Source organism: Lampropedia cohaerens (assembly GCF_001005215.1).
GTDB lineage: Bacteria > Pseudomonadota > Gammaproteobacteria > Burkholderiales > Burkholderiaceae_C > Lampropedia > Lampropedia cohaerens.
Map to the genome: position 1 here is coordinate 113022 of NZ_LBNQ01000041.1, position 56511 is coordinate 169532.

General features: G+C 64.2%; 53 protein-coding genes and 1 tRNA gene (2 of these 54 running past the window's edge). 37 read left to right on the plus strand and 17 right to left on the minus strand.

From position 1 onward, the window contains the following. The 4 genes from AAV94_RS13925 to AAV94_RS13940 all read right to left on the minus strand — a co-directional run. Positions 1-1630, minus strand: the 5' portion of a protein-coding gene (locus AAV94_RS13925) for a DEAD/DEAH box helicase (RefSeq protein WP_046742805.1). It extends 416 nt beyond the left edge of the window; the window shows 1630 of its 2046 coding nt (coding positions 1-1630); its start codon is at positions 1628-1630; its stop codon lies off the left edge, out of view. 66 nt (positions 1631-1696) lie between these two features. Continuing rightward, positions 1697-3442 carry a DEAD/DEAH box helicase gene (locus tag AAV94_RS13930; protein WP_046742806.1) on the minus strand — a complete coding sequence of 582 codons (1746 nt, stop codon included), beginning with the start codon at positions 3440-3442 and terminating at the stop codon, positions 1697-1699. A gap of 23 nt (positions 3443-3465) precedes the next feature. After that, entirely contained in the window at positions 3466-4632 is a 1167-nt protein-coding gene (locus tag AAV94_RS13935; RefSeq protein WP_046742807.1) for a benzoate/H(+) symporter BenE family transporter, read from the minus strand. 240 nt (positions 4633-4872) lie between these two features. Continuing rightward, a complete protein-coding gene (locus AAV94_RS13940; protein WP_156454456.1) occupies positions 4873-6105 on the minus strand; it encodes an ABC transporter substrate-binding protein in 1233 nt (410 codons plus the stop codon). A 230-nt stretch (positions 6106-6335) separates the two neighbouring features. Here AAV94_RS13940 and AAV94_RS13945 point away from each other — a divergent pair, with 230 nt between their 5' ends. Continuing rightward, complete coding sequence (locus tag AAV94_RS13945) at positions 6336-7964, plus strand: peptide chain release factor 3 (protein WP_046742808.1); 1629 nt, start codon at positions 6336-6338, stop codon at positions 7962-7964. A 62-nt stretch (positions 7965-8026) separates the two neighbouring features. Beyond that, positions 8027-8779 carry an SIMPL domain-containing protein gene (locus AAV94_RS13950; protein WP_156454457.1) on the plus strand — a complete coding sequence of 251 codons (753 nt, stop codon included), beginning with the start codon at positions 8027-8029 and terminating at the stop codon, positions 8777-8779. Between the two features lie 3 nt (positions 8780-8782). Here AAV94_RS13950 and AAV94_RS13955 read toward each other — a convergent pair whose 3' ends face one another. Both AAV94_RS13955 and AAV94_RS13960 read right to left on the minus strand, forming a co-directional pair. Continuing rightward, positions 8783-9508 (minus strand): LrgB family protein, encoded by a 726-nt coding sequence (locus AAV94_RS13955; protein ID WP_046742810.1) that lies wholly within the window; start codon positions 9506-9508, stop codon positions 8783-8785. Continuing rightward, the gene (locus AAV94_RS13960; protein ID WP_084824949.1) at positions 9505-9969 is read right to left on the minus strand and encodes a CidA/LrgA family protein; all 465 of its coding nucleotides are present in this window, start codon (positions 9967-9969) and stop codon (positions 9505-9507) included. Before AAV94_RS13960 ends, AAV94_RS13955 begins: the two co-directional genes overlap by 4 nt. Positions 9970-10045: 76 nt before the next feature. On the opposite strand from AAV94_RS13960, the gene AAV94_RS13965 reads away from it, so the two are divergent. After that, entirely contained in the window at positions 10046-10948 is a 903-nt protein-coding gene (locus AAV94_RS13965) for a LysR family transcriptional regulator (RefSeq protein ID WP_046742811.1), read from the plus strand. Here the strand turns inward: AAV94_RS13965 and recC are convergent. Continuing rightward, on the minus strand, positions 10945-14517 hold the full coding sequence (recC, locus tag AAV94_RS13970) for an exodeoxyribonuclease V subunit gamma (RefSeq protein ID WP_052755072.1): 3573 nt from the start codon (positions 14515-14517) through the stop codon (positions 10945-10947). The two genes, AAV94_RS13965 and recC, sit on opposite strands and share 4 nt — an antisense overlap. Positions 14518-14920: 403 nt before the next feature. Here recC and copM point away from each other — a divergent pair, with 403 nt between their 5' ends. Together copM and AAV94_RS13980 are read left to right on the plus strand one after the other, a co-directional pair. Next, a complete protein-coding gene (copM, locus tag AAV94_RS13975; protein ID WP_046742812.1) occupies positions 14921-15319 on the plus strand; it encodes a CopM family metallochaperone in 399 nt (132 codons plus the stop codon). A gap of 170 nt (positions 15320-15489) precedes the next feature. Next, entirely contained in the window at positions 15490-17541 is a 2052-nt protein-coding gene (locus tag AAV94_RS13980) for an ATP-dependent helicase (protein WP_046742813.1), read from the plus strand. Positions 17542-17595: 54 nt separating this feature from the next. Here the strand turns inward: AAV94_RS13980 and AAV94_RS13985 are convergent, their stop codons facing one another. Then, positions 17596-18318, minus strand: a complete 723-nt coding sequence (locus AAV94_RS13985; protein WP_046742814.1) for a FadR/GntR family transcriptional regulator — start codon at positions 18316-18318, stop codon at positions 17596-17598. Positions 18319-18568: 250 nt separating this feature from the next. Here AAV94_RS13985 and AAV94_RS13990 point away from each other — a divergent pair, with 250 nt between their 5' ends. The 7 genes from AAV94_RS13990 to AAV94_RS14490 all read left to right on the plus strand — a co-directional run bounded on the left by AAV94_RS13990 (position 18569) and on the right by AAV94_RS14490 (position 26541). Further along, the gene (locus AAV94_RS13990; protein ID WP_046742815.1) at positions 18569-19726 is read left to right on the plus strand and encodes a mandelate racemase family protein; all 1158 of its coding nucleotides are present in this window, start codon (positions 18569-18571) and stop codon (positions 19724-19726) included. 84 nt (positions 19727-19810) lie between these two features. Next, complete coding sequence (locus AAV94_RS13995) at positions 19811-21475, plus strand: ABC transporter substrate-binding protein (protein WP_084824951.1); 1665 nt, start codon at positions 19811-19813, stop codon at positions 21473-21475. 118 nt (positions 21476-21593) lie between these two features. Next, positions 21594-22640, plus strand: coding sequence for an ABC transporter permease (locus AAV94_RS14000; RefSeq protein ID WP_046742816.1), 1047 nt, complete (start codon positions 21594-21596; stop codon positions 22638-22640). 25 nt (positions 22641-22665) lie between these two features. Then, positions 22666-23577 (plus strand): ABC transporter permease, encoded by a 912-nt coding sequence (locus AAV94_RS14005; protein ID WP_046742817.1) that lies wholly within the window; start codon positions 22666-22668, stop codon positions 23575-23577. Positions 23578-23618: 41 nt separating this feature from the next. Beyond that, on the plus strand, positions 23619-24509 hold the full coding sequence (locus AAV94_RS14010; RefSeq protein ID WP_046742818.1) for an ABC transporter ATP-binding protein: 891 nt from the start codon (positions 23619-23621) through the stop codon (positions 24507-24509). Between the two features lie 50 nt (positions 24510-24559). Beyond that, positions 24560-25327, plus strand: a complete 768-nt coding sequence (locus AAV94_RS14015) for an ABC transporter ATP-binding protein (protein ID WP_046742884.1) — start codon at positions 24560-24562, stop codon at positions 25325-25327. A 197-nt stretch (positions 25328-25524) separates the two neighbouring features. Then, positions 25525-26541: a porin gene (locus AAV94_RS14490; RefSeq protein WP_197408075.1), complete on the plus strand. Its 1017-nt coding sequence runs from the start codon at positions 25525-25527 to the stop codon at positions 26539-26541. Between the two features lie 91 nt (positions 26542-26632). On the opposite strand, the gene AAV94_RS14030 is transcribed toward AAV94_RS14490, so the two are convergent. The 5 genes from AAV94_RS14030 to gpmA all read right to left on the minus strand — a co-directional run bounded on the left by AAV94_RS14030 (position 26633) and on the right by gpmA (position 31605). Next, positions 26633-27538: an SMP-30/gluconolactonase/LRE family protein gene (locus AAV94_RS14030; RefSeq protein ID WP_197408076.1), complete on the minus strand. Its 906-nt coding sequence runs from the start codon at positions 27536-27538 to the stop codon at positions 26633-26635. Positions 27539-27558: 20 nt separating this feature from the next. After that, positions 27559-28380, minus strand: coding sequence for an NAD-dependent epimerase/dehydratase family protein (locus AAV94_RS14035; RefSeq protein WP_046742821.1), 822 nt, complete (start codon positions 28378-28380; stop codon positions 27559-27561). Positions 28381-28546: 166 nt separating this feature from the next. Then, positions 28547-28927, minus strand: a complete 381-nt coding sequence (locus AAV94_RS14040) for a response regulator (RefSeq protein ID WP_046742822.1) — start codon at positions 28925-28927, stop codon at positions 28547-28549. A gap of 432 nt (positions 28928-29359) precedes the next feature. Beyond that, positions 29360-30826, minus strand: a complete 1467-nt coding sequence (locus tag AAV94_RS14045; protein WP_046742886.1) for a S41 family peptidase — start codon at positions 30824-30826, stop codon at positions 29360-29362. 86 nt (positions 30827-30912) lie between these two features. After that, positions 30913-31605, minus strand: coding sequence for a 2,3-diphosphoglycerate-dependent phosphoglycerate mutase (gene gpmA / locus AAV94_RS14050; protein WP_046742823.1), 693 nt, complete (start codon positions 31603-31605; stop codon positions 30913-30915). Positions 31606-31834: 229 nt separating this feature from the next. On the opposite strand from gpmA, the gene AAV94_RS14055 reads away from it, so the two are divergent. The 9 genes from AAV94_RS14055 (at position 31835) to AAV94_RS14090 (ending at position 37074) form a co-directional block, all read left to right on the plus strand. Further along, the gene (locus AAV94_RS14055; RefSeq protein WP_046742824.1) at positions 31835-32254 is read left to right on the plus strand and encodes a rhodanese-like domain-containing protein; all 420 of its coding nucleotides are present in this window, start codon (positions 31835-31837) and stop codon (positions 32252-32254) included. Between the two features lie 44 nt (positions 32255-32298). Continuing rightward, on the plus strand, positions 32299-32568 hold the full coding sequence (gene grxC, locus AAV94_RS14060) for a glutaredoxin 3 (RefSeq protein ID WP_046742825.1): 270 nt from the start codon (positions 32299-32301) through the stop codon (positions 32566-32568). A gap of 177 nt (positions 32569-32745) precedes the next feature. Beyond that, the gene (secB, locus tag AAV94_RS14065; RefSeq protein WP_046742826.1) at positions 32746-33255 is read left to right on the plus strand and encodes a protein-export chaperone SecB; all 510 of its coding nucleotides are present in this window, start codon (positions 32746-32748) and stop codon (positions 33253-33255) included. Between the two features lie 139 nt (positions 33256-33394). Next, entirely contained in the window at positions 33395-34408 is a 1014-nt protein-coding gene (locus AAV94_RS14070; RefSeq protein WP_046742887.1) for an NAD(P)H-dependent glycerol-3-phosphate dehydrogenase, read from the plus strand. Between the two features lie 5 nt (positions 34409-34413). Then, positions 34414-35070 (plus strand): LysE family translocator, encoded by a 657-nt coding sequence (locus AAV94_RS14075; RefSeq protein WP_046742827.1) that lies wholly within the window; start codon positions 34414-34416, stop codon positions 35068-35070. A gap of 134 nt (positions 35071-35204) precedes the next feature. Then, the gene (locus tag AAV94_RS14080; RefSeq protein ID WP_046742828.1) at positions 35205-35528 is read left to right on the plus strand and encodes a DUF3579 domain-containing protein; all 324 of its coding nucleotides are present in this window, start codon (positions 35205-35207) and stop codon (positions 35526-35528) included. A 112-nt stretch (positions 35529-35640) separates the two neighbouring features. Next, positions 35641-35814, plus strand: a complete 174-nt coding sequence (locus AAV94_RS15115) for a hypothetical protein (protein WP_197408077.1) — start codon at positions 35641-35643, stop codon at positions 35812-35814. A gap of 244 nt (positions 35815-36058) precedes the next feature. Continuing rightward, positions 36059-36871: a pyrroline-5-carboxylate reductase gene (gene proC, locus AAV94_RS14085; RefSeq protein ID WP_046742829.1), complete on the plus strand. Its 813-nt coding sequence runs from the start codon at positions 36059-36061 to the stop codon at positions 36869-36871. Between the two features lie 128 nt (positions 36872-36999). After that, a tRNA-Val gene (locus tag AAV94_RS14090) sits at positions 37000-37074 on the plus strand. 49 nt (positions 37075-37123) lie between these two features. On the opposite strand, the gene AAV94_RS14095 is transcribed toward AAV94_RS14090, so the two are convergent. After that, positions 37124-38482 (minus strand): amidase, encoded by a 1359-nt coding sequence (locus AAV94_RS14095; RefSeq protein WP_046742888.1) that lies wholly within the window; start codon positions 38480-38482, stop codon positions 37124-37126. Positions 38483-38696: 214 nt separating this feature from the next. Here AAV94_RS14095 and rpsB point away from each other — a divergent pair, with 214 nt between their 5' ends. From rpsB to rnhB, 15 genes are all read left to right on the plus strand, one after another. Next, positions 38697-39455, plus strand: a complete 759-nt coding sequence (rpsB, locus tag AAV94_RS14100; RefSeq protein ID WP_046742830.1) for a 30S ribosomal protein S2 — start codon at positions 38697-38699, stop codon at positions 39453-39455. Positions 39456-39641: 186 nt separating this feature from the next. Beyond that, complete coding sequence (gene tsf / locus AAV94_RS14105) at positions 39642-40529, plus strand: translation elongation factor Ts (RefSeq protein WP_046742889.1); 888 nt, start codon at positions 39642-39644, stop codon at positions 40527-40529. A gap of 170 nt (positions 40530-40699) precedes the next feature. Further along, positions 40700-41431, plus strand: coding sequence for a UMP kinase (gene pyrH / locus AAV94_RS14110; protein ID WP_046742831.1), 732 nt, complete (start codon positions 40700-40702; stop codon positions 41429-41431). Between the two features lie 57 nt (positions 41432-41488). Continuing rightward, the gene (gene frr, locus AAV94_RS14115; RefSeq protein ID WP_046742832.1) at positions 41489-42049 is read left to right on the plus strand and encodes a ribosome recycling factor; all 561 of its coding nucleotides are present in this window, start codon (positions 41489-41491) and stop codon (positions 42047-42049) included. A gap of 66 nt (positions 42050-42115) precedes the next feature. After that, the gene (uppS, locus tag AAV94_RS14120; protein ID WP_084824953.1) at positions 42116-42880 is read left to right on the plus strand and encodes a polyprenyl diphosphate synthase; all 765 of its coding nucleotides are present in this window, start codon (positions 42116-42118) and stop codon (positions 42878-42880) included. Further along, on the plus strand, positions 42880-43746 hold the full coding sequence (locus AAV94_RS14125) for a phosphatidate cytidylyltransferase (RefSeq protein ID WP_046742833.1): 867 nt from the start codon (positions 42880-42882) through the stop codon (positions 43744-43746). The genes uppS and AAV94_RS14125 overlap by 1 nt, the downstream gene beginning before the upstream one ends. A 20-nt stretch (positions 43747-43766) precedes the next feature. Continuing rightward, entirely contained in the window at positions 43767-44969 is a 1203-nt protein-coding gene (ispC, locus tag AAV94_RS14130; RefSeq protein WP_046742891.1) for a 1-deoxy-D-xylulose-5-phosphate reductoisomerase, read from the plus strand. A gap of 9 nt (positions 44970-44978) precedes the next feature. Next, entirely contained in the window at positions 44979-46343 is a 1365-nt protein-coding gene (gene rseP / locus AAV94_RS14135; RefSeq protein WP_046742834.1) for an RIP metalloprotease RseP, read from the plus strand. A gap of 61 nt (positions 46344-46404) precedes the next feature. Continuing rightward, positions 46405-48690, plus strand: coding sequence for an outer membrane protein assembly factor BamA (gene bamA / locus AAV94_RS14140; RefSeq protein ID WP_046742835.1), 2286 nt, complete (start codon positions 46405-46407; stop codon positions 48688-48690). An 11-nt stretch (positions 48691-48701) separates the two neighbouring features. Continuing rightward, positions 48702-49223 carry an OmpH family outer membrane protein gene (locus AAV94_RS14145; protein ID WP_046742836.1) on the plus strand — a complete coding sequence of 174 codons (522 nt, stop codon included), beginning with the start codon at positions 48702-48704 and terminating at the stop codon, positions 49221-49223. Between the two features lie 174 nt (positions 49224-49397). Next, complete coding sequence (lpxD, locus tag AAV94_RS14150; protein ID WP_046742892.1) at positions 49398-50405, plus strand: UDP-3-O-(3-hydroxymyristoyl)glucosamine N-acyltransferase; 1008 nt, start codon at positions 49398-49400, stop codon at positions 50403-50405. Continuing rightward, positions 50405-50854, plus strand: a complete 450-nt coding sequence (gene fabZ / locus AAV94_RS14155) for a 3-hydroxyacyl-ACP dehydratase FabZ (protein ID WP_046742893.1) — start codon at positions 50405-50407, stop codon at positions 50852-50854. The genes lpxD and fabZ overlap by 1 nt, the downstream gene beginning before the upstream one ends. 72 nt (positions 50855-50926) lie before the next feature. Then, positions 50927-51730 (plus strand): acyl-ACP--UDP-N-acetylglucosamine O-acyltransferase, encoded by an 804-nt coding sequence (gene lpxA / locus AAV94_RS14160; protein WP_046742894.1) that lies wholly within the window; start codon positions 50927-50929, stop codon positions 51728-51730. A gap of 6 nt (positions 51731-51736) precedes the next feature. Then, entirely contained in the window at positions 51737-52930 is a 1194-nt protein-coding gene (lpxB, locus tag AAV94_RS14165; RefSeq protein ID WP_046742837.1) for a lipid-A-disaccharide synthase, read from the plus strand. Positions 52931-52974: 44 nt separating this feature from the next. After that, a complete protein-coding gene (gene rnhB / locus AAV94_RS14170; RefSeq protein ID WP_084824963.1) occupies positions 52975-53619 on the plus strand; it encodes a ribonuclease HII in 645 nt (214 codons plus the stop codon). Here rnhB and AAV94_RS14175 read toward each other — a convergent pair. Genes AAV94_RS14175 through AAV94_RS14185 form a run of 3 tightly spaced genes read right to left on the minus strand, consistent with a single transcriptional unit; the run spans position 53603 to position 55640 of the window. After that, positions 53603-53944, minus strand: coding sequence for a DMT family protein (locus tag AAV94_RS14175; RefSeq protein WP_046742838.1), 342 nt, complete (start codon positions 53942-53944; stop codon positions 53603-53605). The two genes, rnhB and AAV94_RS14175, sit on opposite strands and share 17 nt — an antisense overlap. 21 nt (positions 53945-53965) lie before the next feature. Next, the gene (locus tag AAV94_RS14180) at positions 53966-54643 is read right to left on the minus strand and encodes an HAD family hydrolase (RefSeq protein WP_046742839.1); all 678 of its coding nucleotides are present in this window, start codon (positions 54641-54643) and stop codon (positions 53966-53968) included. Positions 54644-54701: 58 nt separating this feature from the next. Then, positions 54702-55640, minus strand: a complete 939-nt coding sequence (locus AAV94_RS14185) for a LysR family transcriptional regulator (RefSeq protein WP_046742840.1) — start codon at positions 55638-55640, stop codon at positions 54702-54704. A gap of 200 nt (positions 55641-55840) precedes the next feature. On the opposite strand from AAV94_RS14185, the gene AAV94_RS14190 reads away from it, so the two are divergent. Continuing rightward, a protein-coding gene (locus AAV94_RS14190; RefSeq protein ID WP_046742841.1) for an MFS transporter crosses the window boundary here: on the plus strand, positions 55841-56511 show its 5' portion. It continues 646 nt past the right edge of the window; only the first 671 of its 1317 coding nucleotides appear in the window; its start codon is at positions 55841-55843; its stop codon lies off the right edge, out of view.

The window sequence follows — 56511 nt, forward strand, 5'->3', positions numbered from 1 at the left end:
TGTCGGCCAGGCTCAGCGCGTGGTCCCGGTGGGCAGCCTGCATCTCGTTGATGAGTTTCTCGATGCAGTCCTGCACGCTGTCGCATTGCACCAGCACAGGGGGCTGGCCAGGTTCCATCCCTGTCAGGTCTGGCTGCAGGAAGTCGTCGCTGTCGCTGGTTGAGTGCTGCTGCAGGATCTGGTTGGCGGCAGTGAGGATGGCCTGCGTCGTGCGGTAGGAGCGGCGCAGTTTCTTGGTGCGGCCTGCGACTTCCAGGCCGACGCTCTTCCAGCTCAACCGGCTTTTCATGAAGCCCTGATTCGGGTCTGCACACAGGAACAGGCTGCCCTGCTGGCGCATGCCGTGGCGTACGGCCTGGAACCACGCAGGCGCAAAGAACTGCGCTTCGTCGATCAGGACATGGTCTGCGCGCTGCATCGCCGCGTGATCCGCAGCCATGCAGATGTCGCGGGGCATGGCGCTCCAGAGCATGGCTCGCCTGGGCGGCCGCGCCAGCGTGCGCGTGACGGCTTCGTAGAGTGCCCACACGGCAGTGCGCTCTTTCTCGCGCAGCGCAAAGCCACGACCCGTGCGGCTGGCTTGCAGATACGCCGGCAGCTCGGCGATCAGGTTTTCATTGATGAAGTCCAGCTCCTCCAGCAGGATGGCGTCGGGCTGCGTCAACGCAGGCCATTGCTGGCGCAGGCGTGCGATGAGGCGCTCGGCCTCCTGCGCGCTGGCGCAATCGGGCTGGCGCTGGTAAAGCCGCGTCCATTGCTGGCGCGCCCAGGCAAAGAATGTGGTGATCGTCACGTTGGCTGGCAGCGCCGAGCGGGTCTGCAGCAGTCTGGCCTGGACATCGGCGACGATGGGGGCGTTGTGGATGAGTACCAGCACTTGCTGATCCGGATGGAGTTCGGCCAGCAGCAGCGCCCGCGACAGTGCGATCAGCGTCTTGCCGCTGCCGGCAACGCCATTGACCAGCCGCAGTGAGAAATCCTTGCCGGCATCGGTCACGTCTTCGGGCTGCTGCAGGTCGAGCTTGGCGGCCCACTCCTGGTCATAGTCGAGAAAGTATCGGCCCAGGGAGGCGGAGTTATCGCGGCGAAACAGTCTGTGCGTGGTGCTGGCGGGCGCGATTTCCGCCTCCGGAAAGCAGCTGCCAAGCAGCATGGCGGTTTGTCGGGTGCTGACGGGGGCAAGGATGCGCGAGATGAGTTGTGCGCCTCCCTGGTGGAACGCATCCCGTGAGATGAAGGTTACGCCGTATTTGTGTGCATAGCGGGTGCTGATGTGCTGCACCTGCTGCGTGTTGCACTTCCACATGAGGATCAGCTTCTTGAGCGGCGTCTCGCCAGGCTGGGCGGTGGCGCAGGAGAAGGCATGAAAGCGCTGTAGCAGTTCCTCGAACGGAGTCGGCTGGTCATGGCTGAACAGCTGTGCCTGGGGAATCGCCGAGAACGGCGTATCGGACACGGCAATTGCCAACCAGCCATTTTTGGCATGCTGGATGAAAAAGTCCGGCAGCCACTGCTGGCGCGCAAACGGCGTGCGCACGACGTGTGCATCGTCGAGCGCGCTCAGCGTGCGTTTGATATGGATGGCTTTGGCGCCCTTGGCACCGATTTTCTCGGGAATGAATATGGCCATGCCGGATGCTCGTTCATGATGGTCCTGCACGCGCAGTGGCGCCAGGCGATCATAAACAGGAAAGTGTCACGGCAGCGGCGCGCGCCGGCAATACGTAATCAAATCGCGGTACTGCGCAAGCCACTGCTGCACCGCAGGATCTGACCCGGCAGGTGCCGTCACAGGTTCCGGTCCGATGACGATGAGCTTGGTCTTGGCGCGGGTAATGGAGACGTTGAGCCGCTCGGGCTGGAACAGGAATGGCGCCACCATGGCGATGAATGCGGGATCCGTGCTGGTCAATGACAGGATGACAACTTCACGTTCCTGCCCTTGCATGCGTTCGACGGTGTCGGCGACGATACCGTGCGCCACGGTCGAACCAAGCTGCGCGCGCAGGCCGCGGCGGATGCACCGGCCTTGCGCGCGGTAGGGGCTGACGATGCCGATCTCTGAAGCGGGCAGGCCTGCGCCGATCAGGGCCTTGCAAAGTTCGACCACCAGATCCGCATCCTGCGCATTGACGGTGCGGCAGTGCGTGCCAAGGCTGGGAACGAAGATGGCGCAGTCTTCCCCGCACAGCGCGGGGTGCAGATGGCGTGGTATGGCGCGGGCCGACGCCAGGGCAAGCCTGCGCCGCGCATTCGGGCCAGCGGCGCGCAGCTGCCCGTCATAGTATGTCTGGCTGGGCCACTGCGTCAGCCATTGGTTCATGCGGTAGGTCTCGTCGAGCATGACCAGATGGTCGGCGTCCGGCGCTGTCAGGCGTGAAAAGATGGCATGCGCTTGTTTGTCCAGCACCGAGCGCGACAGCAATACGGGCGGCAGTTGCTTCTGGTCGCCGATGAAAATGTAGCGCCTGGCCTTGCGCATGGCCATCAACGCCAGCGGAATGGTGATCTGGCTGGCCTCGTCAAAGAGTACGGTGTCGAACGTGTAGTGGCCAAGGCGTCGGAGTGAACAGGTCGCAAACGGTGTGGCGCCAACCACATAGCCGGCGCCGCTCGGGCGCTCCTCCCACGCATCCAGGCCTTCCACACAGGGAATTTGCCTGTCCAGCTCCTTGCATTGTGTGGTGCGGCCTACCTTGACGACCGGGACACCCTGGGCGTGAATCTTGTTGAGTGCGTTGTTGATGGCCATGTGCGTATGCGAGGTCACCAGCACGCGCTCGCCGCGCGCGACGGCCAGACGGGCGATCAAGCCGAGCACCCGGGTCTTGCCCGTGCCGGGTGGCCCCTGGATGCAGGCCACATGGTGCGCACCATGCGCCCAGCTGACAGCGTCAGCCTGCCTGGCGTTGTAGTCCTCGCTGCGTGCCACGCACATCGCCTCGTCCATGTCGTCATCGTCAAAGGTGATGTCCAGCGTGCCGTCCAGCAGGGGCAATATGACCTCCTGGCCGATGGCCGTGGTGGCGATGTCCTGCAGGGCTTGTTCGTAATAGTCCGTCAGATCCATGACGTCTGGGTCGGCGTAGCAGGCGCTGCCTGCATAGTCGGCCCAGGCAGTCGCCGCCTGTCTGCTGCGCAGCAGCCAGCGGTCGTCCTCCTCGCTTTCGAAGAATGCCTGGCGGCACAGCGGCTCCAGCGCATTGCCCTCGTGCAGGCACAGCAGATCGCCTTCGCGAAAGCGCGATTCCGACTCGTCAGGATAGGCCCACAGGGTGCCTGGTTCCGGGCCTTGCTCCAGCTTACTGAAGCCCTGCGTCAGCCCCTTGCGCAGCTTCTCCTGCAGCGGCTGCTCCCATGTGTGAAACAGCTCGGCAAAGGCGGTGTCGCGCTCGTCGTGCACGAGCTGGCGCAGACTGGTCAACAGCGAGAGGCTACGCATACGAAGGTGTGCAGGAACGCTGCTCAGTCACGCTGGCGCAGTACCACCAGCGCGATGCAGCCGGCCACCAGCCCCCAGAATGCGGCGCCGATGCCGCCCAGTGTCAGGCCGGAAGCGGTGACGAGAAAGGCGATCAACGCCGACTCGCGGCTGGACGTGTCACGCAGCGCGGTGTGCAGGCTGCTGGCAATCGTGCCCAACAGGGCGATGCCGGCAATGGCCATGATGAGCTCGCGCGGAAAGGCGGCAAACAGTGCCACCACCATGCCGCCAGCCAGCCCCGCCAGCAGGTAGAACGCGCCGGCGGCCACTGCGGCAACGTAGCGCCGCTGCGGATCTTCATGCGCCTCGCGCCCCATGCTGATGGCCGCCGTGATGGCCGCCAGATTGATCGCATAGGCGCCAAACGGTGCCAGCAGCAAGTTGACCACGCCGGTAAAGCCGATCACGGGCGAGACCGGCAGTGCATAGCCCGATGCGCGCGCAACCGCCACGCCGGGAATGTTCTGCGAAGTCATTGTCACGATGAACAAAGGCAGCGCCACGCTCAGCAGCGCAGGCAGCGACAGCTGCGGCCAGGTCAAGACCGGCTGTGGCCATTGCCAGCCGATCTGCTCGAAGTGCAGTTGGCCGCCGGTGGCGGCAATCGCCACGCCAACGGCCAGCGTGGCAATGACGGCATAGCGGGCAAACCAGACTCGCCCGGCCAGGTAGACGGCCAGCATGGCCAGCACCAGCAATGGCTGCGTTTGTACCGCGGCGAAGGCGTCGATGCCAAAGCGCAGCAGCACGCCAGCGAGCATGCCGGCTGCCAGCGCCATCGGAAGGCGGTTCATGGCCTTTTCGAACCAGCCGGTAAAGCCGCTGATCACGATCAGCACGGCACAGACCATGAACGCACCGATCAGTTCGGCCATCGGCAATCCCAGTGTCGTGCCCATCAGCATCGCCGCACCGGGGGTGGACCAGGCTGTGACAACCGGCATGCGCAGCCACAGCGACGGCAGTATGCAGGTCACGCCCATGGCCATGCCCAGTGCCCACATCCATGAGGCAATCTCGGCCTGGCTGGCCCCCAGCGCCTGCGCCGCCTGAAAGACGATGGCCGCAGAGCTGGTATAGCCCACCAGCACGGTGATGAAGCCTGCGGCGATGGCCGAGGCAGACATGTCCTTCAGGAATCTGGTCATGATGCAAGGGGTGATGCCCGGGCTGGCCCGGTGAACGATGCCGCGCGTGCAGCATCCTCATCCACATTGCATGCGCGGCGCTGCATTCCGCATGGGGGCAGTCGTGTCAGCGAAGCGGTAATTATCGGCCGCATTCGCTCCCGGCATAGCGAACTGATCCTGGCGTTCGCAAACTTGCGCCGCGCACGCAGCCCAGCTTGCTGTGCGCCAGTTTCACGCGACGTGGGCGGGATACTGGCCTTACCGCTGTGTCAGCAGCGGGCACCGCGACTGCTCCAGCGGCTGGAACGCTTTCTCGGCGGGGATGGTGTCGATCAGCTTGTAATAGTCCCAGGGCCCGTTGGATTCGGCTGGTGTTTTTACCTCGAAGACATACATGTCGTGGATGACGCGTCCATCGTCGCGGATGGAAGCGTTGCGCATGACGGCATCCTCGATGGGCAGTGCGCGCATGGTCTCGGCCACTGCCCGCCAGTCGTCCGTGCCGGCTGCCGCCACGGACTTGAGGTAGTGCAGCGTGCTGGAGTACACCCCGGCCTGCACCATTGTGGGCATGTTGCCCTGGTGGCGCTCTGCGAAACGGGTGGCGAATGCACGCGTGCGCGCATCCAGATCCCAGTAGAAGCCTTCGGAAAACTTCAGGCCCTGTGCAGTTTCCAGGCCCATGGCATGGACATCGGTGAGAAACACCAGCAGCGCAGCGATCTGCTGACCGCCATGGGCAATGCCAAACTCGTGGACACCCTTCATGGCATTGACGGTGTCCTGTGCGCCATTGGCCAGCGCAATGGCGTCTGCGCCGGAGGACTGTGCCTGCAGCAGGAACGACGAAAAGTCGCTGGCGTTGAGCGGGTGGCGTACCGCACCGACGACCTGCCCGCCGTTGGCGGCGATGATGGCGCTGGCGTCCTTTTCGAGCGAATGGCCGAAGGCATAGTCCACCGTGATGAAGAACCATTTCCTGGCGCCAGCCTGCGTCATGGCCGCCACCGGCGCCGCTGATAGGGAGTAGGTGTCGAACATCCAGTGAAAGCCGTTGCGCGCGCAGTCCTCGTTGGTCAGGCGGGTGGTGGCCGGGCCGGAATACATCGCGATGCCGCCGCGCTCGCGGATGATCTGCTGAATGGCCAGCGCGCCGGCGGAATTGGTCAGATCCACCAGGGCATCGACCTGCTGCACATCCAGCCACTCTCGCGCCCGGGAGGCGGCAATATCCGCCTTGTTTTGGTTGTCGGCACTGATCAGCTCGATCGGCATGCCCTTGCACTCGGCCATGAGACAGTCCTCGATAGCCATGCGCGCGGCCACCACCGAGCCGGGACCCCCCATGCCGGAGTAGGGGCCGGACATGTCGGTCAGCACGCCGATCTTGACCAGTCCGTCGGAGAGATCCGGTGTCTGCGCGAGAGTGCCCTGCAGCGCCAGCGTGCAGGCGGCCGCCAATGCGCACCGGCGAATAAAGGTGTATGCCATGGTGAAATGTCTCCTGTGTCGTAGTTGTGTGGGTCTACCGGCTGACGCAGGGGCCAGGCGGCCAGCCAAGCTTAGCGGGCCGGTATGGCCGCAGCAATGGGCACAAATGCAGATGCTGGTTGTCCCGCATGTCGGGTGGCACTGGGGATGTGGCCGCGCTTGGGGTTGGAAGGCAGGAGTGCGTGGCACGTAGAATTGCAGGTTTGCCCGAATCTGCTGGATCTCTTGCCGTGAGCTACGAAAAAGAAACGCGCCGCAGGCGCACGTTTGCCATCATCTCCCACCCGGACGCGGGCAAGACCACGCTGACCGAGAAGCTGCTGCTGTTTTCCGGTGCCATCCAGATCGCCGGGGCGGTCAAGGGCCGCAAGGCCAGCCGTCATGCCACCTCGGACTGGATGGAAATCGAGAAGCAGCGCGGCATCTCGGTGGCCTCGTCGGTGATGCAGATGAGCTACCGCGACCATGTCATCAACCTGCTGGACACGCCCGGCCACAAGGACTTCTCGGAGGACACCTACCGGGTGCTGACGGCGGTGGATTCGGCCCTGATGGTGATTGATGCGGCCAACGGCGTGGAGTCGCAGACGCGCCGGCTGATCGAGGTCTGCCGCCAGCGTGACACGCCCATCATCACCTTCGTCAACAAGATGGACCGCGAAGTGCGCGATCCGCTGGACATCCTCGACGAGGTCGAGCGTGAGCTGGGCATGCCCTGCTGCCCGGTTACCTGGCCAGTTGGGCAGGGCAAACGCTTTGGCGGCATCATCAACCTGCGCACGCAGAGCATGACGGTGTTTGCGCCCGGCTCGGAAAAGCGCCCGCAGGACTTTGAAGTCATCCCGCTGGCCGAGGCGGACAAACTGCGCGCCCGCTTCGGTCAGACGTTTGACGATGCGCTGGAAGCCATGGAACTGGCCCAGGGCGCGTCCGCCGAATGGGACCACGCGGCGTTTCTCGCAGGCAAGCTCACGCCGGTGTTCTTCGGCTCGGGCGTCAACAACTTCGGCGTGATGGAGGTGCTGGACGCGGTGGTCGACATGTCGCCACCGCCCGGGCCGCGCGTCAGCCGTCTGGTCGGAAAGAGTGGACAGGTGACGGAAACCGTTGTGCGCCCGGAGGATCCACATTTCTCCGGCGTAGTGTTCAAGGTGCAGGCCAATATGGATGCCAACCACCGCGATCGCATTGCCTTCGTGCGTGTGGCCTCGGGCCGGTATACGCCAGGGATGAAACTCAAGGTGCAGCGTACGGGCAAGGAGTTGCGGCCCACCAGCGTGGTGACCTTCATGAGCCAGCGCCGTGAAGCGGTGGAAGAGGCCTACGCGGGCGATGTCATCGGCTTTACCACGCACGGTGGCGTACAACTGGGCGACACCGTCACCGATGGCGTAAACCTGCAGTTCACCGGGCTGCCGTTTTTCGCTCCGGAAATGTTCTGCACTGTCGTGCTCAAGAACCCGCTGCGCACCAAGCAGCTGCAGCAGGGCCTGCAGCAGCTGGGCGAGGAGGGTGCCATTCAGGTGTTCAAGCCCGAGGCCGGCGGCAACATGCTGCTGGGTGCGGTGGGCCAGCTGCAATTCGAGGTGGTGCAACACCGCCTCAGGACCGAGTACGACGCCGAAGTGCGGCTCGAGCCCAGCCAGTTCACCAGTGCGCGCTGGATCAGCGCCGAATCGCCCGAGGAACTCAAGAAGTTCGAGGCCGCCTACCCGATGCGCATGGCGCGCGATGCGGCCAATGCGCTGGCGTACATGTGCACGTCGCCGTACGATGTGCGGCTGGCGCAGGAGCGTTTTCCCAAGATCACGTTCCATCCGTTGCGCGAACATGCCGGGCTGGAACTGCAGACCGGTTGACGGGCTGCGTGACAGATGGAGCGATTGTGAACAGGTTTGCCGATTCCAAGGAGCCCGAAACCATGCCGCGTGCACGCGTTCTGTTGCGAGCCACTGTGCTGGCCATGCTGTGCGGCAGCGCGATGGCAGCACTTGCCCAGGAGGCAACGCAAGCGCTGCACGCGCCGGGCATCCTGGCAGTGCCAGCGCAGATTGCCGTAGACGGGCAGGCAACGGTCCAGACCCTGCCCGATCGGATTCGCGTAGCCCTGGGGGTGGAGACTGTTGACGGTGACCTTGCCCAGTCCAAGCGCCAGAATGCGGCCATCGTGGTCGCCGCCATGACCGCGCTCAAGCAAATGGGTATCGCCGAGGATGCCATCGCCATCGATGGCGCCAGCGTCATGCCGCGCTACCGCGATCCGGCACGGCGCCAGGGGTTGGTCACCTACGTCACCCGCAATGCATTCACGGTCACCGTGGCGCAGGCCTCCCAGGTCGAGCCGGTCGTCGCTGCCGCCCTGCAGGCCGGCGTGAACTACGTGCACGCGGTGGAATACGGCAGCAGTGCGCTGGCGGAGCACCAGGATGCGGCGCGTGAGCAGGCCCTGCTTGCCGCGCGCGAGAAAGCCGCGCGCATGGCTGCCACCTTGGGGCAGAAGCTCGGCGCGCCGCTGCGCATCGAGGAGGGCGCGGTCCACTGGCAGTTCCACGGTGGCGAGCGCTACGCCTGGGGCGCGGCGCCGGAGGCGGCCGCCGCGGACGACAGCCCCGATCTGCTAGGCAAGATCACCGTGCACGCCAAGGTGCGCGTGGTCTTTGCCCTGCAGGACTGAGCTTCAGCCCGCTGAGGTCAGGCGCAGCAGCAGTTGTACCAGCGGCAGCAGGGCGAGATTCATCAGCCCCGCCAGAATCATGACCAGCCCCGCCACCGTGCCTTCCTGCGCGCCCAGCTCCTGTGCCTTGGCCACGCCCGCGCCATGGGCGCCCATGCCGAACAGCGCGCCGCGCGCAATGCCCGAGCGCAGCTTCAGGTAGCGCAGCAGGCCGCTGCCCAGCGCCGCGCCGCACAGGCCGGTGGCGATGACGAAGGCCGAGGTCAGTTCCGGCAGTCCGCCCAGCTTGTCGGATACCGTCACGGCAAAGGGTGTCGTGACCGAGCGCGGCATCAGGCTCAGCTGCAAGTCCTGCGACAGGTGCAGCTGGCGCGCCAGCAGCCAGGCACTGGCCAAGGAGACGCTGCTGCCCACCAGCGCGCCCAGCAGCAGTACGGCCCAGTAACGGCGCAGCAGCGCGCGCTGCTCGTAGATCGGCACGGCAAATGCTACCGTCACCGGCCCCAGCATCATCACCAACCAGTGCGTGCCCTGGATGTACTCGCGGTAGCTCACGTGCAGTGCCAGCATCAGCGCCATCAGTCCCAGAGGCGCCACCAACAGTGGCGAAGTCCACCACCGTGGCAGACGCACATAGCCCTGGCGGGCCACGCCGTAGATGCCCAGCGTCAGCGCCGTCCACAGTGCCGCCTGGGCCAGATCCTGTACGGATAGGGTTGGCAACGTCATAAGGCTTTGTGCATGTGGCGCTGCAGCCGTTTGCGTGCGGCGCGATGGCGTGCAAGGCGCAGACACCATTCGATCGTCAGGGCAGTGCAGGCCATCACGCAGACGGTACCCAGCACGATCACCGTAAAGAGTTTGACGCCTACCCAGCCCAGCAGCTCGCGGTGATCAAGCACGACCAGCACCGCAGGAACGAAAAACAGCAACATGTGGCGGATCAGCCAATGCGCGCCGTGTTGCACCCACGCCAGTGGCAGCCAGCCATTGATCAGCAGCAGCCACAACGCAAACAGGCCGAGCACGCCGCCCAGTTGCGCAAAACCCAGCCATCCGGCCAGGCGCGCAGCCAGCCACCACAGCGCGATGAGTGCCCCGACCTGAACGGCAGGGCGCAGGCGCAGCCGCGCCCAGAGGGTACGCTGATCGCGGTGGCGGCCGGATGGGGCGGGAGCGTCATGGTGCATTGCACAAAGATACGCTGCCTCCGGCTATTCGTAAAACGAATAGTATTCATAATGTCGTTTCTCTTCTGGAATAGTCATGCGTCTCCGCCTCTTACAGATGTTCGTGCAGGTCGTGCGTACCGGAAGCTTCGTCGCGGCTGCGCGCGCCTGCCACGCCACGCAATCGACCGTCAGCAAGGCATTGCATCAGCTTGAGGAGGAGGTCGGGGCGGTACTGGTTGACCGCAGCACCAGTCCGGTTCGGGTGACCGCCGCTGGCGAGGTGGTGTTGGCGCACGCGCTGGCCATGCTGGAGCACGCGCAACAGATGCGCGATGCGGTGGCGCAGCTGCAAGGGCTGCAGCGCGGCGTGTTGCGTCTGGGCCTGCCGCCGCTGGGCAGTGCCAGCCTGTTTGCGCCGCTGTTCGTGACCTATCGCGCTCGCTATCCTCAGGTTGACATCGAACTGGTCGAGCAGGGCAGTCACCGGCTGGAAGCGCTGCTGGTGCAGGGCGACATCGAGCTGGCTGCGACCTTGCTGCCGGTGCCCGCTGCGTTGCAGGCGCAGTTCGTGATGGAGAGCAGACTGGTGGCGGTGCTGGCAGCGGACCATCCGCTGGCCGAACGCGCAGAGATTGCGCTTGCGGAGCTGGCCGAGACGCCGTTCATCTTCTACGAGGCGGGCTTCGCACTCAACGCCCAGCTACTCGATGCCTGTCGCGCGCAGGGGTTCACTCCGCGCGAGGCCACGCACAGCGCGCAGGTCGACTTCGTCGTCGCGCTTGTGGCGGCAGGCTATGGCGTGGCGTTTCTGCCCGAGTTGATGGTGCCGCAGTACCGCCAGCGCCAGACCCGCTTCGTGCCGCTGGCACCGGCGCAGGGCACCTGGTGGCGGCTGGCACTGGCCTGGCCGCGCCAACGCACGTTGTCGGCAGCGGCACAGGCCTGGCTGACATTGGCGCAGGAAGCGCTTCCTGCACGGCAGGTGCTGAAGCTCTAATGTTGGGCCGGTTCAGCGCGGTCGTCGGTGTCCTCGCGTGCGGTGATGGTGACGTGCTGTTCCAGCCACGCGTACAGTGGCTCCAGCATGGCCTGCGCGACGGCCTCGAACTGGCCGGTCGCGTGTAGCGCTGCAAAGTCCGGCCAGATGCGCGCCAATGCCGGGTTGCGGGCCGCCTGGCCCTCGTAGGGTCCGCCGTCGTAGGTTTGGCGCGCCTTGCCAAGCGCATCCTGCTGGCGCGCAGCATCATCGCCGTTCTGTTTGCGCATGGCCTGCCACCATGTCGTGGCAGTGACGAAATCAAAGGGCAATGGCTGTTGCTGGCAGCGATGCGCCAGCGTGACGATGTGCTGCAGCCATTCCTGCGCCTGCGCCTTTGGCGGTAGCGTCGCGTCCAACACGGCATCGACGGCAATGATGCGCAGCTGGCTGCCTGCGCCCGCTTCTGCCGGTTGCACGGCGCCCAGCAGCAAGGCCTGCAGCCATGTCTGCAGCAGCGACTTCAGCCGGATTTCGCCCTTGCGCGAGCCCAGCACCTTGCCGGGCAGCACGTGCAGCAGCAGCGCCTGCGTCTCGTGCGCGTGCCGCCTCAGCCAGGGGGTGGGCGCCCAGTCCACGATACGGGGCGCGCCATCGGCAGGCCATTGCAGCAGCTGCGGGCGGTGGCTGGCGAATGGGTGGCTGTGATGGGTGGCGAGCCAGTGCTCCAGCACATAGTGCCACTCCTGCAGCCACTGCTGCTGCAACTGTGCGGCAGCAGCGCCGGCGGGCAACGCGCCGCTGGCAGCGAGCCGTTGCAGCTGCCGCGCGCACAGTGATTGCAGCGCTGCCAACGAGGCGTCAGGCTGGGTAATTCGTGGCGCGACGGCCTGGCGCAATGCGTCAAAGGCTTGCCAGCGCTGCAGTCCATGCACGCGCAGGGGTTCGCAATCGTCCAACAGCTGTGGCAAAGGGGCAAAGCGCGTCTGCAGGCGGCGTGCAAACCATTGCTCGGCCGGGTTGCGCCAGATGGCCGCAATCTCCGCCAGCGTCAGGGGCGGTGGCTCGGGCGTGTCTTGCGGCGGCGCCAAAGTCGTTGGCGCGAACGGTTGTGCTTGTTCGCTGGCGGCGGCTGGATGCCATTCACGGGCCCAGGTGTGCAGCGCGCGCTTGCCGCGTGATGCCTGGAAGTAGGCTGGGTTGAAGGGCTGCAGCGGGTGTTCAACGGTCAGCGCCTGCAGCAGTGCGTTGCCCCAGCGCGCGCTCAGATAGTCGCGCAGCTGTGCCACCAGCACGGACGGCGCGCGGGCGCTGTTGTCGCGCACGCTTTTGCCGACCCAGCTGATGAACAGCTGCTCGCGTGCCGATAGCAGCGCTTCCAGCATGAGCTGGCGATCGTCCTGGCCGCGACTGCGGTCACCGGGGCGGAACATGCCCGGCAGGCGCATCAGGTCCATGTCGTTGGGGGGGCTCTGGCGCGGGTAGACGCCGTCGTCCATGCCCAGCAGGCAGACAACGCGAAACGGGATGGCGCGCATGGGCAGCAGTGTGCAGAATGTCACCCCGCCGGCGTGGAAGCGCTGGGTAGGCGCGGGCGCTTGCAGCGCGCCCAGCCACGCATCGCGCGCCACGGCCAGCGGCAGAGGCTGCGCGAATCCGGCCTCCAGTGCGGCATCCAGCCACTGGGCCAGGGCATTCTCCAGCAGCGTCATCGCCGCCTGCTCCTCGGGCTCGCGTGCCAGCAGGCAATCAGCCAGCATGGCGCGCCAGCGCGCGGCCCACTCCACTGGCGTGGCAGGCGTGGTCAGTACCCGTTGCCAGTGGCGCAGGCGTTGCAGCAGCGCTGCCAGTGCGCCAACGTGGCTGGCGGCCAGACCGCCGATTTCTTCAAAGGGCACGGTGCCCTGCCAGGGGGCGTTGCTGGCGTAGCCCAGCAGCATGCGCTCCAGCCCGAACCATGCAGTGTTCTGTTCGCCAAGCGCTGCAACGCCGAGCTGGGCGCGATGCGTGCCATCGAGTCCCCAGCGAATGCCGCTGCCCTGCATCCAGTGCTGCAGCTGGGCTACGCCTTCGGCATCGAGGCCGAAGCGGCGTGCGATGGCGGGCACGGCCAGCCAGTCGCACAGCTCTGCGAGGCCGACGCGCGTCTCGGGCAGCCGCGCCAGCCATTCGACGGCCTGTACGACGTCGCTGGCCTGCTGCGCGGCCAGATCGGTGACGGCAAACGGGATGTGGCGGGCATCGTCAGGGCCGTACTGTCCGAACACCGCCTGGATCAGCGGCGCGTAGGCACTGATGTCGGGGACCATCACGACGATGTCACGCGGCGCTAGCGTGTCGGGTGCGGCGAGAAGATCCAACAAGTGGTCGTGCAGGGCTTCGAGTTCGCGCACCGGGCTGTGCGCAACCTGAAAGCAGAGGCTGCGATCCTGTGGCGATGCAGGCGTTGCGGGTTCGCCCAGCGGCACGAGATCGCGCACTTGCTGCTGCACCTGCGCCAGCAGGCTAGGCGGAGATGACGGGTGACCATCGTCAAATCGGTCGACGCGCGGCAGCGCGCGGCCCTGCGCTTCCAGCTGCGCTTCGCGGTGCTCCAGCAGGCGCAGGAAGTCGCGCACCTGCCGGCCCCACTGCACCAGCAGCGGATTGGCATGCGCATGCATGGCGTGCAAGGGGATGGCGGCCAGATCGGCTGCGGCGCGGCCCGATGCCGTGCTGCGCCGCTGCAGCCTCGCAAACAGTTCGCGCCCGTCAATGGCATCGCCCCAGTACATCTGGCAGGGGTTGGGGATTGCCAGCAGCACCTGGCTGTGCAGCGCCAGCGTGCACAGCAGATCAAGAATGGGCAGCGGCAGGTGGGCCATGCCAAACAGCACGACGCGCCGCGGCAATGTTTGCACCGCCTCGCCAGCGCGCAGCGCCGCAAGTGCGCGCAGATGCAGGTGCGGGCGGGTTGCCGCGCGCTCGGGAGCCTGCAGCGTGGCCATCAAGCGCTGCCACAGCAGCGCCTGCCAGTGCATCTGCTCGGGCAAGGAGTGGTCTTGATCGAGCGCATCGCGCAGGGTCAGTTCGCCTTGCTCCCACGCCAGCAGCCAGTCAGGCCGGTAGACCTGGTACTGGTCAAACAGATCGGCAATGCGCACCGCCAGCCTGTAGCACTCCAGGGGCGCCGGATTGGCACCCAGCATCGCGTGCAGCGGCCGCCATGGCGATGATGCGCCGTGTTCGGGCCCGATGGCCTGCGGCAGCAGCCGCATCAGTCGCCACAGCATGTCAGGCTTGTCCAGTGGCGTGTGGTAGGGCACGTTTTGCTGTCCCAGGATGCGCCGGTACAGCCGCCAGGCAAAGCGGCTGGGCAGTTCGGTGGCAACGGCCGCGCACACGCCCAGCTGCTGCGCCAGCTGCATCTTCAGCCATTCGGCCATGCCGTTGCTTTGCACCAGCACGGTTTCCGGCTCAAGCGGTGCCAGCGGGTAGGCCTTGAACCAGCCCGCGACGGTTTCCGCCAGAGCCTCGGTACGGTGGCTGTGAATGGCGACGATGCCGGGCAGGATGGAGGCGTCAGTGGCAGGGCTGATGTTCTGAGACACGGGACATTTTCGTGAAGGGATGGCGCTGTGACTATACGCACTACTCGGGCATGCATGGAACGCATGGAGGGCATCGCAGAACCACGAAAGTCTGAGGTAACGGGGCCGGCGTGCGTTTCGCTATCATGTCTAAAGAACCTGTCTACAATCTCTGCACGAAGGCCATTGCGCCCGAAACTGGTGGTTGCAAGGCGCAAACCGCAGTCGGGCTGGTGGCCCGGCGAGGATTTGCAACGCCGCAAACGCCGTTTTTCGGCTCCAACCCGCAGGGCATGACGCAGTCATGCGGCTTCGGGCAAAGATCGTAAACAGGTTCTAAGCCAAGGGGCCGTCGCGGGCACCTGCGATGGCAGTGGCATCGGCAAGCAACACAACCAGTTTTCTATTCGACCGAGGAGAAGCCATGTCAATTTACACGCCAGTCAGGACTATGTGGATCGCCAGCATGCTGCTGGCGCTGTCTGTCACGGCGGCACACGCTGCGGGAGATGGCGTGGCACAGTCTTCTCGCGAGGCTTATGCGCAGTCAATGGGGCGTATGCATGATGCCATGATGGATGGCATTGCACACGACGATGCCGATGTCGCCTTCGCAGCGGGTATGCTTGCACATCATGAAGGTGCGGTGGAGATGGCCCGCATCCAACTGGAGCATGGCCAGGATGAGACCTTGCGCGAACTTGCGCAAGCGATCATCACTGCACAAGAGGCGGAAATTCGCGTCTTGCGTGCGTGGCTTGCCACCCATGCGCCGCATGCGCTGCATGAGGCAGCGGTGCCCGCCAGTGGGCATGCGCACTGAGAACCTGTTGGCCATCTTCTTGTGCGCCGGGGGGCGTGCGGTGCGGCACAGGCGATGGTAGCTCTGCATCGCCTCGGTTCAACCGGCTATGATCGGGATCTTTCCGCAATGGCCGCTCAGCGCGGCCATTGGCATTTTCTTGCCACTGGTTCAAGAGATATCGCGCCTTCATGTCAGCAGGACTCAATCTCGCCCAAACCCAGGCCGTTCACCATATCGGTGGGCCTTCGCTGGTGCTGGCCGGCGCTGGTTCGGGCAAGACGCGGGTGATCACCCACAAGATCGCCTATCTGATCGAGAAGGGACTGCAGCCCGGGCGCATTGCGGCCATCACTTTCACCAACAAGGCGGCGGCCGAGATGCGCGAGCGTGCGCGCGGGCTGATTGGCAAGGCCGCGCGTGAGGTGGTGATCTGCACCTTCCACGCGCTGGGCGTGCGCATGGTGCGCGAGGACGGCCAGGTGCTGGGCCTCAAGCCCAACTTCAGCATTCTCGATGCCGACGATGTGCTGTCCATCCTCAAGGAGTGTGGCGGTACGACCGACAGCGCGTTGGCGCGCCAGTGGCAATGGACCATCAGTCGTTGGAAGAACGAAGGGCTCAATGCCGAGCAGGCCCTGCAGGCTGCAGCCGATGAAGCGGAGAAGGTTGCCGCTGTGGTGATGCAGCGCTATCAGGAGCGGCTGACGGCCTACCAGAGCGTGGATTTCGACGATCTGGTGGGGCTGCCGCTGGCGCTGCTGGCGCGCCATCCACAGGTGCGCGAGAAATGGCAGGCGCGGTTTGGCCACGTGCTCGTCGATGAGTACCAGGACACCAACGCTACGCAGTACGAGCTGCTCAAGCTGCTGGTGGGCGAGAAAGGCCACTTCACGGCGGTGGGCGATGATGACCAGTCCATCTACGGCTGGCGCGGCGCCACGCTGGACAATCTCAAGAAGCTGCCGATCGATTACCCGGCGCTGCGCATCATCAAGCTGGAGCAGAACTACCGCTCGACCAGCGCCATTCTGCGCGCGGCCAACCACGTCATCGGCCCCAATCCCAAACTGTTCCCGAAGACGTTGTTTTCAGAGCTGGGTGAGGGCGAACCGGTGCGTGTGATCGACTGTGATTCGGAAGAGCATGAAGCCGAGCGCGTGGTGGCGCGTCTGCAGGGGCTGCGCGCGAGCAGCAACCCTCCGCCCGAGTGGCGCGACTTTGCGATCCTCTACCGCGCCAACCACCAGGCCAAACCGCTCGAGAAGGCGCTGCGCAAGGCGCAGATTCCCTACAAGGTCTCCGGTGGCACCAGCTTTTTCGACCGCTCCGAGATCAAGGATCTGTGCGTCTGGTTCCGGCTCTGGAGCAATGAGGACGATGACCCGGCATTCCTGCGCGCAGTGGCCGCGCCGCGCCGTGGCATCGGCCACCAGACCCTGGCGCAACTGGGCGATTTCGCCACGATGATGCGCTCCAGCCTGTTTGGCGCGCTGTTCAATCCGATGCTGGAAACCCGCCTGAGCGCGCGTGCCCTGGCCAGCTTGCAGGAGTTCGGCCGGCAGGTCAACGATCTGCAGTATCGCGCCCGCCATGCGCTGGGCCGCGAGGCGGCGCGCCAGTTCCTACAGGACTGGTTGCAGGACATCGGCTTCGAGAACTATCTGCTGGACCATTCCGACACGGCAGCGCAGGCCACGGCCCGCTGGGGCAATGTGCAGGAGTTCTGCGACTGGATGGCCCAGCGCGCCGGAGGTGATGCCGACCCTTCCGAAGGCGCGGGTGGGCTGGCCAGCACGCCCAAGAGCCTGCTGGAAGTGGCGCAGACGATTGCGCTGCTGTCGACCTTGACCGAGCAGGAGAAGGAGCAGAATGTCGTTACGCTGTCGACCCTGCATGCGGCCAAGGGGCTGGAGTGGCCGCACGTGGTGCTGGCCGGAGTCAACGAAGGCGTGCTGCCGTTTCAGCAGGGCGAGGACAGTCCGCCCGACCAGGCACGCCTGGAGGAGGAGCGCCGCCTGATGTACGTGGGCATCACCCGCGCGCAGCGCACGTTGGCGGTCACCTGGGCGCGCCGGCGCAAGAAGGGGCGCGATTGGGTGGCGGCCAAGCCCAGCCGCTTCATTGAGGAAATGCATCTCTCGGCCGACACTGCGCGGGAGGACCCGCGCGCCAAGCTGCGCGCGCTGCGCGAGGAGTTTGCCAAACGCGCGCAGACCACCAATGCGGCTGACGCGCCGTGACGCTGGCCTTCGGCTCGCCAGTGCCCGCGCAGGCCAGGGCGATGTAGTCTGGGACTAGGCGTCGCCGGCCTGCGATGCGATGGCGTCCGTCAGCCGCTTGCGGCTGCTCGAAAGGTGCAGCCGCAGCAGCGCGCGTGCGGCCTCCGGGTCGCGGCGCTCCAGCGCATAGCAGATGTGTTCATGCTCGTGCTCCATGCGGTGCCGCAAGGCCGCCAGGGCCTTGCCTTCAAGCCGCTTGGAGCGCAGTTGCGCGCGCGGGATGAGCAGGCCGCCGATGTAGCTGAACAGGCGCACGAACTCAGGGTTGCCGGTCGCCTCCGCGATGGTGCGGTGAAAGCGCATGTCCGCCTCGAACGGCTCCTGCTCGTTGTCCAGCGCGTGCAGCATGTCCTGGATGGCGCTGCGCATGTCCTTGATGTGCGCGGCATTGTGGTGCTCGGCTGCCAGCGCCACGGCTTCCGATTCCAGCGCAATGCGCAGCTCCAGCACGCGCAGCAGGGCCTTGGCGGCGGTCAGACTTTCCGGGCGGATGGAAAAGGACTCGATGGCTGGCTCCACCTGCTCGCGCACGAAGATGCCAACGCCCGGCATGGTGACCACCTTGCCGCTGGCGCGCAGGTTGGCGATTGCCTCGCGGACCACGGTGCGGCTGACCCCGAAGGTCTCGATCATCTCCTGCTCGCTGGGCAGGCGGCTGCCCAGCGGATAGACGCCGTTGGCGATGTTTTCGGCAAGCACCCGGGTGGTCTTCTCGGTCAGGGTTTCGCGTCGGCTCATAAGTCACTCAGGATGTGGCGATAGGCGAGCCGATCATACGGCACCCGAGGAGGCAACCCATCCTATGACCGGCTGCTGGTGCACGGTGGCATGTCTGCTGCGCAGCCCTGCAAACGTACCTGCGTGTAGCGCAGAGGCGCGCTGTCAAAGGGTTTGCCCTAGTGACCAACCCATATGATGACTGCAGAATTGCGTCGTCAACCCGTACTATGGGCTGGCGTGCTTCACGGCATCGTTGGCCACTGAATCTATGAAAATCGAGCATATCCAAGGCACCGTTTTTACCTACCCCTCCAGGCGAGAGTCCGACAGCGCGGGCCATTCGCACCCCAGTCAGACCGTGCGTGAGGCCAAGATGGGCATGCTGACGATCACCGCCGACGATGGCACCCAGGGCCAGGTGCTGGCGCCTGCGGAGGTGATCCGGCCTTATGTGCTGGAGCATTTCGGCCGCAAGGTATTGCTGGGTCAGGATCCGTTGGATCGCGAGCGTCTCTGGCACGAGCTGGAGCACTGGCAGCGCGGCAGTGCCGGGCAGTTGACCGAGCGCGCTCTGGCCGCATTCGACCAGGCGCTGTGGGACCTCGCCGGCAAGAAACTCGGCCTGCCCGTCTACAAGCTCATCGGTGGCTACCGCGACAAGGTGCCGGCCTACGGCAGCATCATGTGTGGCGACGAACTTCCAGGTGGCCTGTCGACGCCGCAGGAATACGCGGACTTTGCCGTCAAGCTGGTTGCGCGCGGCTACAAGGCGATCAAGCTGCACACCTGGATGCCTCCGGTGTCCTTTGCACCCAGCGTGGAGATGGACATTCGCGCCTGCGAGGCGGTGCGCGAGGCCGTCGGTCCCGACATCGCGCTGATGCTTGACGGCTACCACTGGTACAGCCGCATGGAGGCGCTGCAGATCGGACGTGCGCTGGAGCGGCTGAACTTCACATGGTTCGAGGAAATGATGAGTGAGCAGAGCATGTCCTCGTACGCATGGCTGGCCGCGCAGCTGACAGTGCCCATTCTTGGACCGGAGACGGCCGCAGGCAAGCACTGGACGCGTGCCGACTGGGTTCGCCACGGGGCCTGCGACATTTTGCGCGCGGGCGTGCCGGGTGTGGGCGGCATCGGCCCGGTGCTCAAGGTGGCGCATCTGGCCGAGTCGTTCGGGATGGACTGCGAGGTGCATGGCAGCAGCGCGGCAAACCTGACCTGTGTGGCGGCCATCAAGAACTGCCGCTGGTACGAGCGTGGCCTGCTGCACCCGTTTCTCGACTATGACGAGCCACCGGCCTATCTCCATCGCATCTGGGATCCGATGGACAGCGACGGTTTCGTGCACCTGTCGCAGCAGCCAGGTCTGGGCGAGGACATCAATCTGGACTACGTGCAGGCGCATACGGTGGCGACCTATTAGCGCCTGGCCAGCGAAGGCAGGCACAGATTGGGCGAGCAAGGCGGCAGCAGAACCGCCAGTGCGCCACGACAAGGAGACATAGTGATGCGATCTTTTCCATCCCCCATCAGTAGGCTGACGGCTGGCTGGCAGCACGCACGCACAGTCCGGCATGCGCTGGCCAGTGTTGCAGCCGCAGTGGCGCTAGCCATTACGCCAGCTGCAGCCGTGCAGGCGCAAACGCCTGTCGATCAGCTCATCATCGGCAAGAGCATGAACAATGTGCTCTCGCTCGATCCGGCCGCAGCCACCGGCAATGACGTGGTGGAGATCATTGCCAACCTCTACGATTTCCTGGTGGAGCTCGACGCCAGCGACCTGACCCGCGTGCGGCCCGCTCTGGCCGAGCGCTGGAGCATCGCTGAAGATGGCCGGCAGCTGCGCTTTCATATCCGTCAGGGCGTGCGGTTTCACTCTGGCAATACGCTCACCGCCGAGGACGTAGCGTGGTCGCTGCAGCGCGTGCTGAAGCTGAACATGGCGTTGGCAACGGCGTGGAAGAGTTATGGCTTTACCGCCGATAACGTCAGCGATCTGATCACGGCCCCTGAGCCCTACATCGTGCAGATTCGCCTGCCGGAGCCAACGGATCCCAAGCTGATTCTTTATACGCTCGCGACCAGCGTCAGCGCCGCCGTGCTGGACCGCCAGCTGGTGCAGCAGCACGCGCGCAATGACGACTGGGGGCGCGCCTGGCTGACTACCCGTGCGGCAGGCTCGGGGGCTTTCACGCTGGATGAGTGGCGCGCCAAGGATGTACTGCTGATGCGTCGCAATCCCGATTACTGGGCGGGGCCGGCGAAGCTGCAGCGTGTGGTCATGCGTCACATGACGGAATCGCAGGCATTGCGGCTGATGATCGAGCGCGGGGATATCGACATTGCCACGGGCATGTCCCCGGCGGACATTACGGCGCTGCAGGGCGACCCGCGCCTTGTGACGCAATCCGTGCAGCGCGGCACGGTCTACTACGTGGCCGTTAATGCGAAGACACCACCGTTTGCCGACCGCCAAGTGCGCCAGGCCGTGCGTGCGCTGATCGACTACGACGGCATCAACCGCACCATCATGCCCCACTACGGCGTGCTGCACCAGCGCCCCGTGCCGCTGGGCCTGCCTGCGACGCTGCCGCAGCCGGGTTACAAGCTGGATGTCGCCAAGGCCCGCGCGCTGCTGGCGCAAGCCGGCTATCCGGAGGGTTTCGATACCACCATCCGCGTGCTGGCCGAGTCGCCCTTCATCAACATTGCCACCAGCCTGCAGTCCACGCTGGCCCAGGCAGGCATCCGCGCCAGCATTCTGCCGGGCACGGGCAACCAGGTCTATGGCGCGATGCGTGAGCGGCAGTTCGACATCATCGTCGGCAGAGGCGGAGGCGGTGCGGAGCCGCATCCGCACTCCAGCCTGCGCTCGCTGGTCTACAACCCGGACAACCGCGACGAGGCTCGCCTGACCAACTTCCAGGGCTGGCGCACCGGTTTCCAGAGCCCGCGGATCAACGCCTTGATTGAACAGGCCGTGGTCGAGATCGACGCGGATCGGCAACTGGCGATCTATCAGGAAATCCAGCGCATCTATGACGAAGAAGTGGGGGCGATCTTTCCCATTTCGCAGATGCAGGACACCGTCGTGCGCACGCGTGACATCCGCAATTACCAGGGACATCCTGCGGCGACCACGCGCTACCACGGCGTCTACAAGGAACGCTGAAATCCGCCGCCAGTGCGTGGCATGCCCCGGAAACGCCGCGTCACGCACGGTCTTATTCGATTTTTTTCGCTGCACAGCCTGGGCGGTGCAGTCCACCACCACACCACCATAGCGCACCATGACCACCCATGCTGCAACTTCGCCCCTGGCAGGCACAGGCCGCCTTCATGCCTTTCTGCGCAAGCTCGCGTCCGTCGCACTGACCCTGTTGGGGCTGCTGGCCCTGACATTCATGATTGGTCGTGTCATGCCGTTGGATCCGGTGCTGGCGATCGTCGGCCCCGACGCCGACCAGTCCACCTATGACCAGGTCTACCAGCAGCTGGGGCTGGACCAGCCGTTGCTGATGCAGTTTTTCTACTATCTGCGCGATCTGATGCAGGGCGATCTGGGTGTGTCCATTCTCACCGGCAATGCCGTGGCAGCGGACATTGCGCGGGTGTTCCCTGCCACGCTGGAGCTGGCCAGTGCCGCCATCGTGCTGGGCACGCTGCTGGGCGTGCCGCTGGGTGTCTACGCGGCAACCCACCAGGGCAAGTGGCAGGACCAGGTGGTGCGTGTGCTCAGCCTGATTGGCTATTCCATGCCGGTATTCTGGCTCGGGATGATGGGGCTGCTGGTGTTCTACGCCTGGCTCGACTGGGTGGGAGGAATTGGCCGCGTGGCCCTGAGCTTCGATGGCCTGGTCGAGCGCCGCACCGGACTGCTGCTGATCGATGCGCTGCTGGAGGGCAACTGGCCAGCCTTTCGCAGCGCGCTGAACCATCTGGTCCTGCCTGCGGCCATCCTTGGCCTGAATTCGATGGCCTACATCGCGCGCATGACGCGCAGCTTCATGCTCGCGCAGCTGTCGCAGGAGTATGTGCTGACTGCCCGCGTCAAGGGGCTGTCGGAGACCCAGGTAGTCTGGAAGCACGCCTTTCGCAACATCCTGGTGCAGTTGCTGACCATCGTTGCACTGGCGTATGGCAACCTGCTCGAAGGGGCCGTGTTGATCGAGACGGTGTTCGCCTGGCCGGGCTTTGGCCGCTATCTCACCGATGGCCTGCTGATCGGCGACATGAATGCGGTGATGGGCAGTGTGCTCGTCATTGGGCTGATCTTCATTGGTCTGAATCTGCTCTCGGATGCGCTCTACCGCGTGTTCGATCCTCGCACCCGTTGACAACCCGCATGGACAAGGACTGACCATGACAACATCCTCTCCCTCAACTTCGCTGACAGGCAGGCATGCGGTCAGCGTCCGCTCCAGCTGGAGCAGACTGCGCGCGCATCCGGTGGTGCAGTCGCTGCGCAAGCTGCGCCGCAACGGTCTGGCCATGGCTGGTCTTTACGTGGTGCTGGCACTGATCGTGGTGGCCATCTTTGCGCCCTGGATTGCCACGCACAACCCGCTTGAGCAGAACCTGCTCAATGCGTTCAGGCCGCCCAGCGCCGAGCACTGGTTCGGCACCGATGAGTACGGACGCGACGTGTTCAGCAGGCTGGTGTACGGCGCGCGCATCACGTTGTACGTGATCACGCTGGTGGCCATCGTGGTTGGCCCGATTGGCCTGGCCATTGGCGTTATCGCCGGTTATTACGGGGGGATTGTGGAGTCGGTGATCATGCGCATTACCGACATCTTCATCTCGTTTCCCAGCCTGATCATGGCGCTGGCCTTTGTGGCGGCGATGGGGCCGGGGCTTGAGCATGCGATTCTTGCCATTGCCCTGACGTCGTGGCCACCGATTGCGCGGCTGGCGCGTGCGGAGACGCTGTCGCTGCGCAACGCCGATTTCATCCAGGCAGTGCGGCTGCAGGGCGCATCGTCGCTGCGCATCATCGCCTGGCACATTGCCCCGCTGTGCCTGACATCGGTGGTGGTACGCCTGTCCATGAATATGGCCGGAGTGATTCTGACGGCAGCCGGGCTGGGCTTTCTGGGCCTGGGCGCGCAGCCGCCGCATCCTGAGTGGGGCGCCATGATCTCCACGGGCCGCAACTACATGCTGGAATGCTGGTGGTTGGTGGCCGTGCCGGGCGGCGCCATCCTGCTGGTCAGTCTGGCGTTCAACCTGCTGGGCGACGGCTTGCGCGACGTGCTCGACCCCCGCGCCTGACCCTGTGCCCACCCACAAAAGACAATTACGGAGACAACACCATGCAAGCAAGTGCGCAATTTCCTTCCTCTGCCGATGATGTGTTGCTGCAAGTGCGCAATCTGAACGTTGTGTTCGCAGGCGACGATGGCCCCGTGCATGCGGTGCGCGGCGTGTCCTTCGACCTTGGCCGCGAGAAGCTGGCCATTGTCGGCGAGTCTGGGTCGGGCAAGTCAACGGTTGGCCGGGCCATCTTGCGCCTGCACCCCAAGACTGCGCGGATAACCGCCGATTGCTGCCGCCTCGCTGGCGACGATCTGCTGGCGCTCAGTGACAGGCAGATGCAGGCGGTGCGTGGCGAACGCATTTCGATGATTTTGCAGGACCCGAAGTACTCGCTCAACCCGGTCGTCAAGGTCGGGGAGCAGGTCGCCGAGGCCTATCTGGTCCACCATGCCATCAGCCGTGCCGAGGCCAGGCGGCGTGCCATCGCGATGCTGCGCACGGTGCAGATCCGCGATCCTGAGCGCGTGTATGACCTGTATCCCCATGAAGTTTCCGGCGGAATGGGCCAGCGCGTGATGATTGCGATGATGATGATCACGCGTCCGCAGGTCATCATTGCCGACGAGCCTACCTCGGCGCTGGATGTCTCGGTGCGGCAGCAGATTCTCCACACGCTGGACACGCTGGTAAGCGATCATGGCATGGGACTGATCTTCATCAGCCACGACCTGAACCTGGTGCGCAACTTCTGCGACCGCGTGCTGGTGATGTATGCCGGACGCATCGTGGAGACCATCGCCGCAGCGGAACTGGATAACGCCCGCCATCCCTACACGCAAGGGTTGCTGGCTGCCTTGCCGCGTGTTGACCGGCGTCAGCCGCGTTTGCCCACGCTGCAGCGAGACCCCGCATGGACGAGCGATGAGATGTTGGGGGTGGCGGCATGAATGCATCAGTGAACGCTGCCGCCGATGCGGCTGCCATTACGGGTTCCGCCATGATTGATGTGCGTCAGCTCAATTTGCATTTCGGCCAGGGTGCCAAGGCAACGCATGTGCTCAAGGACGTCAGCTTCAGCGTTGCGCAAGGGGAATCGTTCGGGCTGGTGGGTGAATCCGGCTCGGGCAAAACGACCGTCTTGCGCTGCCTGGCGGGACTGCTTACTCACTGGCAAGGCGAGCTAGCCATTGCCGGAAAACCGGTAGGGCGGGCGTTGGATTTCGCGCGCAGTGAGCTGGTGCAGATGGTGTTCCAGGATCCTTATGGTTCGCTGCACCCGCGTCAGACCGTGGCGCGGGCGCTGGCCGAGCCCCTGCTCATCCACCGGCGCGATCAACGTCATGTCCGTATTGATGAAGCCCTCATCAAGGTGGGGCTCAGTCCGGATTTCCGTGATCGTTTCCCGCACCAGCTCTCCGGCGGGCAACGCCAGCGTGTGGCGATTGCACGAGCGCTCGTGTTGCAGCCGCGTGTGCTGCTGCTTGATGAGCCGACATCGGCCCTGGACGTCTCGGTGCAGGCGGAAATCCTCAATCTTCTGGCTGACTTGCGGCAGAAGGAGGGGCTGACCTATCTGCTGGTGACCCACGACCTGGGCGTGGTCGCACAGCTGTGTGATCGTCTTGCCGTGATGCAGGCAGGCCAGATCGTCGAGACGCTGCCCACGCAAAGCCTGATCGACGGCACGCCCCGCCATCCCTACACACAGATGCTGGTACACGCCAGCCTGAGCTACAGCCGCCAAGCTGCGCCCGCCGCAGCCTAGCGACTGGCCGGCTGCACAGCCGGCATCCCCCGCGGCTTTTGCAACGACTGCGCCCCTGGTGCGACAGGGGCGGTACGCCGCTGCATGCCGCTTCCACCCCCTCGCCGTTGGCATTGGCGCATTCCAAGAGCCAGGGCGAAGCCATGCCCAGAGAAAGGCCGACAGACCATGACAACGGCTTCACCAGGAGACAAACCATGATTCACCATGCACTACGCGGCTGCGCTCTTGCGATGGCGCTGGCCCCCTTGGCGCAGGCCTACGCGCAATCCTCCGCACACATCTACGGGCGCATTGACATCGGCGTGCGCAGCATGAAGGACGTGCGCTCGGCCAATAACGAACGTGTCACGCAAGTCGCCGACAGTTCACGCGGCAGGCTGGGTTTCCGGGGCCAGGAAGAGCTTGGCAGCGGGTTGCGTGCATTCTTTCAGTTGGAACATCGCTTTTTCGGCCCCACGGGTGCGCAGGACAGCGATCGTTACTTCAAGGATAAATCCTGGGTCGGGCTGGCCAAGGAGGGCGTGGGCGACCTGCGTCTGGGCCGCATGAGCAGCCCCATCAACGAGCGCGGCGCGGGAGGACGCTTCGAGGCATTCGATGGCAATACCCTGGCTGGCATGGGCGGACGTGGCGCTGCGCAGGTCGATAAGTGGGACAAAACTTTGGCGCTGCGCTCGGCCGATATCCATGGATTTCGCTTCATGGCTGCCTACTCAAGTCGCGATGGAGAAGGCGAGAAGGACGCGTATGGCCTGCAGGGCGAGTATGGTCGGGGCGCATGGCTGTTCTCCGTCGCGTGGCAGCAGGACGCCCGTGCTGCCACGGCGAGCGGGGCAGCCGATGACTGGCAAACTGCCAGCCTGGCCTTCAGCTACCGAACCAAGCCGCTCAAACTCTACGGCATCGCTGCGCACAGCTGGGACATCGCCCCCACCGATCGGGGAACTGCCACGACCTATACGGTGGGCGCGGCGGTGCCGCTTGGCATCGGCGAGTTGCGCACATCGTATCAAGCCAGCATGCAGGACACCATGAATGGCGTGGATCGCAGCGCCGATGCACAGCGCCACCGCATCGGCGTGGGTTACGAGTATCCATTGAGCAAGCTGACGCTGATCAATCTTTCACTGCTGCATGACCGCTATCAGCGCACCGGTGAGAACAGACGCACCGGCACTGGCGCCGAGATCGCCTTGCGCAAGAATTTCTGACGCGCACCAACAGGCCCGGCATCGCCATCGGCGCAATGCCGGGACTCCGTGCTGCAATCGCGGCGCAAGGATGGCCGCTGCCGCGGCAGGCCTATTCTGCCCGGTAGCAGGCTTCCGGCAAGCCTGTCACGCCAGGCACCACGGCAAATACGGCACCAGCGAGAGCCTCCTGCCCGCCGGGCGGCTGGGCTGGCCGGATGGAGGTGATCACCAGCGTGTCCAGCCGGGGGCCGGCAAACGCACACATGGCGGGCTTGTCCACCGGCACACTGACGCTGCGGTCGAGCCGGCCATCCGGGGTGAAGCGGTAGACCACGCCAGCATCGTTGCCGCAGATCCAGTAGCAGCCATCGGCATCCACGGCAGCGCCATCGGGCCGTCCTGGCATGGGCTGCATATCGATGAACAGGCGCTGGTTGTGCAGGCTGCCATCGGCCGCCACATCAAAGGCCCAGACCTTCTGCACCGAAGGGTGGGAGTCGGACAGGTACAGCGTCTGCCCGTCCGGGCTGAAGGCCGTGCCATTGGGGGTAACCAGGCCCTGCCAGACCTGGCGTGTCTGGCCCGCGGTGGTGACCAGCAGTTGGCCCGCCGGTGCGGCCAGTCCCATGTTCATGACCATGGTGGTGGACCAGAAGCGCCCCTGGCGGTCCACCCGTCCGTCATTGCAGCGCATCTGCGCCTGCGCATGCGTGCAGGTATGAATCACTGCTTGCAGCGTCGCGGGCGCGTTGTCGGTCTCCGGCAGGGCCAGATGTGCAATCTGGGTGACCATGCCTGCTACCAGTCCGCCGTGTGCGTGCAGGCCAATGCAGCCCACCTTCTCAGGCGTGGTCCAGGTGCGCACGGTCTGGCTGTTCCAGTCCAGCCGGTGCACGCGGCTGGCGTCGATGTCAGTCCAGTACAAGCAGTTGCCGACCGGATCCCAGACAGGGCTTTCGCCGACGGTGTCGTGGGTGTGCACCAGCAGTTCGGCGTGCAGTGTGGCGTGGCGCATGCGGCTCTCCGTACGCAGAGTTACTCGAACGGGCCGGCGCGCACGAACGCGCCGCCCTGGGCATAGCTGGCGGGATCCTGCGGATCCAGGGGGACTTGCTGCGCCATCACTTCCTCTCGGAAGGGCTCGGAGCAGTCCTGCGCGACATAGCCCAGGTGCGCGGCGTGGCGGTTGTCCCACCACTTGACGGTGTTGGCGGAGACGCCATAGATGACGGTATGCCCGACCACCGGGGCCAGCAATGCCCTGGCCACCAGTCGCTCCAGGTCGTCGTAGCTCAGCCAGGTCGCCAGCATGCGTGCGTCGCGCGGCACGGGGAATGACGACCCAATGCGAATGCTGACGGTCTCGACGCCGTAACGGTCGTAATAGAACTGTGCGAGGTTCTCGCCAAAGGCCTTGCTGACGCCGTATAGCCCGTCCGGGCGGGGCGGCGCTTTCGTGTCGATCACCTCATCCTGGCGGTAAAAACCGGTGACATGGTTCGAGCTGGCGAATACCACCCTGCGCACGCCCTGCCGACGCACGGCTTCGTAGAGGTTGTATACCCCCACGATGTTGGCCTGCAAGATCTCGTCGAATGGCCGCTCCACGGAAATACCGCCAAGGTGGATGACGGCATCCACGCCTTCAAGCAGGGCAAGCATGGCCTGACTGTCTTCCAAGCGGGTCTGAAAAAGCTCCTCATGGGGGCCGCTGGCCGGTGCCAGATCAGCAATGTCACTCAGGCGCACATGGCGCGCGTATTTGGCCAGGCGCGGTCGCAGTTGCTGGCCCAAGCCGCCAGCCGCCCCAGTGAGAAGCAGCCGCCCGAATGTTGCATGTGATTTGTTGTGCGCCATTGGTGTCTCCATCCAGTCATTGCGTTAGATATATTATGACTAATTATTTTTAATGATGCCATCATATATCATGGACCGAGTTGAGAGCCGCTTTGCGGGCGTGCACTGCCTGCCATGCGAAAAGCCCGCGCATGGCGCGGGCTCGGGATTGTTGTAGCGACGGCGATTAGGCCGCGGTGGGCATGGCGTTGCAGAAGTCAATGAGGTTCTCGATGTCGTTGGACTTGTCGAAGACCGCAGCAACACCCAGTTGGCTGCCCTGCTCACGAATTTCTTCCGTGATGTAGTTACTCAATATGACGGCATGCTGCCCATCGGACGGCGGCGGCATCTTCGCCAACACGCCCAGTCCGCTGCCGCTCTTGAGGAAGATGTCGACGATGAGCAGGGTCCATTCCGACGGGTTGGCTCTGAGCCACTCCAGCGCTTCTGCTTCGGAAGCGGCATGGCCTACTACATACACCGGCGTCAGTTCTTCCAGGGTGGCAGTCAGATTCTCGCGAATGGTGGCGCGATCCTCAATGAGAAAGGCTGGGATGCGATCCATGGCTTACTTCCGCGAAAGAGGGGACGCAATGCAGAAGGCGCAAAGCATTCTGGCGGGCTGTACCCGGTCTGAAGGGGTGTCGAGACAAACAGGCATAAGGCAACTCGGCATTGCAACGCAAGGGCAATAGCCAACCTCTGCACGGAGCGTGCATGGGCAGGCAGTGTCTTTACATGGCGAAGATAAAACGACGCAAGAATGCGTTAAAGCGCGTTAAAGCGCGTTGGACGCGTGAATTGTTAACAATTGTCGGTATCTTTCCACGCGTGTACGTCTGCGGCTGTAGGAAAGCCGCGCAACTTGCTGCTGGCTGTGGTGCCGTCAGGTCACAACAGATCGAGCCGTTGTCCGCTGCCGACGCGAAAGCGCCTGCCCGTGCCCTCCAGACGGGGAACTGGAAGGCGCGGGCAGGCCCAGCGGACATCAGCGATGTTATGGCGCGACAGGTATCGCGGCAGCATCGGCTGCTAGCGTTTCATCGCCCTTGGCGGCCTGCACCGGCTGGCCTTTGAGCTGGTTCAGTGCCTGCTGCAGTTGGAAGTCCTCCGGGGAACCGAACTGCGGCGGACGTTGCGGTGCCTTGTCATCGTGAGCTTTGGCCTCGTTCTGCAGGCGTTCAAGCGCCTGCTCACGTGCGCGCTCGCGCCGGGCGGCCTGCTCGGGCGTGTCCTGCGCCGGATCGTCGCCCAGGTGCTGGAGCAGGTCGGCCTCACGCATGCGCAGCGCGGCGTAGGGGCTGCCCTCGGGCGTGTCGTCGAGCAGCACGTCCGGCTCAATGCCCTTGGCCTGGATGGACCGGCCGCTTGGCGTGTAGTAGAGCGCCGTGGTCAGCTTGATGCCGGTATCCGGCCCGAGCGGGCGCACGGTCTGCACCGAGCCCTTGCCGAACGTCTGGCGGCCCATGATGATGGCGCGGTCGTGGTCCTGCAGGGCGCCTGCGACGATTTCGCTGGCAGAAGCCGACCCTTCATTGACCAGCACGACCAGTGGCACGGTCTTGATCGCTTCGGGCAGGCGCTGGAGTGGGTCGCCGCCCAAGAAGCGCCGCGACATGTAATGCTGCGGGTTGGTGGTGAATACGGCCTTGCTCTCCGGCAACTGGCCATCGGTGGTCACGACCACCACGTCACGTGGCAGGAAAGCTGCGGAAATGGCGACTGCCGCGTCCATCAGACCGCCCGGGTCGTTGCGCAGATCCAGCACCAGCCCCTTGAGCTGCGGCTCCTTGGTGTAGATGTCCACCATCTTGGCGACGAAGTCCTCCACCGTGCGGTCCTGGAACTGCGACAGGCGTATCCAGGCATAGCCCGGCTCGACGATGGCGGCCTTGACCGACTGCGTCTTGATTTCCTCGCGCTTGATGTCAACCGTGAACGTGCGGTCCTCGTCGCGGCGGAAGATGGTCAGCTTGACATGGGTGTCGGGCTCGCCGCGCATGCGCTTGACCGCATCGGTCAGTGTCAGGCCTTTGACCGGGGTGGAGTCGATTTGGGTGATCAGGTCGTTGGTTTTCAGACCCGCACGGTCGGCCGGCGAGCCCTCGATCGGCGAGACGATGCGGATCAGGCCGTCCTCTTGCGTGATCTCGATGCCTACGCCGACGAAGCGGCCGCTCGTGCCTTCGCGGAATTCCTTGAAGCTTTCCTCATCGAAGTACTGGGAATGAGGGTCCAGCCCGGAGACCATGCCGCTGATGGCATCGGAAATGAGCTTCTTGTCATCGACCGGCTCGACATAGTCAGACTTGATCAGCCCGTAGACGGCTGCAAACTGCTGCAGCTCCTGCAGCGGCAGTGGCGATACCGTGCTGCGAGCCACGGTTTGCACCGAGATCGTGGCCAGTGCGCCGGTCAGTATGCCTGCACCGACCCAGGTGGCTGCTTGAATTGTGCGTCCCATGGAATCAGGGTCCTTTTTCTCAAAAAAGAATGCGCCAGAGCTGGCAGAGGCAGCCGCCACACTGCCCAGAGCGGGCGGATTGCCGCTCAGGCCTGCAGATAGTAGCTGCGAATGGGCTTGAGCGCCTCATCCAGCTCATAAACCAGCGGGTTGCCGTTGGGGATATTCAGGCCGACGATGTCCTGGTCGGATACGCCATCCAGGTATTTCACCAATGCGCGCAGCGAGTTGCCATGTGCGGCGATGACGAGCTGCCTGCCGGCGCGGATGTCGGGCGCAATCTGCGATTCCCAGTAAGGCAGCACGCGCGCCACCGTATCCTTGAGGCATTCGGTGGCCGGAAATTGCTCGGGAGCGAGCGACGCGTAGCGGCGATCCGTGCGCTCGTTGACCGCATCGGCAGGATCCTGCGCGGGAGGCGGAGTGTCGTAGCTGCGGCGCCAGATCAATACCTGATCGTCTCCGTACTGCTGTGCCGTTTCGGCTTTGTTGAGGCCCTGCAGCGCGCCATAGTGACGCTCGTTGAGGCGCCAGGATTTCTCCACCGGCAGCCAGGTGCAATCCATCTCGTCGAGGCAATGCCAGAGCGTGTGGATGGCGCGCTTGAGCACGCTGGTGTAGGCCTTGTCGAACGTGAACCCCGCTTCCTTGAGGCGACGGCCTGCGCTGCGCGCTTGCGCGATGCCTGTCTCCGTCAGGCCGACATCGACCCAGCCGGTAAACCGGTTTTCCAGGTTCCAGGTGGACTCGCCGTGGCGAATCAGTACGAGCTTGTGCATGGTGTTGGAAGTTGGTTGGCAAGACTGCATGTGCAGCAGTCCTCAGAGCGGGCGGACGAAAAAAGGTTTCAGGCGCAGGCACATGCCATGCGCCAAGCGCTAAACCCCGGCGATTTTAACGGTGCGTGCCCACGCGTTCGCAGCTGGCGGGGCCGCCGACTTAAAATGCCGGCTTTTGCCGGTAGCCTTGCTGCCATTTTCCTGTTCTCTTGACGATGCGAGCGCCAACGTGAGTTTTTTCCTGGATAACTGGTATCTGTTTTTATTGGCGGGCGTCTCGGGCGCATTGCTGTTCGTTCCATCGCTGATGCGCGCTGGCGCCAGTGGCCTGACTCCTGCTCAGGCGGTGCAAAAGATCAATAGCGAAAAGGCCATCGTCGTCGATGTGCGCACCGCCGAGGAGTATGCGGCCGGGCATATCAAGGGCGCCAGGCACGTGCTGCCCGAGCAGCTTGACAAGCAGATCGGGGCCGTAGCCAAGAACAAGGCCGCGCCCCTGCTGTTCGTGTGTGCAAGCGGCACGCGGGCAGCGCGCGCTGCCGCCGCGGCCAAGAAGCTTGGCTACGAGAACGTCTACGTCGTCACCGGCGGCATGAAGGCCTGGAAGGATGCAAGCCTGCCGGTTACCGCCGGTGCCAAGCCCGCCTGAGTGGATGGTGCCCGAACTGTTGGCCCTTGCCGTGAGGAGATGCCATGCAAGCCGTGAAGATGTACACCACCGCCTACTGCCCTTACTGCGTGCGCGCCAAGCAATTGCTCAAGGCGCGCGGCGTGACGGAAATCGAGGAAATCCGCATCGATGCGGACCTGGCAGCGCGCGAGCGCATGATGCAGTCCACCGGTCGCCGTACGGTGCCGCAGATCTACATTGGTGATACGCACGTGGGGGGCTTTGATGATCTGGCCGCATTGGACGCCGCAGGCAGACTGCAGCCACTGCTGCAAGGCCAGATGTCCGTGTGACCTGTGCAGTGGGTCGGGCGGCTCGGAAATCCTCTGGCCTGACGGCACGGTAAAGTCTGCATAATAGGCCGCTGGTGCCGCACGGCGCTATTTTCCAGGCTCGGCGCTCGCGCATTGGCAGGCGATGGCGGTGGCGGGCTTTCCCGAACGATCCTGACAACAGAAAGTTTTTTGAGCATGGCTGACCAAGCAACTTCCAATGGCAATTCCGGCGCGAACTCGGCAGCAAACCCTGCCCCGGTGTTCCAGATCCAGCGCGTGTATCTCAAGGATTTGTCGCTGGAGCAACCCAACTCTCCGGCCATCCTGCTGGAGCAGAAGCAGCCCAATGTGGACATCCAGCTGGCCGTGGCCGCCAACAACGTCGCCGACGGCATTTTCGAGGTGACCGTGACCGGCACCGTCACCACCAAGGTGGAGGACAAGACGCTGTTTCTGGTCGAGGCCAAGCAGGCCGGCATTTTCGAGATTCGCAACATTGCGCAGGAACAGCTGGGCGCTGTCATCGGCGTGGCGTGTCCGCAAATCATCTATCCCTATCTGCGCGGCAATATTGCCGACATCATCAACCGCGCAGGCTTTCCACCCGTGCATCTGGCCGAGATCAACTTCCAGGCCATGTACGATCAGCAGCAGGCACAGCAGGCCGCCCAGCAGGTTGCAGGCGGCGCGCAGACGGTGCAGTGATGCGCATTGGCTGCCGAACCGTGCCGCCAATGCCTCCACGCGCAAGGGCCTTCGGGCCCTTTGTTGCGCGGTGTGCGGCGTTGATGGTTGCTGCTGCCATGGCCATTGCGCAGGAGGGGATGCTGTGACTGTGGAGGGCTTGCGTATCGCGGTGCTGGGCGCTGGCGCATGGGGCACTGCCGTGGCAATCGCGGCGGCGCGTGGCGCGACCGAGCCGGTGCGGCTGTGGCTGCGCGATGCCGAGCAGGCGCGCGCCATGGCGGCCACCCGGGTGAATCAGCGCTATCTGCCGCAGGTGCGCCTGCCGGAACAGGTTGAGGTGGTTAGTGGTGCAATCGCCGATGCGGTCGCGCAGGCGGATTTGGTCGTACTGGGCACGCCGCTGGCAGCCTTGCGCCAGAGCTTGCAGATGTTGTGCGCAGCCGGGCAGCCCGCCGCGCACGTGCCCGTCGTCTGGCTGTGCAAAGGGGTAGAGCCAACGGGTGAGGCAGGGGCGGTCGGCCGACTGCCGCACGAAGTCTACGCGGATGTTGGCGGCCCGTGGCCTTGCGGTGTGCTCAGCGGCCCTAGCTTTGCGCTGGAGGTGGCGCAAGGACGGCCGACGGCGCTGGTGGCAGCCTCGCGTGACGCGCAGGTGCGGCGCCTGCTGGTGCAGGCCTTTCATGGGTCGGTGCTGCGGGTGTATGAGAACGACGATGTGACAGGAGTCGAAGTCGGCGGTGCGGTCAAGAACGTGTTGGCGCTGGCCACAGGCATCTGTGACGGGCTGGAACTGGGTCTCAATGCCCGTGCTGCGCTGATTACGCGTGGCCTGGCGGAAATGACGCGCCTGGGGCTGGCGCTGGGAGGGCGCGCCGAGACGTTCATGGGTCTGTCGGGCGTGGGCGATCTGGTGCTGACGGCAACGGGAGGACTGTCGCGCAATCGCAGGGTTGGGCTGTTGTTGGCGGAGGGGCGCTCCATGCCGGAAATCCTGGCCTCGCTCGGTCACGTCGCCGAGGGAGTGCATTGCGCGCGTGCGGTGGTTCAGCGCGCCGCAGGCCTTGGCGTCCACATGCCTATCAGTGAGGCGGTGGTTCGTCTGCTGGATGGGCAGGTCGATGCCCATGCGCTGGTGCAAGGCCTGCTGGGCCGTGATCCGACTGTGGAGTGAGGGACATGCCTGAAACCCTCGTGCTGTGGCAGTTTGCGGGCGTGGCGTTGGTGCTGGCCGTCACGCCAGGGCCGGACAATTTGTTCGTGTTGCTACAGTCGGCCCAGCATGGTCCGCGTGCGGGACTCGCCGTCGTTCTCGGGCTCTGTATTGGTGTGCTGGGACATACCTGCGCCGTGGCGCTGGGCCTGGCGGCCCTGGTGGCTGCATCGGCTGCTGCCTTCGCCTTCCTGAAGATCGCTGGCGCGCTCTATCTGCTATGGCTGGCGTGGCAAGCGTGGCGTGCGCCGGTCGCAGTGGCGGGTGCCGCATCCGACCAGCAGTCAGGCCAATGCGCCGTTGGGCGACCCTGGTATGTCATGACCGGGCGCGGCGTTTTCATGAATCTCAGCAACCCCAAGGTACTGATGTTCTTTCTGGCGTTTCTGCCGCAGTTTGCCGATCCGGCCATCGGGTCAGTCGCATCGCAGGTGATGGTATTCGGTGCTGTATTTGCCGTGGTGACGCTGGCCGTATTCGGTGCCATTGCCTGTTTTTCGGGGTGGTTCGCCCGGCTGCTGCGGCAGTCCATTCGGGCGCAGCGCGTGCTCAACCGCACCGCGAGCATGGTGTTTGTCGTACTGGCTGCGCGTTTGCTGACCCTGCACAGAAGCAGTGGATGAAAAGGGGGAGTGCAGGTGGCGGCGTTACGCCCCTGTTGCCCCGCATCGGCATTGAATGGGTAAAATCGCTGGCTTTAGCAGCATTGTGCGGTGCAGCGTGAACACGTTCTGGGCGCCGCCGCCTTCCGCCAACCATGTCCAGTGCCACGCCATCATCCCAGCAGGTTTTCATACTCGGTAAAACCAAGGATGGCAAGACGTTTCGCCCCAGTGACTGGTCCGAGCGCCTGGCTGGCGTCATGAGCACCTTTCGTCCGCCTGGCATGCAGCCTGGCAACCACCTGATCTATTCCCCGTGGTGCGTGCCGACCGTGGTTGATGGGGTCAAGTGCGTGGTTGTGCATACTGCGCTGCGCGAGCACGAGCCCATGGCATGGGACTTCGTCATGAACTTTGCCAGGGACAACAACCTGCAGATGCTGGATGCCTGTCTGTTGCCGGATCGTCCTTCGCAGTAGCTGTGCAGGTGTTGCGGGAACGCGCCGTGAACGCGCTCGGGCTGAAGGGAAATTCGCTTGCGGCTGACTCGTCTACAATTGCGGGTTTTGCATTACCCAACTCGGAGCCGTTATGGGCAACAAAATCATCACTGAAGCAGATCGCAAGGCTACGCCGCGTCCCGTGGCGCCCAAGGGCTATCACATTCCCAAGGACGGAGGCGGTCAGCGCGTCAGCCTGGAACGCGGTGTGCATACCCGCAGCAAGAAGAACCCGGGCAAGCGCGCGCACAGCGGCGGCTCCTGACCGCAGTGGTTTGCGCAGTACCGCGTTCGAGACAGGCCCGCTTCCCCGGGCCTGTGTTCTTTGGTGGCACGGATTGCGGTGCAAATAAAACGGGCGCTGGTGCCAAGCACGCAGCAGGTATCGCTGAATCAGTAATGCCCCAAGTACGGCGTGCCTGAAAGGTTTTGCGGGTGCGGCTGCATGCGGCGCGTGAGAGGATTGTGAACTGGCCCTGGTAAACAGGTCCCAAGGAAGTTGGCACGCTATGACGGTATCTCAAACAGTGTTCATCGGCGGCGGCAACATGGCCCGAGCCATTGTCGGCGGCTTGCTGGCAGCTGACCAGACGGCGTCTTCGCTGCTCATTGTCGAGCCGCAGGCGCCGACGCGTGAAGCGCTGGTCAAGGACTTGGGCGTGACGGCCCTGGAGCGCCTGAGCGTGCCTGTGCCGGCTGACGCTTGCGTCGTCTGGGCGGTCAAGCCACAGGTGCTGGGCACGGTCATGCGCGAGTTGGCGCCGCAGTTGCAGGGGTGTCTGCATGTGAGCATCGCCGCAGGCGTTCCTGTTGCGTCGATGCAGCAATGGCTGGGTACTGCGCGCATCGTGCGGGCCATGCCCAACACCCCGGCACTGGTCGGGAAAGGGATCACCGGTCTGTATGCCGGCGCGGCAGTGGCGGCTGCCGATCGCGCCGCTGCGCAGCACATTGCCGAGGCGGTAGGGTTGGTTGAGTGGGTGGCGCGTGAGGAGTTGCTCAACGCGGTCACGGCGGTGTCGGGCTCGGGCCCGGCCTATGTGTTCTACCTGCTTGAGGCGATGCGGCAGGCCGGCACCGATCTGGGGTTGTCGCCCGATCAGGCGTACCGGCTCGCGGTTGCAACGGTGGACGGTGCTGCCGCGCTGGCCGCAGCGTCCGCGGATGGACCTGAGGTGCTGCGCCAGCGCGTCACCTCCAAGGGGGGAACGACGTTTGCCGCCATCACCAGGCTTGATGAGCGTCAGGTGCGGGCGCATTTCATCGAAGCGATGCGGGCATGCCATGATCGCGCCGTGGAAATGGCCCGGGAACTGGGCTGAAGTGCGGTCGCGGCGGCAGATCCGAGACACGTCCCGGCAGTCTGATGGCGTGCAGCGAATTGGCCGATTTTCTGTCGGAGCTCCTGAAAAGCTGGTATAGTCTCGCGCTTCGCAGCGATTGCGCGGTTGGGCGGTTAGCTCAGTGGTAGAGCACTGCCTTCACACGGCAGGGGTCACAGGTTCGAACCCTGTACCGCCCACCAACCGAATCAAGGGGTTACGTCTGGTGCGTAACCCCTTTTGTTTTGTGCGCTACGCGGCGACGGCTAGTGTCAGTGCCTGTTCCGCACGTTTTGCGATGGCCAGTACGGCATCATCGCGTCCTTGACAGTGCCATAGCATCAGCCCGACAGGCGGCTCCTCTTTGGTGTGGCAAGGGATGCTGATCGCCGGGCCGTCGAGCAAGTTGATGGCGCTGGTGTTGCGCAGCACCAGCGCATTGGCGCGGCTGAATGCGTCATCGCGCTCGGCACCGGGTGCGATGCTAGCGTAGGGGGGCGCGGTGATGGCGACAGTGGGGCTGAGGATGGCGTCAAACCCCTGCAGTTGCGTGGCCATGGTCTGTTGCCACTGGCGGCGCAGCGCCTGCAGCTGCAGATAGGCGGTGGCTGTCATCGTGGCCCCCGCGGCAATGCGCTGGCGCACGCGTGGGTCATAAGCGTCGCCATGCTGCTGCAGCAATGGCGCGTGCCATGCATGGCTTTCCGCCGCTGGCAGCGTGCCCAGGCGGGCCATCTCCCGCAGGGTGTCCATGGCAGGAAGCTGCAGGCGCTGCACGCGCGCGCCTGTAGCCTGCAGCACATCGACGCTGCGTTCGAAGGCGTTGCGCGTGGTCGTGTCGCAGTCATCGAGAAAGAAGTTGTCGATCACTGCCAGCTGCCATGCCTCAAGCGGCGCAGGCGTGCGCGTGACGGTGCGCGCTGCCAGGACTTCATGGACGCGGATGGCGGCTTCCACGTTGCGCGTGATGGCGCAGGCGACGTCCAGGGAGGGTGACAGCGGCAGCATGCCATCGCGGGGAACCAGTGCTTGCGTACTCTTGAATCCAACCAGGCCATTGAAAGCGGCTGGGATGCGGATGGAGCCGCCGGTGTCCGAGCCCAGCGCCGCATCGGCAATACCCAGTGCCACCGACAGAGCGGCGCCGGAGGAGGAGCCGCCGCAGACCCGTTGCTCGGGCAGGGCGCGAAAGCATTGGCCAGGTGCTGCGTGCCAGGCATCCACTGCGAACAGCGGTGGAAAGTGTGGATTGATACCGATGCCGGAAAAGGCGAACTCCACCATGTGCGTGCGGCCCATGTTGTGGGCGCCGGCCTGCAGCAGGCGCTGCACGGCCGTGGCGTTGCGGAGTGCGGGTGGTTGGCTTTCCAGGATGCGTGAGCCGGCGGTGGTGACTTGCCCGGCAACGTCGAACAAATCCTTGATGCTGACCAGCCACCCGGAAAGGGGTGGCGGTGCGGCGGGGCGCTCCTGCGGCAAACGCAGCGCCGCAGGCGGCTGCAGGTTGCAGGTGCGCATGGCGGCGCGGCCCTGTTCGCAGGTGCAGGCGGCCAGGGCGCGTGCATGGCGCGCCTGCAGATCGTCACGGCTTGGGAGGGTAGAGCGGGGCATGGGGGTGTCGTGGGCTTGTGCTAGAATGGTCGGGTTTTGCCAGTGCGGCCTGCGCTTTTGTTGCGCCCACATTAGGCAAGGCAAATAGCAGGCAGGTTCATCCTGGGTGCTGCTGACAGGGCGCTATGCGGGAGCGATGCTTTGCAATTTCTCCGGCGAGCGGCTTGCGGGCGGTGACGGAACCTGTCTTGGAAAAAACCTTTGGAGTTTAATTATGTCCACCATCACCATGCGTGAAATGCTGGAAGCCGGTGTCCACTTCGGTCACCAGACGCGCTTCTGGAACCCCAAGATGGCCCCGTACATTTTTGGCCATCGCAACAAGATCCACATCATCAACCTGGAAGCGACACTGCCGAAGTTCCAGGAAGCGCAGAAATACGCGCGCCAGCTGGCAGCCAATGGCGGCACCATCCTGTTTGTCGGCACCAAGCGCCAGTCGCGCGAGTTCGTGGCGCAGGAAGCCAAGCGCGCCGGCATGCCCTACGTGGATCAACGCTGGCTTGGTGGCATGCTGACCAACTTCAAGACACTCAAGACTTCGGTCAAGCGCCTCAAGGACATGAAGGCCCAGCAGGAAGCCGGCCTGGAATCCCTGAGCAAGAAGGAGCAGCTGCTGTTCGGTCGCGAGATCGAGAAGCTCGAGCGCGACATCGGCGGCATCCAGGACATGGCCGGACTGCCGGATGCGATTTTCGTGATCGATGTGGGCTACCACAAGATCACCGTCTCCGAGGCGCACAAGCTGGGCATCCCGCTCATTGGCGTGGTTGACACCAACCACAACCCCGAAGGCATCGACTACGTGATTCCCGGCAACGACGACTCGGCCAAGGCCGTGGCGCTGTATGCCCGCGGCATCGCCGATGCCATCATCGAAGGCCGCAACAACGCCGTCGACAACGTCGCCAAGCTGGTGGCTGCCGATGAAGGCGATGAGTTCGTGGAAGTGCAGGAAGAGACTGCCGAGTAAACTCTCGGGCAGGCAAGTCCCTCCCAGACTCTGAGGCTGCGCTTCGCGCCGTGCGGATGCGCAGCAAAAAAAGGGGCCTCCAGCAGACGCCCCTTTTTTCGTAGCGGCGCCTGGTGTGGCCGCCAAGGCAACCGAACAACCCCTCATCCCCCAACGTACTGAACGTACCAACGATTGGAGATCAACATGGCTGCAGTGACAGCAAGCATGGTGGCAGCACTTCGTGCGAAAACCGATGCCCCGATGATGGAAGCAAAGAAGGCCCTGGTCGAGGCCGATGGCGACATGGCCAAGGCCGAGGAGCTGCTGCGCATCAAACTCGGCACTAAGGCCGGCAAGGCGGCCTCGCGCGTGACGGCCGAAGGCGTGATTGCCGTCGCCGTTGAAGACGGCGTGGGTGCCATGGTGGAAGTCAACTGCGAGACGGACTTCGTCAGCAAGAACGACAGCTTCCTGCAGTTTGCCAATGCCGCAGCCCAGCTGGTGGCCAAGCACAACCCGGCCGATGTCGATGCCCTGGGTGCGCTGCCATACAGCCAGGACGGCTTTGGCCCGACGCTCGAGGACGTGCGCAAGGGGTTGGTCGGCAAGATCGGCGAGAACATGACGCTGCGCCGTTTCGCCCGCTTTGCCGAAGGCAAGCAGCTGACGCACTACCTGCATGGCACGCGCATTGGCGTCGTGGTCACGTTCGATGGTGACGAAAGTGCGGCGCGCGATGTGGCCATGCACGTGGCGGCGATGAAGCCGGTGGCGCTGTCCAGCGCCGACGTGCCTGCCGAGCTGATCGAGAAGGAGCGTACCGTCGCCAAGGGCAAGGCCGAGGAAGCGGGCAAGCCTGCGGAGATTGCCGCCAAGATGGTCGAAGGCGCAGTGGCCAAGTACCTTAAGGAGGTGTCGCTGCTCGATCAGCCGTTCGTCAAGAACGACAAGCAGAGCGTGGCGCAGATGCTCAAGGAAAAGAACACCACTGTGCACGGCTTTACGCTGTTCGTGGTGGGCGAGGGCATCGAGAAGAAGGCCGACGATTTCGCGGCCGAGGTGGCCGCGCAAATGGCAGCTGCGAAGAGCTGATCGAGCCGCTTGCCGGATAATTGGCCTGGGCGCCGCACTTCCCCGCAGGGGCAAGCCCTGGCAGGAGGGTGCGGCGTTTTGTCATGGGTGCCAGTTGGCGCGACAATGCGCGCCACGCCCGGTGCCTGCTGCACGAATTCCAAGAACGATCCTCCTTTTCTCATCCAGCCATGACTGCAAACCCAACTCCGGCTCCGGCCTATCGGCGCATCTTGCTCAAGCTCTCCGGTGAGGCCCTGATGGGCGATGATGCCTTTGGCATCAACCGCGAAACCATCGAGCGCATGGTGGACGAAATCGTCGCCATCACCGAGATGGGGGTGGAACTGGCCATCGTCATTGGTGGCGGCAACATCTTCCGGGGGGTGGCTGGCGGCGCCGCGGGCATGGACCGCGCCACGGCCGACTACATGGGTATGCTGGCAACGGTCATGAACGCACTGGCACTGGCCGAGGCCATTGGCCGCAAGGACGTGCCCGCGCGCGTGATGTCGGCTATTTCGGTGGATCAGGTGGCCGAGCCCTACGTGCGTCCCAAGGCACTGCAGTATCTGGAGGAAGGCAAGGTGGTGGTCTTTGCAGCCGGCACCGGCAATCCGTTTTTCACCACCGACACCGCCGCTGCCCTGCGCGGCGCCGAGATCGGCGCGCAGATCGTGCTCAAGGCCACCAAGGTCGATGGCGTGTACTCGGCGGATCCCGTCAAGGATCCGCAGGCCACGCGCTACAGCCGGTTGAGCTTCGATGAGGCCATGGTCAAGAACCTGGGCATCATGGATGCCACGGCCTTTGCGCTGTGCCGCGACCAAAAGCTGCCGATCAAGGTGTTTTCCATCGTCAAGCCGGGCGCACTGCAGCGTGTGGTGCGCGGCGAGGACGAGGGAACGCTGGTGTACGCCTGACAAGTCGGGCGCGGACGCGCCCGACCTTTCCCGTCGAACTTTTGCAGGAGAGATTTCATGTCCATTGCCGACATTCGCAAGACCATGCAGAGCAAGATGGAGCAATCCATCCTCGCGTTCAAGAACAACCTGTCCAAGATCCGCACCGGCCGCGCCAATCCCGCGCTGCTCGATACCGTGCAGGTCGAGTACTACGGCCAGCACGTGCCCATCAGCCAGGTCGCCAACGTGTCGCTGCTGGATGCGCGCACGATCAGCGTGCAGCCCTGGGAGCGCGACATGGGCGCCAAGATCGAGAAGGCCATCCGCGAGAGCGATCTGGGCCTGAATCCGGCCAACATGGGTGATCTGATTCGCGTGCCCATGCCGCCGATGAGCGAGGAGCGCCGCCGCGAGATGACCAAGCTCGTGCGCAGCGAAGGCGAGAACGCCAAGATCGCCGTGCGCAACCTGCGCCGCGATGCCAACGATGCCATCAAGAAGCTGGTCAAGGACAAGGAAGCCTCCGAAGATGACCAGAAGCGGGCCGAGGCCGAAGTGCAGAAGATCACCGACAAGTTCATCGCCGAGATCGATGCACTGGTGGAAGCCAAGGAAAAGGATGTCATGGCAGTCTGAGCCGGCGGCGCTGCCCCGGCAGGCCGGCTACGCGGCCTGCCAGCTGGTGTGCGCCGAGGCGGCGGGATGAACATGCACGCAGAAAATGCCTTGACTGCCACCGCGCATCACGTGGCCATCGTCATGGACGGTAATGGCCGCTGGGCGCAAAAGCGCCTGCTGCCCCGGCTGGCCGGACACAAGCGCGGCGTCGATGCGCTGCGCCGCTGCGTGGCCCTGTGCGGCGAGCGCGGCGTGCGCGTGCTGACCGTATTTGCCTTCTCATCGGAGAACTGGAACCGTCCCGAGGAGGAGGTCAACGGTCTGATGAGCCTGATGGCCAACGCCCTGACGAAGGAGGTTGCCAGCCTGCAAGAGCATGGCGTGCGGCTGTATTGCGTCGGCGAGCGTGCGGGCCTGAGTGCCAAGGTGTGCGAGGGACTGGAGCAGGCGCAGCAGGCTACCGCGGGCAACTCCCGGCTGATTCTGAATGTCTGCTTCAACTATGGCGGACGCTGGGACATCGCCCAGGCGGCGCGTCGCCTGTGTGCCGAGGGCAAGCCGATCACAGAGGAAACGCTGGGCCGTGCAATGGCGCTGGCGCATGTGCCCGATCCCGATCTGCTGATACGCACCGGCGGGGAATTGCGCCTGAGCAACTTTTTGCTCTGGCAGGCGGCCTATGCCGAGCTTTTCTTCACGCCGACGCTATGGCCTGATTTCGATGCTGCCGACCTGGATGCGGCGCTGGCTTCCTTCGCGCAGCGCCAGCGGCGTTTTGGCAAGACCGACGAGCAGCTGCGCAGCCGCCACGATGCGGCCAGCAGTTCCGAGGAACGAGAGAACGTCTGATGCTCAAGCAGCGAATCATCACCGCGCTGGCCATGTTGGCCGTCGTTCTGCTGTGTCTGCTGGCACCCTGGCACTGGCCGTTCATGGCGCTGTTGACCCTGGCGCTGGGCGTGGCCAGCTGGGAGTGGGCGCGCCTTAATGGTATGCCGGACGCATTGGCCATTGCCGTGGGAGCAGGATTCGTCGCGGTGGCCGCCGTGGCGACAGTGGCGGGCGTGGCGCAATTTCCCCTGCCTGGCGGCTTCTGGCTGGTCTGCTGCCTGATGTGGCTGGCTGGCGCTGTCTGGACCTTGCATGCAGGCACGCAGGGATGGCAGGCTGTGCCCAGGTCCGTGCGTCTGCTGGCGGGGCTGGTGCTGTTTGCCGTGGTCTGGCTGGCGGTGTTGCGCGCCTTTGCCCTCGGTATCAACTACTTGCTGTCGCTGATGGCGCTGGTGTGGGCAGCGGATATCGGTGCGTATTTTGCTGGCCGCGCCTTTGGCCAGAAGCTGGTAGCACGCAAGCTTGCGCCGCGCGTGAGTCCCGGCAAGAGCTGGGAAGGCGTGCTGGGGGGCATGGTCGCGGTGCTGCTGCTGGCGGCGCTGTGGCTGTCGCTGGACGGGCGCTTTGCGCAGCAATGGGGCCACAGTTTCTACGGCATGCTACGCCAGCACAGCCTCATCGTGCTGGTGGCCGTATGCGTCGTACTGGCTGGCATGAGCGTGGTGGGCGACTTGTTCGAATCACTGGTCAAGCGCGCCGCCGGCGCCAAGGACAGCAGCCATGTGCTGCCAGGCCATGGCGGGGTACTGGATCGCATCGACGGGTTGCTGCCCATCATGCCGATGGGAATGTTGGTAATTGCATGGCTGGCCGGTACGGCGTGACCAGCGCGGAGGAAGGCAGTATGTCCGACAGGCAAAGGCAGCGCGTGGCTGTGCTGGGAGCGACCGGCTCGATCGGCACCAGTACGCTGGATGTACTGGCGCGCCATGCCGATGTCTATGAGGTATTTGCGTTGGCAGCCGGACGCAACGTGCCGCTGATGGCGCAGCAATGTGTGCAGTTTCGCCCGGCCTACGCCGCCATGGCCGATACGCAGGGCGCGGCGCAGTTGCGATCGCTCCTGCAGGAGGCCGGGGTGGCCACCCAGGTGCTGGCGGGCGAGGCGGCGATTGCCGAGCTGGCAGCGCATCCGCAGGTCGACACCGTCATGGCCGCCATCGTTGGCGTGGCGGGCCTGGCGCCCGCGCTGGCGGCTGCGCAGGCGGGCAAGCGTCTGCTGCTGGCCAACAAGGAAGCGCTGGTGGTGGGTGGTGCCTGGTTCATGCAGCAGGTGCGCGCGCATGGCGCCGTGTTGCTGCCCATCGACAGCGAGCATTCGGCGGTGTTCCAGTCCCTGCCCGAGCAGCCACGGACCTGGCCGACCCGTGTGGAGAAAATCATACTGACAGCCTCCGGCGGGCCATTTCGCGCGCGCGATGCGGCCACATTTGCCGACGTGACGCCCGAGCAGGCGTGTGCACATCCGAACTGGCGCATGGGTCGCAAGATTTCGGTGGATTCGGCAACCATGATGAACAAGGCGCTTGAAGTCATTGAAGCGCGCTACCTGTTCGACGTCGCGCCCGAGCAGCTGGAGGTGGTCATCCATCCGCAAAGCGTGATCCACTCCATGGTGCAATTCAGGGATGGCTCCATCATCGCGCAGCTGGGCACGCCGGACATGCGCGTGCCGATCGCCTATGGCCTGGCTTGGCCCGAACGCATCGAATCCGGCGCGGCGCGGCTGGACTTTCACGCGCTGGCAGGTCTGACCTTCGAATCGTTCGAGGAGCCCGCGCATCGCCGGCGCTTTCCCTGTATGGCGCTGGCCTGGCAGGCGCTGCATGGTGCGCAGGGCAGCACCGCCATTCTCAATGCCGCCAATGAGGTGGCCGTGGCCGCGTTTCTTGCCGGTCAGCTGCGTTTTGACCAGATCTATGCCGTCAACGCGGAGACGCTCGCGCGCTGTGTGGCGGCGCAGACCGATTCCCTGGACGCATTGCTGGCGCTTGATCAGCAGGCTCGACGAGTGGCTGCCGCCCAGGTACAGCGGCAGGCAAGCTGAGGCGACGACATGGTGACTGTGCTGGCTTTTCTCGTCACCATCGGTGTGCTGGTGACCGTGCATGAGTGGGGCCACTACCGCATGGCCAAGGCCTGTGGCGTCAAGGTGCTGCGGTTTTCCATCGGTATGGGCAAGCCGCTGGTGCGCTGGCGGCCCAGCGGCAGCGAAACCGAGTTCGTGGTTGCGGCGCTGCCGCTGGGCGGCTACGTGCAGATGCTTGATGAGCGCGAGGGGCAGGTGGCAGAGCACGAACGCCACCGCGGCTTCAACCGAAGGCCGCTGGCACAGCGCGCGGCCATTGTGCTGGCGGGGCCACTGACCAACCTCGTGCTGGCCGTGCTGTTGTTTTCGGCAGTCAACTGGTGGGGCATGTCGGCGGCGCAGCCTGTGTTGGCGACCCCGGTGCCCGATTCGCTGGCCGCGCATGCGGGCATCGCGCAGGGCGACATGGTGCTGGCTGCCGCGGTTGACGATGGCCCTGCCCAAAGGGTGCAGTCGTTCGAGGAATTGCGCTGGCTGCTCAACCGTGCGGCGCTGACACAGCGCGATCTGGTGCTGACGCTGCAACCGGCGCAGCAGCCAGGGGAGAAAACCATCACCCTGCCGCTGGCACAGGCGGATATCCGCGATCTGGATGCGGCCGCGCTGCAGCGCATCGGCATTCTCGCGCCAATGGCAACCCCTGTGCTTGGGGAGATTGTGCCCGGCAGCGCCGCCGAGGCGGCGGGGTTGCGGCCGGGCGATCTGGTGCGTGCCGTTGACGGCGTGCCCATGCGCGATGCCCAGCAACTGGTGCAGCGTATTCAGGCCAGCGCCGAACACGATCCGCCGCAGCAATGGCTGATCGAGCGTGATGGTGCGACGCTGACCGTGCAGGTCACGCCACAGCGCGTCGCGGGCGAGGGCGGTGCGATGGTGGCGCGCATTGGCGCGCGCATTGGCAGCAGCGGCGACTACGCGACCACCACCGTGCGTTACGGACCCATCGAGGGGCTTCAGCGCGGCGTTGCCAGGACGTGGGAGATGGCGGCGCTGACGCTGCGCATGCTCGGGCGCATGCTGGTGGGACAGGCATCGCTGGAAAACCTCAGCGGCCCTGTGTCGATTGCGCAGTATGCTGGGCAGTCGGCCAGCCTCGGGATGGTACAGTTCCTGCACTTTCTGGCTGTCATCAGCCTCAGCCTGGGGGTGCTCAACCTGCTGCCGCTGCCCGTCCTCGATGGTGGGCACCTGATGTATTATCTTTGGGAAGCGGTAACGGGAAGGCCAGTGCCCCAGCAGTGGATGGAGCAGTTGCAGCGCGCAGGCGTTGCGCTGCTGCTGCTGCTGATGACACTGGCCTTGTTTAATGATCTGGGGCGGTTGCTGCGATGAACGGCGCACCAGCCCCAGCTTGCAGTGACTGCCTGTCTTTCAGTCGGATCGACGTGAATCCATGAATCATTCCTTGAAACGATTTTGCGTGCGTGCCGTCGTGGCCGCGGCGTCCTGTGCCACCAGCCTGGCGTTGTGGGCCATCGAGCCCTTTACGGTGCGAGACATTCGCGTCGAAGGCCTGCAGCGGGTCGAAGCCGGGACCGTGTTTGCCTCGCTGCCCATCCGGGTGGGCGATCTCTATACCGATGACAAGGCTTCGGAGTCGATCCGGGCGCTATTTGCGCTGGGCTTGTTCAACGATGTGCGCATCGAGGCCGACAGCAACGTGCTGGTGGTGGTCGTACAGGAGCGCCCCGTTATCGGCAGCGTCGAGTTCGTTGGTACGCGCGAGTTCGACCGTGAAGCGCTGATCAACGCCATGCGCGATGTCGGGCTGGCGGAGGGCCGGCCATTCGATCGTGCGCTGGCTGACCGCGCCGAGCAGGAGCTGGTGCGCCAGTACCTCTCACGCAGCTACTATGGCGCACAGGTCGTCAGCACGGTTACGCCGGTTGATCGCAACCGCGTCAATCTGGTGTTCACCGTGACCGAAGGCGATGTGGCCAAGATTGCCGACATCCGGTTCACCGGCAACAAAGCGTTCAGTGAGTCCACGCTGCGCGGTCTGATGGACCAGGACACGGGTGGCTGGCTGAGCTGGTACACCAAATCCAACCGTTATTCGCGTGCGCGCCTCAATGCCGATCTTGAGAACGTGCGTTCGTATTACCTGCAGCGCGGCTACATCGACTTCCGCATCGAGTCCACGCAGGTGGCGATCTCCCCGGATCGCCAGAGCATCTCGATCACTGTCAACGTGCATGAGGGTGATCGCTTTGCCGTCTCCGCAGTCCGGCTGGAGGGGGATTACCTCGGCCGTGACGACGAGTTCAAGGCGCTGGTGCAGATCAAGCCGGGCGAGCCCTACAACGAGGAACAGGTCACCAACACCACGCAGGCGTTTGCGGAGCATTTCGGCAACTATGGTTATGCCTTTGCGCGCGTGGATGCGGTGCCGCAGATCAACCGCGACAACAACACCGTGGAGGTGGTGCTGCGTGCCGAACCGCAGCGCCGCGTCTACGTGCGTCGCATCAACATCGCCGGCAACACCCGCACCCGCGATGAGGTGATCCGCCGCGAGTTCCGCCAGTTCGAGGCGGCCTGGTATGACGGTGAGCGCATCCGCCTCTCGCGCGACCGTGTCGACCGTTTGGGCTATTTCACCGAAGTCAATATCGAGACCCAGGACGTGCCTGGTGCGCCCGATCAGGTTGACCTGCTGATCACCGTCGCGGAGAAGCCTACCGGTTCCCTACAGCTGGGCGCTGGCTACTCCAGTGCGGAAAAGCTTTCGTTCTCGTTCGGGCTGCGCCAGGACAACTTCATGGGTACGGGCCACTATGTGGGCATCGACCTCAACACCAGCAAGTACAACCGTACGCTGGTGCTGTCGACCACCGATCCGTATTTCACCCAGTCGGGCGTGTCACGCACCATTGATGCGTATTTCCGCACCGACAAGCCCTATGACCACATGGGCGGCAACTACTCGCTGGAGACCTATGGCGGTGCGCTGCGCTTTGGCGTGCCGTTCAGCGAGACCGATACCGTGTACTTCGGGCTGGGGGTGGAGCGCAACCGACTCAAGCCGGGTACGGCCATTCCGGCGGCCTATGTCTACCAGGAAGACCTGTTTGGTTACTCCTATCCCTTCACCATCGGGTGGTCGCGCGACAGCCGCGACAGCGCCCTGGCGCCGAACGAGGGGCGCTACCAGCGCTTCAACAGCGACTGGTCCTTCGCTGGCGATGCCAAGTACCTCAAGGCCAGCTACCAGTACCAGCAGTACCTGCCGATCACGTCGAAATACACGCTGGCCTTCAACGGGGAACTGGGCTGGGGCAAGGGGCTTGGCGGCAACCCCTTCCCGGTGTTCAAGAACTTCTATTCGGGCGGTCTGGGATCGGTGCGCGGCTTCGAGCAAGGCACCCTGGGGCCGCGTGATTTCACCGGCCCATCGCTGGGCGGTGCACGGAAAGTGAACTTGAACGTTGAGTTCATCACACCGTTCCCGGGTGCGGGCAATGACCGCACGCTGCGCGTGTTTGCCTTTGTCGATGCGGGCAACGTGTTCGGGGATGGGGAGAAGGTCCGTTTCTCGGAATTCCGCGCTTCCACGGGCTTGGGCCTGAGCTGGATATCCCCGGTGGGACCATTGCGAATCGCCTATGCGCATCCGTTCAAGAAAAAGGCCGGCGATAGAATCGAAGAAATCCAGTTCCAGATCGGAACATCGTTTTAACGACTGAAAGTATGAAAGCCCTCACTTACAAAATCACTTCCGCCATCGCATTGGCCGCTGCGTTGGCCTGGGCACCGGCACCAGCGCTGGCGCAAAGCTTCAAGGCGGGCTTTGTCAATACCGACCGCATCCTGCGTGACGCGAACATGGCACGCAGCGCGCAACAGCGTCTGGAACAGGAGTTCTCGCGTCGGGAGAAGGAAATCATCGAGCTGGGCAACAGTCTGCAGTCGGCGTCCGAGCGCTTCGAGCGCGAAGTTGCCACGCTGTCGGAAAGCCAGCGTACCCAGCGTCAGCGTCAGCTGATGGAGCAGGATCGCGAGTTCCAGCGCAAGCGCCGCGAGTTCCAGGAAGATCTGGCCTCGCGCAAGACCGAGGAGCTGGCTGCAGTACTTGAGCGTGCCAATGCGGTCGTGCAGCAGGTTGCCGAAAGCGAGAACTACGACGTCATCCTGCAGGAGGCCGTCTGGGTCAATCCCAAGCACGACATTACCGACCGCGTGATTCAGGCGCTGAACGCCAGCTCGCGCTGATGGTGCGTGGCGCCGTCCGTGACGGGATGGCGGCCCGCTTCGTGCCCAGCTGCCCGGTTGCCGTGGCGAACTGGGCATTGTTGTTTGTACTGGTCCATGGAAGCGTTGCAGCGCAATGCGGCCGCCGCCCGGCGAGGTGGGGCGCGGGTTCGTCCGGCCAGGAGGATTTGAATGGTGCAAGTCACACTTGCTGAAATAGTTGCAGACCTGGGAGGAGAGCTGCATGGTGATGGCGCTTGCGCCATTACGGCCATCGCTCCGCTAGAGACGGCCGGCGCCTCGGACATCACGTTTCTGGCAAACCCCCGTCTGCTGCCGCAGTTGCAAGGCTGCCAGGCCGCCTGCGTCATCGTTGCGCCGGCGCAGCTGGAGCAGGCGCTCGCGCGTGGCGCCTGCATCGTCACGGCTGATCCCTATCTCTACTTCGCGCGGCTGACGCAGTGGTGGGTGCGCCGTCACGGCCAGCAGGTGCCCGCCGGCATTCATCCCAGCGCCGTGGTGCATCCCACTGCCAGGGTGCATCCGAGTGCCACCGTCGGGGCGCTGAGTGTGATTGAGGCGGACGTGCAGATCGGTGCCGAGACGCGCATCGACTCGCGCGTGACCATCGAACGCGGCACGGTGATCGGTGCGCGCTGCATCATCCATTCCGGCGCAGTGATCGGCAGCGATGGCTTTGGCTTTGCCAAGCAGGGTCAGCAGTGGGTCAAGATCGAGCAACTGGGCCACGTGCGCATCGGCGACGACGTGGAGGTTGGCGCCAATACCTGCATTGATCGGGGGGCCCTGGGCGACACGGTCATTGCCAACGGTGTCAAGCTCGACAACCTGATCCAGATTGCGCACAACGTGCAGGTTGGCGAGAACACCGCCATGGCCGCCTGCGTGGGTATTTCCGGCAGCACCAAGATCGGCGCCAATTGCACCCTGGCAGGGGGCGTTGGCGTCGTCGGCCACATCGAACTGGCCGACAATACACACGTGTCTGGTGCCACGGTGATTTCGAGTTCGCTGACCGAGCCGGGACGCTACACCGGAGTCTATCCGTTCGAGCCGCACAGCAAATGGGAGCAGAATGCCGCCCTGCTGCGCCAACTGCGCAAGATGCGCGACCGTATACGCAACCTGGAGAAAGAACTGGCGCGCGCGCGACCGCAGCAGCCGCCCGAGCAATCGTTATGATCATGAACATCCACAAAATCTTCGAGCTGCTGCCCCATCGCTATCCGTTCCTGTTGGTTGACCGCGTCACCGACATGCAGCTGGGCGAGCGCATCACGGCTTACAAGAACGTCACTGTCAACGAGCCCTTCTTCAACGGCCACTTCCCCAAGAATCCGGTCATGCCCGGCGTGCTGGTGCTGGAGGCGCTGGCGCAGGCGGCCGGGTTGCTCTCGTTCGAGACCTATGGCGAGGCACCGGGTGAGGACAAGGTGTTCTACTTTGTCGGCATCGACAACGCGCGTTTCAAACGGCCTGTCGTGCCGGGTGACCAGTTGATCCTGGAGGCCAGCATTGACCGTGTGCGTGGTGGCATCTATAAGTACAAGGGCGTGGCCAAGGTGGACGGGCAGGTCGTCGCAGAGGCCGATCTGATGTGCACGATGCGCCCGGTTGAACGCAATTGCTAAGGGTTACGTGGCACGCTTTTCCTTTCTGCCATGTTGGCCGACACCACCACTTCCTCTGACGGCATGCTGCCCATGACAGCCCCTGAGAACATCCATCCCAGCGCCCTCGTGCACCCTGGTGCCCAGCTGCATCCGTCGGTCGAAGTCGGGCCGTATGCCGTCATCGGCGAGCATGTGCGCATTGGCGCTGGCACGCGCGTGGGTGCCCATTGCATCATTGATGGGCGCACCACGATCGGTCGCGAGAATGTGCTGCATCCCCACGCCAGCATTGGCGGGCCTCCACAGGACAAGAAATACGCTGGCGAGCCGACCGAGCTGCACATTGGCGACGGCAACACCATTCGCGAGTTCACGACCATCAATACTGGCACGGTGCAGGGTGGCGGGGTCACGCGGGTGGGCGACGACAACTGGATCATGGCGTACGTGCACATCGCGCATGACTGCAGCGTCGGCAACCACACGATCATCGCCAACAGTGTCTCGCTGGCTGGCCATGTGGACGTGGGTGACTGGGCGGTAATCGGTGGACTCAGCGGTGTGCACCAGTTCACGCGCATTGGCGCCCATGCCATGATCGGCTTTACCAGTCACGTGGCGCAGGACGTGGTGCCCTACGTACTGGCTGGCGGCAATCCGTTTGCGGTACGCGGTCTCAATGTCGAAGGTCTGCGCCGACGCAACTTCAATGCCAACCAGATTGCCACGCTGCGCAGTGTCTACCGCACCGTGTTCCGTGAAGGCCTGACGCTGCAGGAAGCCTGCGAGCAGCTGCAGGACATGCACAGCCGTCTGGTGCAAGGCGATGGCTGGGAAGAGGTACTGACGGTGTTGGCCTTTCTCCAGAAGGCCGAGCGCGGCATTGCGCGCTGAACGACCATGGCTGAAGTGGCGGCAGGCGTTGGGCCGGATGCACTGCACGCGCAGCTGCGCGTGGCCATGGTGGCCGGTGAAGCCTCAGGCGACTTGCTGGCGGCCCTGCTGCTGCAGGGTGCGCGCGCGCACTGGTCCCAACTTCACGGCGTTGGCATTGGTGGGCCGCAGATGCAGGCCGAGGGCTTCGAGGCATGGTGGCCCAGCGAGCGGCTCGCGGTGCATGGCTATAGCCTGGAGGTATTCAAGCGCGTGGCCGGCTTGCTGCGCATCCGGCGGCAGCTGGGAACGCGCTTGCTGGCGCAGCGCCCCGATGTTTTTATCGGCGTCGATGCGCCGGACTTCAACCTGGGGCTGGAACGGCGTCTGCGCGCCGGCGGCATTCCCACGGTGCATTTCGTCTGCCCGTCCATCTGGGCATGGCGGCCCGAACGTGTCCATGCCATTCGTGCCGCGGCAGACCATGTGCTGTGCCTATTCCCTTTCGAGCCGGCGCTGCTGGCCGAGCACGGAATTGCGGCAACCTTCGTTGGGCATCCGCTGGCCAATGCCATTGCGGACGATGTGAGCATGGGGCAGGCCCGCACGGCGCTGGGCCTGGCCCACGATGCGCCGGTGCTGGCCCTGCTGCCGGGCAGTCGCAGCAAAGAAATCGACTACCTGCTGCCGCGTTTTCTGGCCGCGGCCGCGCAGTTGCGCAGGCAATGGCCGAATCTTCAGCTTGTGCTGCCTGCGGTTGCAGCCCAGGCGGAGCGCATCGCCCGGTTGATCCAGGTGCAGCCATTGCAGCCCCCGGTCCGCATACTCGCAGGCCAGTCGCACCAGGCCCTGGCTGCGTGTGATGTGACGCTGATTGCCAGCGGCACGGCGACGCTGGAGGCGGCGCTGTTCAAGAAACCGATGGTCATCAGCTACGCCATGCACCCACTCAGCGCATGGCTGATGCGCCGCAAGCAGTTACAGCCGTGGGTGGGGTTGCCCAACATCCTGCTGCGCGAGCAGATCGTGCCCGAGCTGCTGCAGGATGCCGCCACGCCCGAAGCGTTGGCCGCTGAGGTGGACAGGTGGCTCCATGCCGCGACCGAGCGTGATGCGCGCTGGCAAACACTGCGCTGCCGCTTTGGTGACCTGCATCGCAGCCTGCGTGCGGATACTGCGCAGGCGGCAGCGCAGGCGATTGGGCAGGTGCTTGGCCGATGAGTCGCAGCGCCGCCGAAGCCGACTGTTCAACCACTGCAGCGATGATGCAAGCAAGGATCCAATGTCTGCAATCTGCGCGGCAGACCGAGCTCGCGCTGGACGCTACGCTGCCGCCGCTGCACGCCGGTGTCGACGAAGCCGGGCGTGGTCCCTTGGCCGGTCCGGTAGTGGCTGCAGCAGTCATCCTTGATGACCTGTACCCCATCCCTGGGCTGGATGACTCGAAGAAGCTGACGGCGCGGCGGCGCGCCCAGCTCGCCGATGCGATCAAGGCGCATGCCTTGACTTTTTGTATCGCCGAGGCCAGTGTCGAGGAGATCGATCGCCTCAACATCCTGCAGGCCACAATGCTGGCCATGCAGCGCGCCGTGGCGGGTCTGCGCATTGCGCCCAAGCTCGTCTGTGTCGATGGCAACCGCACGCCTGCCCTGTCCATGCCCGCCATTGCCATCGTTGGCGGCGATGCCAAGGTGGCAGCCATTTCCGCCGCCTCGATTCTCGCCAAGGTGCACCGCGATAGCTGGTGCGAGCAGGTCGATGGCCAGTATCCCCAGTATGGCTTTGCCAGGCACAAGGGCTACGGCACGGCTGTGCACCTGCAGGCATTGCGCGAGCACGGCGCCTGCAACCTGCATCGGCGCAGCTTTGCGCCTGTCGCGCAGGCCATGCTGCTTAAAACGGCCCTTTGAAGATGAAGAAGGCGCCTAGAGCAATGCAGCCAAAACCCAGAAGGTGGTTGAGCGTCAGAGCCTCCTTTAGGTAGAAAACCGAGAATGCGGCAAATACTGTCAGCGTGATGACTTCCTGAATGGTCTTGAGTTCTGCGGCGGAATAGACCCCGTGTCCGATCCGATTGGCCGGCACAGCCAGGCAATACTCGACCAAAGCAATCGCCCAGCTGATCACAATGACCTTGACGATGGGCGCATGGGGGAATTTCAGGTGGCCATACCAAGCCATCGTCATGAAAACGTTCGACGCCACAAGCAAGGCAATCGGCAGCAGCTTTTGCATAGAGAAAGGGTGCCAGTGGGCTTACGCCAGTGCAGCGACGGCAGCGGGTAGCGTGGCCATGTCGGTGATGAAATGGCGCACACCGGCAGCCCGCATGGGCGCTTCGTAAAGACCGTGGGGGTCATAGCCGATCACGGTGGCGCCTGCGGCCAGACCGGCCGTGGCGCCGGGTACGGAATCTTCCACCACCACGCATTGCTCCGGGAAGATGCCGAGCGCGCGTGCTGCCGCGAGATAGACATCTGGGTGTGGCTTGTTGCGTGGCAGTTCCTGACCGCTGAAGATGCGGCCCTCGAACAGAGGGTACAGGCCGACTTTCTGTAACTGCAGGTCAAGCTTGAGGCGGTCGCCGCCCGAGGCGCAGGCAATGCGGCCTTCGAAACGCTGATGCAGCTCCCGGACCGCCTCCACCGCACCGGCAATGGCCTGCAGTTCGGCGCCAAGTCGCTGGTTGCGCAGCGCGTAGAAGCGGGCCATCCAGTCTTCCGTGAGCGGCTGGCCGGTAGCCTGCTCGATGCGTGCGCGCTCGTCACGCACAGCCTTGCCGTGGAAGATGGCAAAGCACTCGTCATAGCTCAGCGGCCAGCCGGCATCATTGAAGAGCTGGCACAGCACCTGGTTGGTGATGCCTTCGCTGTTAACGAGCACTCCGTCGCAGTCGAACAGTACGGCCCGGATGGATGCGGGAGTAGGGGGCATATGGTGGTCTTGCAAAAAGTGGATCATGGCGCCCGGCAGTCTACATGCCGACGCGCCGTCACGCGCGCGCTTGCTGGCGGCGCAAATGCGCCCGCGCGTGTGTCAGAAATGCTTCCTCGGATGCGCTCAGGGTGCCTTGCTCGGGCCAGCACAAATAGCTTTCCATCTGCGCCACGCCCTCGTAGGGCGGCAACTGGAACAGCTGTCCGGCCTGCACCTCCATGCTGGCGGCATGTTCGGGAAGACAGGCAATGCCCAGACCGCAGCGCACCATGCGGATGACCTCATCCAGGGTTCCGCTGATGCCGATGGTCTTGCCGCGCAGCGCGTGCGTGCGCCGAAATTGGGCGATTGGCGCCAGGGAGTCGTTGAGCTGTTCGCTGGTAAAGGAGATGATGGGTTCATCGCGCAACGCATCCACCGGCAGGTTGTTCTGGCCAAACAGCGGGTGACTGCGGCCGCAGTAGAAGGCATAGGACTGGCGGCTGAACACGCGCCGCTGCAATCCCAGCACCGGTGCCGACATCAGGCAGATGCCAATGCCGGCGCGGCGGTGCAGCAGTGCATGGTGGATTTCGGCGCTGGTGGAGACCTCCAGCTCGAAACTGACACGGGGATGGCGAGCGTGGAACTGCGCCAGGATGTCGTCCAGGTCCGGCGAAGGCACACGGCTGACGAGCATCAGATGGACGTGGCCAGAAAGGTCTTCCTCAGCCTCCTCCAGGGAAGCGTTGAGCAACGCCAGCCCGGCCGATATCTTGATGGCTTCGCGGTACACCGCCTCCCCGGCGGCAGTGACCTCGAAGGCACCAGCGCCGCGTATCACCAGGCGCCGCTGCAGGCATTGCTCCAGGCGTTTGAGCGCCAGACTGACAGCCGGTTGTGTCAGGTGCAGACGGTCCGCTGCGCGCGTGATGCTGCGCTCTTCGACGATGGCGATGAAGGCGCGAAGCAGGTTCCAGTCCAGCCTGTCCGCAAGGATTTGATGTTGACTCAAGCGATCCTCACATAAAAATGAAAAATGTAAAAGATAGCAATTATAAATTTTACTGTTAATGGCGTGAATGATGTGATGCGGTCCTTTCTCTCTGCTGACAGGAATAGGGCGCGAAAGAAGCCGCTGGTGTAGATGCATCAGCTCTTCAATGGCGAACGCTTTCGGGTGGCAGGATTTTTTCCCAAGAATGATTCCAAACAATGACTGACGCAATTCGGGACAATGCGCACGCAACGGCTGCGCCGCAGCGCCAATCGGGCCGTGCTGCCTTCGGGGCTTTTGTCGGGACCGCCATCGAGTGGTACGACTTCTTCATTTACGCGACCGCTTCGGCACTGGTTTTCGGCCACGTGTTTTTCCCGAACACGTCGGATTTCATCGGCACGCTGGCGTCATTTGCGACATTTGCCATTGGCTTTTTTGCCCGGCCGCTGGGCGGAATCATCTTCGGCCATCTGGGTGACAAACTCGGGCGCAAGAAATCGCTGGTCATCACCTTGCTGATGATGGGCATCTGCACGCTGCTGATCGGGCTGCTGCCTGGCTACAACGAGTGGGGGTATTTCGCACCGATCGCGCTGGTGCTGCTGCGCATCGTGCAAGGCATCGCCGTAGGTGGAGAATGGGGCGGAGCAGTGCTGATTGCGGGCGAGCACGCGCCAAAGGGCTGGCGCACGTTCTTCTCGTCCTTTGCCCAGATGGGCAGCCCTGCTGGCGCAATCATGGCCGTGCTGGCGTTTCGCTACGTCTCAGGCATGGAGGAGACCGCATTCCTCGACTGGGGCTGGCGTATCCCGTTCCTGGCCAGCGCCGTGTTGCTGGTGATCGGTTACTGCATCCGTGTGGGCGTTTCGGAGTCGCCCGAGTTTCA

What these genes read in the sequence shown, in the direction of transcription:
- AAV94_RS13930 (WP_046742806.1), bottom strand. Translation starts at nt 3,442, where the DNA reads ATGCGTAGCCTCTCGCTGTTGACCAGTCTGCGCCAGCTCGTGCACGAC.
- AAV94_RS13935 (WP_046742807.1), bottom strand. Translation starts at nt 4,632, where the DNA reads ATGACCAGATTCCTGAAGGACATGTCTGCCTCGGCCATCGCCGCAGGC.
- AAV94_RS13940 (WP_156454456.1), bottom strand. Translation starts at nt 6,105, where the DNA reads ATGGCATACACCTTTATTCGCCGGTGCGCATTGGCGGCCGCCTGCACG.
- AAV94_RS13950 (WP_156454457.1), top strand. Translation starts at nt 8,027, where the DNA reads ATGCCGCGTGCACGCGTTCTGTTGCGAGCCACTGTGCTGGCCATGCTG.
- AAV94_RS13955 (WP_046742810.1), bottom strand. Translation starts at nt 9,508, where the DNA reads ATGACGTTGCCAACCCTATCCGTACAGGATCTGGCCCAGGCGGCACTG.
- AAV94_RS13960 (WP_084824949.1), bottom strand. Translation starts at nt 9,969, where the DNA reads ATGCACCATGACGCTCCCGCCCCATCCGGCCGCCACCGCGATCAGCGT.
- AAV94_RS13965 (WP_046742811.1), top strand. Translation starts at nt 10,046, where the DNA reads ATGCGTCTCCGCCTCTTACAGATGTTCGTGCAGGTCGTGCGTACCGGA.
- copM (WP_046742812.1), top strand. Translation starts at nt 14,921, where the DNA reads ATGTCAATTTACACGCCAGTCAGGACTATGTGGATCGCCAGCATGCTG.
- AAV94_RS13980 (WP_046742813.1), top strand. Translation starts at nt 15,490, where the DNA reads ATGTCAGCAGGACTCAATCTCGCCCAAACCCAGGCCGTTCACCATATC.
- AAV94_RS13985 (WP_046742814.1), bottom strand. Translation starts at nt 18,318, where the DNA reads ATGAGCCGACGCGAAACCCTGACCGAGAAGACCACCCGGGTGCTTGCC.
- AAV94_RS13990 (WP_046742815.1), top strand. Translation starts at nt 18,569, where the DNA reads ATGAAAATCGAGCATATCCAAGGCACCGTTTTTACCTACCCCTCCAGG.
- AAV94_RS13995 (WP_084824951.1), top strand. Translation starts at nt 19,811, where the DNA reads ATGCGATCTTTTCCATCCCCCATCAGTAGGCTGACGGCTGGCTGGCAG.
- AAV94_RS14000 (WP_046742816.1), top strand. Translation starts at nt 21,594, where the DNA reads ATGACCACCCATGCTGCAACTTCGCCCCTGGCAGGCACAGGCCGCCTT.
- AAV94_RS14005 (WP_046742817.1), top strand. Translation starts at nt 22,666, where the DNA reads ATGACAACATCCTCTCCCTCAACTTCGCTGACAGGCAGGCATGCGGTC.
- AAV94_RS14010 (WP_046742818.1), top strand. Translation starts at nt 23,619, where the DNA reads ATGCAAGCAAGTGCGCAATTTCCTTCCTCTGCCGATGATGTGTTGCTG.
- AAV94_RS14015 (WP_046742884.1), top strand. Translation starts at nt 24,560, where the DNA reads ATGATTGATGTGCGTCAGCTCAATTTGCATTTCGGCCAGGGTGCCAAG.
- AAV94_RS14490 (WP_197408075.1), top strand. Translation starts at nt 25,525, where the DNA reads ATGATTCACCATGCACTACGCGGCTGCGCTCTTGCGATGGCGCTGGCC.
- AAV94_RS14030 (WP_197408076.1), bottom strand. Translation starts at nt 27,538, where the DNA reads ATGCGCCACGCCACACTGCACGCCGAACTGCTGGTGCACACCCACGAC.
- AAV94_RS14035 (WP_046742821.1), bottom strand. Translation starts at nt 28,380, where the DNA reads ATGGCGCACAACAAATCACATGCAACATTCGGGCGGCTGCTTCTCACT.
- AAV94_RS14040 (WP_046742822.1), bottom strand. Translation starts at nt 28,927, where the DNA reads ATGGATCGCATCCCAGCCTTTCTCATTGAGGATCGCGCCACCATTCGC.
- AAV94_RS14045 (WP_046742886.1), bottom strand. Translation starts at nt 30,826, where the DNA reads ATGGGACGCACAATTCAAGCAGCCACCTGGGTCGGTGCAGGCATACTG.
- gpmA (WP_046742823.1), bottom strand. Translation starts at nt 31,605, where the DNA reads ATGCACAAGCTCGTACTGATTCGCCACGGCGAGTCCACCTGGAACCTG.
- grxC (WP_046742825.1), top strand. Translation starts at nt 32,299, where the DNA reads ATGCAAGCCGTGAAGATGTACACCACCGCCTACTGCCCTTACTGCGTG.
- secB (WP_046742826.1), top strand. Translation starts at nt 32,746, where the DNA reads ATGGCTGACCAAGCAACTTCCAATGGCAATTCCGGCGCGAACTCGGCA.
- AAV94_RS14075 (WP_046742827.1), top strand. Translation starts at nt 34,414, where the DNA reads ATGCCTGAAACCCTCGTGCTGTGGCAGTTTGCGGGCGTGGCGTTGGTG.
- AAV94_RS14080 (WP_046742828.1), top strand. Translation starts at nt 35,205, where the DNA reads ATGTCCAGTGCCACGCCATCATCCCAGCAGGTTTTCATACTCGGTAAA.
- AAV94_RS15115 (WP_197408077.1), top strand. Translation starts at nt 35,641, where the DNA reads ATGGGCAACAAAATCATCACTGAAGCAGATCGCAAGGCTACGCCGCGT.
- proC (WP_046742829.1), top strand. Translation starts at nt 36,059, where the DNA reads ATGACGGTATCTCAAACAGTGTTCATCGGCGGCGGCAACATGGCCCGA.
- AAV94_RS14095 (WP_046742888.1), bottom strand. Translation starts at nt 38,482, where the DNA reads ATGCCCCGCTCTACCCTCCCAAGCCGTGACGATCTGCAGGCGCGCCAT.
- rpsB (WP_046742830.1), top strand. Translation starts at nt 38,697, where the DNA reads ATGTCCACCATCACCATGCGTGAAATGCTGGAAGCCGGTGTCCACTTC.
- tsf (WP_046742889.1), top strand. Translation starts at nt 39,642, where the DNA reads ATGGCTGCAGTGACAGCAAGCATGGTGGCAGCACTTCGTGCGAAAACC.
- pyrH (WP_046742831.1), top strand. Translation starts at nt 40,700, where the DNA reads ATGACTGCAAACCCAACTCCGGCTCCGGCCTATCGGCGCATCTTGCTC.
- frr (WP_046742832.1), top strand. Translation starts at nt 41,489, where the DNA reads ATGTCCATTGCCGACATTCGCAAGACCATGCAGAGCAAGATGGAGCAA.
- uppS (WP_084824953.1), top strand. Translation starts at nt 42,116, where the DNA reads ATGAACATGCACGCAGAAAATGCCTTGACTGCCACCGCGCATCACGTG.
- AAV94_RS14125 (WP_046742833.1), top strand. Translation starts at nt 42,880, where the DNA reads ATGCTCAAGCAGCGAATCATCACCGCGCTGGCCATGTTGGCCGTCGTT.
- ispC (WP_046742891.1), top strand. Translation starts at nt 43,767, where the DNA reads ATGTCCGACAGGCAAAGGCAGCGCGTGGCTGTGCTGGGAGCGACCGGC.
- rseP (WP_046742834.1), top strand. Translation starts at nt 44,979, where the DNA reads ATGGTGACTGTGCTGGCTTTTCTCGTCACCATCGGTGTGCTGGTGACC.
- bamA (WP_046742835.1), top strand. Translation starts at nt 46,405, where the DNA reads ATGAATCATTCCTTGAAACGATTTTGCGTGCGTGCCGTCGTGGCCGCG.
- AAV94_RS14145 (WP_046742836.1), top strand. Translation starts at nt 48,702, where the DNA reads ATGAAAGCCCTCACTTACAAAATCACTTCCGCCATCGCATTGGCCGCT.
- lpxA (WP_046742894.1), top strand. Translation starts at nt 50,927, where the DNA reads ATGACAGCCCCTGAGAACATCCATCCCAGCGCCCTCGTGCACCCTGGT.
- lpxB (WP_046742837.1), top strand. Translation starts at nt 51,737, where the DNA reads ATGGCTGAAGTGGCGGCAGGCGTTGGGCCGGATGCACTGCACGCGCAG.
- rnhB (WP_084824963.1), top strand. Translation starts at nt 52,975, where the DNA reads ATGCAAGCAAGGATCCAATGTCTGCAATCTGCGCGGCAGACCGAGCTC.
- AAV94_RS14175 (WP_046742838.1), bottom strand. Translation starts at nt 53,944, where the DNA reads ATGCAAAAGCTGCTGCCGATTGCCTTGCTTGTGGCGTCGAACGTTTTC.
- AAV94_RS14180 (WP_046742839.1), bottom strand. Translation starts at nt 54,643, where the DNA reads ATGCCCCCTACTCCCGCATCCATCCGGGCCGTACTGTTCGACTGCGAC.